This window comes from Sandaracinobacteroides sayramensis (assembly GCF_022014495.1).
Lineage (GTDB): Bacteria > Pseudomonadota > Alphaproteobacteria > Sphingomonadales > Sphingomonadaceae > Sandaracinobacteroides > Sandaracinobacteroides sayramense.
Genome location: NZ_JAKLSQ010000011.1, coordinates 1 through 55,227, shown reverse-complemented (window position 1 = coordinate 55,227; position 55,227 = coordinate 1). Strand labels below are relative to the sequence as shown.

Here is a 55,227-nt window from a genome sequence, read left to right as displayed (position 1 = left end):
GCCCGCAAGGCGCCAGACTGTCCGCCGCGCCGCAACTCGGGCAGCTTTCCGGCACCGGGATCGAGTGGCCGCAATGGTGGCACATCAGCCGCCGCGCCAGCCGATGCTCCACCAGCCAGGCGGTGCAATTGGGGCACTGGATTCGGTCGCCGCATTTGCGGCACAGGGTCAGCGGCGCATAGCCCCGGCGGTTCAGGAACAGCAGCACCTGTTCCTTGCGCCCCAGCCGCGCCTCGATCGCCTTCGCCAGCGGCGGCGCGATCCAGCGCCCGCGCGGCGGCGGGTCGCGGGTCAGGTCGATCAGATGCACCTTGGGCAGCTTCGCGCCGCCATGCCGGTCGGGCAGGTGCAGCACCTTGTAGGTGCCTCGCTGCACCTGCTCCATCGTCTCCAGCGAAGGGGTGGCGGTCGCCAGCACCACCGGGCAGCCCTCGAAGCGCGCCCGCATCACCGCCACGTCGCGCCCATGATAGGGCACGCTCTCCTCCTGCTTGAAGGCCTGGTCGTGCGCCTCGTCCACCACGATCAGCCGCAGCTTCGGCGCCCCCAGGAACAGCGCCGAACGCGCCCCCACGATCACCGCCGCCTCGCCCGAGACGATGGCGCGAAACGCATCCCGCCGCTGCGAAGGCGTCAAGCCGGAATGCCAGACGGTCGGCGAAAAGCCGAACCGCTTGCGGAAGCGCTGCAGCCAGGCTTCCGTCAGCGCGATCTCCGGCAACAGCACCAGCGCCTGCCCGTCGCCAGAAATCGCCTGCGCCACCGCCTCCAGATAGACTTCGGTTTTCCCCGCCCCGGTCACCCCGTCCAGCAGGAAGGGCTGGAAGGCGGTCTCCTTCACCGCTGCCACCATGGCGTCGGCGGCGGCCTTCTGCCCATCGCTCAGCTGCGGCCCGTCCGGCAGGGCAGGGCGTCTAGCCGGCACAACCTCCTCGCTTGCCTCCACCGCCAGCAACACGCCCTGCTTCACCAGCGCCCGCAGCGCTTCCACCCGCGCCTCCGCCGCCGCCGCCCACACCGGCAGCGGCGCCACCCCAAGATCGCGCACCGCCTCCAGCCGCTCCAGCAACGCCCGCCGCCCGGCGTGCCGCGCCTCGGGAATTTCGCCCAGCGCGAACAGCGGCGCCGGCCTGGCGGCCGGCACGAACGCCGCCTGCGGCAAGGCCATCCTGAGAACGGAAGCCGGCGCCGCCAGATAATAATCCGCCACGAAGTCCAGCAGCCTCCGCAACGCCTCGGGCAGGGGCGGCAAGTCCAGCGGCACCGCATCGCGCAGCTTCGCCTCGTCCACCGGCCGGGTTTCGTATTGGCCCTCGTCCCACAGCACGCCCGGCACCCGGCGCGGCCCCAGCGGCGCGTCCACCACCGTGCCCGGCGGCGTGCCGTCCGGCAGCCGGTAATGCAGGGCGCCCAGGCCATGCTGCAACAGAAGGACGGTCCCGCGCATTGACATCCCTGCTAGCCTCGGCTTCTGGCAGCGGCAACTTGTCCCACGGAGTGCATCCCATGAAATTCTTCGTCGACACCGCCGACGTCGCCGACATCGCCGATCTGGCCGCCACCGGCCTGCTGGACGGAGTCACCACCAACCCCAGCCTGATCCACAAGTCGGGCCGGCCGTTTCTGGAAGTGGTGAAGGAAATCTGCGGCCTCGTCGAAGGCCCGGTTTCCGCCGAAGTCGTCGCCACCGATTACGAATCCATGCTGCGCGAGGCGGACGTGGTCCGCGCGCTCGCCGACAATGTCTGCGTGAAACTCCCCCTGACGCTCGACGGGCTGAAAGCCTGCCGCAAGCTCACGTCGGAAGGCACGCAGGTCAACGTCACGCTCTGCTTCTCGGCGACGCAGGCGCTGCTCGCCGCCAAGGCCGGCGCCACCTTCATCTCCCCCTTCGTCGGCCGCCACGACGATGTCGGCTTCGACGGCATGCAGCTGATCGACGACATCCGCCTCATCTACGACAATTATGATTATGAAACGCAGATCCTCGTCGCCAGCGTCCGCCACCCGGTGCATATCCTGGAAGCGGCGAAGATCGGCGCCGATGTCGTCACCGCCCCGCCCGCCGTCCTCCGGGCGCTGGCGAGGCATCCGCTGACGGATCGCGGCCTCGAACTCTTCCTCGCCGACTGGGCCAAAACCGGCCAGACGATCGCCTGATGGCCATGGAGGCGGACGCTCTGGTCCGTGGCTGGCTCGCCAGCCTCCGCAACGAGCGCCGCCTCTCCGTCCACACGCTGCGCGCCTATGGCGCCACGCTGGACCGCTTCCTCGCGCATCTGAACGTGGCGCACGGCCGCCCGGCCGACCTCGCCCTCCTCGAATCGCTGACCGCCGCCGACTATCGCGGCTTCCTCGCCGCCCGCCGCACCGAGGGGCTGGCCAACATCTCCGCCGCCCGCGAACTGTCGGCGCTGCGCAGCTTCGCCGCCCATGTCCGCGAACGCCATGGTGCCACGCTCACCGGCCTAGACGGCATCGCCAGCCCGAAGGTGAAGAAGAGCCTGCCGCGCCCCATCGCCCCGGCCGACGCCCGCGCGCTCGCCGAAACCACCGGCGAATTCCACGACGAGCCCTGGATACAGGCGCGCGATACGGCGGTGCTCCTCCTGCTCTACGGCTCGGGCCTGCGCATCGGCGAGGCGCTCGCCCTCACCGGCGCCATCCTCCCCTTGCGCGAAACCCTCACCATCCTCGGCAAGGGCCGCAAGGAGCGCACCATCGTGCTGCTGCCGCCGGTGCGCGCGGCGATCGAACGATATGCGCGGCTCTGCCCCTATCCGGCTTCGAAGGACGCCCCGCTGTTCCGCGGCGCGAAGGGCGGCGCGCTGGCGGGCGGCGTGCTGCGCGCCACGCTGCGCAAGGCCCGCGTGGCGCTCGGCCTCCCCGAAAGCGCCACGCCGCACGCGCTGCGCCACAGCTTCGCCAGCCACCTGCTGGCGCGCGGGGCGGACTTGAGGACCATCCAGGAACTGCTGGGCCACGCCAGCCTCGGCAGCACCCAGATCTACACCAGCATAGACAGCGCCCGCCTGCTGGATGTCTACAAAAGCGCCCACCCGCGCGGGTGAGTGGCGGGTGAGTCGCAGGTGAGTCCTTGCCCCACCGGAAAAATATGATATCAATTTGATATCAACTCCGGGGAGCAAGCCATGTCCACATCGACTGTTCCGCAACTGGCCGCCAGCCGCGAACTGCCCGCCGCCACCATGAATGGTCTCACCATGCTGGTTTTCCTGGCGCTCGCGGCGGTTGCGCTCGCCTTCGCCATCTTCGCCCGCGCGCCGGCGCTTCTCGTTCCGGCCGTGCCGCTCTTCCTCTTCCTGCTGCGGGGCTTCTACATGGTGCAGCCCAACCAGGCGGTCGCCATCCTGCTGTTCGGCGCCTATCGCGGCACCGACCGGGCGGAGGGCCTGCGCTGGACCTGGCCCTGGATGACGCGCAAGAAGATCAGCGTCCGCGCCAACAACCTGATTTCGCAGCAGATCAAGGTGAACGACCTGCGCGGCAACCCGATCGAGATGGCGGCGCAGGTGGTCTGGCGGGTGAAGGACACGGCGCAGGCGCTGTTCGACGTGGACGATTACCGCGCCTTCGTCGTCGCCCAGATCGAGGCGGCGATCCGCGCCATCGGCGCCCGCTACCCCTATGACGATTTCGAGCATCACGACATCACCCTTCGCGGCCACCATGAGGAGGTGGGCGAGGAACTGAAGCAGGCGCTGCAATCGCGCCTGAGGGTCGCCGGAATCACCGTCGACGAATGCGGCTTCACCCACCTCGCCTATGCCCCGGAAATCGCCGGCGCCATGCTCCGCCGGCAGCAGGCGGAGGCGATCGTCGCCGCCCGCAAGACGCTGGTCGAAGGCGCGGTCGGCATGGTGGAAATGGCGCTGGCGCAGCTGAACGAGAAGGATGTCGTCAACCTCGACGACGAGCGCCGCGCCGCCATGGTCTCCAACCTGATGGTGGTGCTCTGCGGAGACCAGAACGTCCAGCCCGTGGTCAACACCGGCACCCTCTACCAGTAGCGGGCGAGGAAAGCAGAGGCGAGGCAGTCGGACGAGAGACCATGGCGGACCAGCGCAAATCCCTGCTCCTTCGGCTCGACCCGGCGCTCCACGCCGCGGTCGAGCGGCTGGCCGCCGCCGAACTGCGCAGCACCAATGCCGAGATCGAGTTGCTGCTGCGCGAAGGCCTCGCCCGGCGCGGCGTGACGCTCGCGCGCATCGCCCCGGCCAAACGCGGCCGGCCGTCGAAATCGCGCGAACCCGGCTGAAAGCCGCCCGGCAAAAAGCTCAGGAGGATATGTCCACGCAGCACAGGTGCCCGGGCCCCATCGGAAGCGCTACTGGTTGGGCAGTCCAAGTTTGCGGTCGGCGTTAGCCCACAACCGTCACCCATCCCCCACACCCGTCACCCATCCCACATCCTCCATCCCGCCCCACCCCGTCACCCCGGGCTTGACCCGGGGTCCAGCTTTTTCTGCGGGCAAGGCGGTGGAGGTGGAAAGCTGGGCCCCGGGTCAAGCCCGGGGCGACGAATTCGCGGCGACGAACTCAGGGTGCCGAACCAAGGGCGACGGCCGCTGGCGGCAAATGGCGTCATCCAGCCCCAGCCGCGCCGCCCCCCGCCACCCGCATCACCCGCCGGCCTTCACCTTCTCCACCAGTTCCGCGTCGATCGCCTTCGCCCGCCCATAGGCCGGCCGCGCGCGGATCCGCTCCAGATAGCGCGCCATATTCTCCGTCGGCTCATACATGCCGAAGCGCGCCGGCCAGTCGATCGAGGATCCGGCATAGACATCCGCCGCCGAGAAGGCCTCGCTCGCCATCCAGCTGTTTTCCGAAACCGCCAGGTCCATCGCCCGCAGCACATCCTCCCAGCTGCCATAGCCGACCATGGCCTTCTGCTCGTCCTCGGGCACGATCTTGCGGTAATGGTCCAGCATGGCGCTTTCCATCGGCCCCGCCGCGAAGAACAGCCAGCGGTAATAGGCCGCCCGGTCGGGAAGGGCGGGGGCCAGCCCGGCTTCCGGAAAGGCGTCCGCCAGATAGGCGCAGATGGCGGCGGCTTCCGTCACCACCCGTCCCCGGTGGCGGATGGCGGGCACCTTGCCCATCGGGTTGGTGGCCAGATAGTCGGGCGACTTCATCGTCGTCCCATACTCCAGCAGCACCTGCTCATAGGGCTGGCCCAACTCCTCCAGCATCCAGCGGACCGTCTGCCCGCGCGACTGCGGATGGGTGTAGAAAATGATCCCGGACATCGAATTCCTCCCGTTATTGTTCGAACATAACAGGAACAAAACCGAGTCGCCAGCCCCACTTTCCCGGCGCGCGCTTCAACCCGGCGCGCCGGCCTCCCCGCCGGCCAGCCCCACGGGCGGGGCGTCCATCCGCAGCACCTCGCCCGCCTCCAGCGCCGGAAAGCGCAGCCGGGCGATGCCAGCGGCCTCCAGCGCCGCCCGCAACTCCACCCGGGGGGCTTCGCGCCCCTCGTCGGTCAGCTGGAAGGTGCCCCAATGCAGGCCCAGCGCCTGCTCGGCCCCCAGGTCGGCAAAGGCCTGCACCGCCTCGGCCGGGTTCATATGCTGCTCGGCCATGAACCAGCGCGGCTCGTAGGCGCCCACCGGCAGCAGCGCCAGCCGCACCGGCCCATGCCGCTTCGCCGCGCGGAAGAAGGCGCCGTCGCCATAGCCGCTGTCGCCCGCGAAATAGATGTTGCCCCCCGGCGCGATCAGCGTCCACCCGGCCCACAGCGCGCGGTTGCGGTCCAGGAACCACCGCGATGTCCAGTGGTAGACCGGTTCGGCGACGGCCGTCACCGCGCCAAGGCGCGCCCGCTCGCCCCAGTCCAGTTCGCGCGCCTCCACGCCGGCCTCCGCCAGCAGCCGCCCATGCCCGGGCGGCACCAGAATCAGCGGCCGGTCCCGCGCCCAGAGCCGCTTCAGCGTCGGCAGGTCCAGATGGTCCCAATGGCCATGGCTCACCACCACCAGGTCGATCTTCGGCAGGTCGTCGAACCGGATGCCCGGCTCCGTCACCCGCTTCGGGCCGAGGAAGGAAAAGGGGCTGGCCCGCTCGCTCCAGATCGGATCGGTCAGGATGTTCAGCCCCTCGGTCTGGAGCAGAACCGTCGCATGCCCCACCATGGTGGCCGCCAGGCGCCCGCCGGCAACCCGGCTTTCCGGGATCACCGGCGCCACCGGCACCGCGTCCGGCCAGTGCGCCGGCTCGCGCGTCCGCTGCCATTGCCAGACATCGGCCAGAGACTTGTCGCCGATCTGCCGCCCACCCGGCAGGCTGAAATATTCGCCGTCGAAATGCCCGGAGACCGGCCGCGCCACTGGCCCCGGGTCCATGCGCATGGCGGCCAGCAGCAGCCCGCCGCCCAGCAAGCCGGCAAGGATCAAAAGCGAACGCAGCCAGCCCATCGCCGAAAGCTAGCGCAGGCGCCGTTCAAAGGAAATCGTCGGCATGCGCCAGCCCCAGCCAGCCGCGCACCTGATGCAGGTCGTCCGCCACCGCGCGGGCGAGCCGGCGCATCTCGCCCGTCGCCGGCAGCAGGTCGGGCACCATCACCACCGCCATTCCGGCGGCGGCGGCCGATCGTACGCCCGAATGCGAATCCTCCAGCGCCAGCACTTCGGCCGGCTCCACCCCAAGCCGCGCGGCGGCCAGCAGATAGGGCTCGGGCGCGGGCTTGGGGTTCGCCACATCGTCGCGCGTCACCAGCGCGTCCAGCAGCGGGCGCACACCGGCCTGTTCCAGATGCGGCCCGGCCTGCGCCAGCCAGCTCGAGGTGGCGACCGCCAGCGGCATCCCGGCCGCCTTCGCGGCCTCCACCATCGCCCGCGCGCCCGGCCGCATCGGCATCCCCGTCCGCACCTGCTCGCGCACGCGGCCGCGATAGCCGGTGCGGAAATCCTCATAGGAAAAGCCGGAGCCGAACGCCTCGGCCAGCAGCCGCCGGCTCCCCGTCTCGTCGATGCCGACGAGGCTCAGGAACAGGCCGTCCCGCACCACAAGCCCCCGCGCCGCCGCTTCCATCTCCATGGCGTCGACGGTCAGCCGCTCGGTGTCCAGCAGCAGGCCGTCCATGTCGAAGACGATGGCGCGGGGGGAAAAGCCCAGCATGGCCGCTTACGCCGGTTCCATCTGCTTTTCGGCGATCTTCTTCGCCCAGATGGCGGGCGCGGTGTTGTGGACGCTGGTGCCTTGCGCATCCACCGCCACCGTCACCGGCATGTCCTGCACCTCGAACTCGTAGATGGCTTCCATGCCGAGGTCCTCGAAGGCCAGCACCTTCGCCCCCTTGATGGCGCGCGCCACCAGATAGGCGGCGCCTCCCACCGCCATCAGATAGGCGGACTTCGCGTCGCGGATCGCCTCGATCGCCACCGGCCCGCGCTCGGCCTTGCCCACCATGGCCAGCAGGCCCTGGTCCAGCATCATGCCGGTGAACTTGTCCATCCGCGTGGCGGTGGTCGGCCCGGCCGGTCCCACCACCTCGTCGCGCACCGGGTCCACCGGGCCGACATAATAGATGACGCGGCCCTTGAAGCTCAGCGGCAGCTCCTCGCCCTTGGCCAGCATATCCTCGATCCGCTTGTGCGCGGCGTCGCGGCCGGTCAGCATCTTGCCGTTCAACAGAAGGCGATCGCCGGGCTGCCAGCTCGCCACCACCTCGGGCGTCAGCGTGTCGAGGTCCACGCGGATCGCCTCGGCGGACGGCTTCCAGTCCACCTTCGGCCATCGGGAAAGGTCGGGCTGCGGCAGATAGGCCGGGCCGGAGCCGTCCAGATGCACATGCGCGTGGCGGGTGGCGGCGCAGTTCGGGATCATCGCCACCGGCTTGGAGGCGGCGTGCGTCGGACAGTCCAGGATCTTCACGTCGAGGATGGTCGAAAGCCCGCCCAGCCCCTGCGCCCCGATCCCCAGCGCGTTCACCGCGTCGAAGATCCGGATCCGCAGCTCCTCGATGCGGCTCCGGGGGCCGCGCGCCTTCAGTTCGGCCATGTCGATCGGCCCCATCAGCGATTCCTTGGCCATCACCATCGCCTTTTCGGCGGTGCCGCCAATGCCGATCCCCAGCATCCCGGGCGGGCACCAGCCGGCGCCCATCAGCGGCACCGTCTTCACCACCCAGTCGACGATCGAATCGCTGGGATTCAGCATCACGAACTTCGACTTGTTCTCCGAACCGCCGCCCTTGGCCGCCAGCGCGATCTCCAGATGCTCGCCGGCCACCATCTCCACATGGACGACGGCCGGGGTGTTGTCGCGCGTGTTGACGCGGGCGAAGGCGGGGTCGGCGACGATCGAGGCGCGCAGCTTGTTGTCCGGGTCGTTGTAGCCCCGGCGCACGCCCTCGTTGATCATGTCGTTCAGCGTCATCCGGCCGTCCCAGGTCACGCCCATGCCCACCTTCACGAAGGCGGCGACGATGCCGGTGTCCTGGCAGATGGGGCGATGGCCCTCGGCGCACATGCGGCTGTTGGTCAGGATCTGGGCGATGGCGTCCCTGGCGGCCGGCGATTCTTCCAGCTCATAGGCCCGGCCCAATGCCTCAATGTAATCCATCGGGTGGAAATAGCTGATGTGCTGCAACGCTTGTGCCACGGATTCAATCACATCGTCGCTGCGGATCAGGGCCATCGTCTTCGGTCTCCATTCTGTGCCGCGCCGCTCTAGCCAAAAGCCGGACCGCCCCGCCAGCCACAAAAGCTGTGCATAGTTTTTGGGAGAACCCGGTATCTCGCGGTATGCGGCCTTCAGCGGCTGGCGCAGGCCGCGCTTTCACACCATTGTCATGAAAGGGAAACGCGCCTGTCGGCATTTGCCGGCCGGACCCGGCAGACATGCGGGAAAGAGGTGATTGTCACAAAATTCTGCTTGCGCGGATTCAGGGATTTGGCACTATCCCTTGTGTCGGGGGCGGCATAGCCCCCCAGAATTTGTGTCTGTTCCGGAACAGGCGCCGCGGCCCACGGGCCGGCGGGGGTCGCGGAATCGGGCATTGCGCCTATATTTGCGGGCTGTGGGGCGCTTCCCCGGCCCGGCCATGACAGAGATGAAGCAGAGGGGATGAAGATGGACTTTCAGCGCAGCGAAGCGCAGCAGGATTCGGACGCCGGAACGGCCGCCGCTCCCGCCACGCACGCGATCTACGGCCCCCGCTTCCCGGTGAAGACGGACCCGTCGCGCGACAGCCGCCTCACCGCCTTCGGAATCGAAACCCTGAAGGACCGCTACCTGCTGCCCGGCGAAGGCTGCCAGGATCTGTTCGCCCGCGTCGCCGCCGCCTACGCCGACGACGCCGAGCACGCGCAGCGCCTCTACGACTATATCTCCAACCTCTGGTTCATGCCGGCCACCCCCGTGCTCTCGAACGGCGGCACCGGGCGCGGCCTTCCCATTTCCTGCTACCTGAACTCCGTCTCCGACAGCCTGGAGGGCATCGTCGGCACCTGGAACGAGAATGTCTGGCTCGCCTCGCGCGGCGGCGGCATCGGCACCTACTGGGGCCGGGTGCGCGGCATCGGCGAGCCGGTGGGCCTCAACGGCAAGACCTCGGGCATCATCCCCTTCGTGCGGGTGATGGATTCGCTCACGCTCGCCATCTCGCAGGGCTCGCTCCGGCGCGGCTCGGCCGCCTGCTACCTCGACATCTCCCACCCGGAGATCGAGGAGTTCCTGGAAATCCGCAAACCCTCAGGGGACTTCAACCGCAAGGCCTTGAACCTGCACCATGGCGTGCTCGTCACCGACGCCTTCATGGAAGCGGTCCGCGCCGGCGCGCCCTTCGATCTCGTCTCGCCGAAAACCGGCGAGAAGCGCGGCGAGGTGGACGCCCGCGCCCTGTTCCAGAAGCTGGTCGAAACCCGCCTGCAGACCGGCGAGCCCTATATCGTCTTCATCGACCATGTGAACAACAACATGCCGAAGCACCATCGGGAGCTCGGCCTCAAGGTCTCCACCTCCAACCTCTGCTCGGAAATCACCCTGCCCACCGGCACGGACCATCTGGGCAACGACCGCACCGCCGTCTGCTGCCTCTCGTCGCTCAATTTCGAGACCTGGGACGAGTGGAACAAGGACACGCGCTTCATCGAGGACGTGATGCGCTTCCTCGACAATGTGCTGACCGACTATATCGAGCGCGCGCCCGAGGAAATGGCCCGCGCCCGCTACTCCGCCGGCCGCGAGCGTTCGGTGGGCCTCGGCGTCATGGGCCTGCACAGCTTCTACCAGGCGCGCGGCATCCCCTTCGAATCCGCCAGCGCCAAGGCGTGGAACAACAAGATGTTCCGCCACATCCGCTCGAAGGTGGACGAAGCCTCGATGCTGCTCGCGGCCGAGCGCGGCCCCTGCCCGGACGCCGCCGACCGCGGCGTGATGGAGCGTTTCTCCTGCAAGATGGCGATCGCCCCCACCGCCAGCATCAGCATCATCTGCGGCGGCACGTCCGCCTGCATCGAGCCGATCCCGGCCAACATCTACACCCACAAGACGCTGTCGGGCAGCTTCGTGGTGAAGAACCCCTATCTCGAAAAGCTGCTGATCGAGAAGGCGAAGAACGCCGAAGCCGTCTGGAGCTCGATCCTGGAGCAGGGCGGCTCGGTCCAGCATCTCGACTTCCTCGACGCGGACGAGAAGGCCACCTTCAAGACCGCCTTCGAGATCGACCAGCGCTGGCTCCTGGAGCTCGCCGGAGACCGCACCCCCTATATCGACCAGGCGCAGTCGCTGAACCTCTTCATTCCCGCCGACGTGGAGAAATGGGATCTGCTGATGCTCCACTTCCGCGCCTGGGAGCTGGGCATCAAGAGCCTCTATTATCTCCGCTCCAAGTCGATCCAGCGGGCCGGCTTCGCCGGCGCCGTGGAAGCCGACAATACGCCCGAACTGCGGCAGATCGAAGTCTCGGTCACCAACTACGACGAGTGCCTGGCATGCCAGTGAGCGCCGGAAAGCCCTTCTCTCCCTCCCCCCGTGGGGGGGAGGGCCGGGGAGGGGGGACGCCCGCGCCGCAAGCACCCCCGGTCCCGCTGGCGGAATTTCTCAACCCCGGCGCCGCCCCCAGCCGCCCGCGCCGCCACCGCCTGCGCGACCTTTCCATGCTGGCGCTGGCGGTGATCATCACCACGGCGGCGGCCACGCAATGGCTGAGCCGGGCGGAGGCCACCCCCAAGGCGAAGGAAAGGCGGCCGCATCCGGCCGCGGAGGCCGGCTGACATGCATCTGCCCTCGCTTCCCCCGCGCCGCCGTCCGCGCACGCTGTCCACCTCCACCCTGCTGAAGCTGTCGCGCCTGCGGCGCCTGAAGGGCCTGAAGGGCCACCCCGCCCCTTCCCGCCGGAGGCTGATTGTTCTATATTCGTTCCAGAATTCCCAAGGATAAGTTTCGCCATGCCCCTTCTCGAAGCCAGTCGCGTCTACAAGCCCTTCGAATATCCCTGGGCCTATGATTTCTGGAAGCGCCAGCAGCAGCTGCACTGGCTGCCGGAAGAAGTGCCGCTGGGCGAGGACTGCCGCGACTGGGCGCAAAAGCTGCACGAGCATGAGCGCAACCTGCTGACGCAGATCTTCCGCTTCTTCACGCAAGCCGATGTGGAAGTGCAGGATTGCTACCACGAGAAATACGGCCGCGTCTTCAAGCCGACCGAGATCAAGATGATGCTGACGGCGTTCAGCAACATGGAAACGGTGCACATCGCGGCCTATTCGCACCTGCTCGACACCATCGGCATGCCCGAAAGCGAATATTCGGCCTTCCTCAGCTACAAGGAGATGAAGGACAAGCACGACTATCTCAGCACCTTCGGAGTCGACAGCGACCAGGACATCGCCCGCACGCTCGCCATGTTCGGCGGCTTCACCGAGGGGCTGCAACTGTTCGCCAGCTTCGCGATGCTGATGAACTTCCCGCGCTTCAACAAGATGAAGGGCATGGGGCAGATCGTCAGCTGGTCGGTCCGCGACGAGAGCCTGCACTGCGAAGGCATCATCAAGCTGTTCCACGCCTTCTGCGCCGAGCGGCAATGCCTGACGAAGGCGGTGCGCGACGACATTTCCGACATCTGCCAGAAGACGGTGCGCCTGGAGGACGCCTTCATCGACCTCGCCTTCGAAATGGGGCCGGTGCCCGGCATGTCGGCGCTGGAGATCAAGCGCTACATCCGCTTCATCGCCGACTGGCGGCTGAAGCAGCTCGGCCTGCAGCCCATCTACCTGATCGAGGAGCATCCGCTCCCCTGGCTGCAGCCGCTGCTGAACGGCGTGGAGCACGCCAATTTCTTCGAAACCCGTGCCACGGAATATTCGAAGGCGGCGACCAAGGGCAATTGGAACGAAGTGTGGGAGAATTTCGACCGCCGGCAAAGCGCGAAGGTGGAAACGGTGGCGAACGATGTCGCGGAAGGGCCGGACCTGCTGGGCGGAGTCGGGGCGGCGGAATAGGCTAGGCTCCGCCCGGCTTCCTTCGCCATTTAAGCCGTTGTCGAAGCCCTGAGCAGCGTTGTCTTCGTGGTCGCGCTCATCGCCGCAGCCGGATTTCTATCGCTCGGCTAACGCGCAAGGGCCTCCGCTTCGCCCCATGACCGTGCTCGTCAAGGCGCGGCAATTCACCAAGACGGCCAAATACGCCCCCTCTCCCCCTCGGGGAAGAGGGCAGGCGCGAGGAAAAACCGAAAAACGCGCCTCCCCAGGCCCGGTTCCTACAATTTTGCCGCACAACCCCTTGATTCCAGAATGTAGGAAAATGTTCCACGTGGAACAACCAATCCGGTAAATTACTCCTCGCCGGCGATCGCCGCCAGTTGCCGGCGCACGCCCGTCAGCCATTCGCGCATGATCTTGATCCAGCCCTGCAGCTTCTTCAGCAGGTCGCCCGACGTCAGCGTCGCTCCGCGCGCGTCCGCCACCTGCACGAAGCGGTCGAGCTGCTCCAGCATCGAATCCACCAGCTCCACCCGGCGGGAGGCGGACCAGAGCGCCGAATCCTCGAACGCCCCGTCGCGCAGCGCCACCAGCTCGCGCTCGGCCTGCGCCACCACATTGCGCATGCGCCCCATCAGCGCGTCGACATCCTCGAACAGCGCATATTGCCCCGAAAGCCCCTGGAAGCTTTCAAGCTCGGTGGTGAACACCTTCTCCAGCACCCGCTGGAACCCCTGGAAATCCGCCGCCACCACTTCCAGCGGCCTCACAATCTCGTTCATAGCTTCGCCTCCGGTTTCGCGGATGGCTGCCTAAACGATTGCGGATCAGGCGGAAACAACATCCTGCAGCACGCGCAGCACCACGATGCCGTCGCCGTCCGGCTCGTAATAGATGGTGTGCCGGCGGAACGGCCGGCTGCGGGTGCGGTCGTCGATCTCCGGCTCCGGCCGGCCGTTCAGCGGATAGCGCGCCAGCTGCTCCAGCTCGTCCTTCAGCCCCTCGCAATAGCGCCGCGCCGCCTCCTCGCCGAAGAAGCGGAATTCATGCGCCATGGTGGAGAAGATCTCCCCCAGATCCTTCTCGGCGCGGATGGTCAGCTTCAGCACGCTCATGCGGCGACCGCCACACCCGTCGCCCGCGCCAATATGCCTTCGATGGAAGCCAGCGAGGTGCCGCTCAGCCGGCCTTCCTCCACCGCCAGCTTCGCCGCCGCCACCCGTGGGTCCAGCCGCTTCGGTGGCGCCTGCACCAGCGCCAGTTCCGGCGAGCGCATGCTGACGCCGGATTCGCGCGCTTCGCGGATCGCCCGGCGCAACTCGGCGTTTCGCGCCTGCCGGCCGCGATCTTCCATAATCAGTTGAGCAAGATAGGTGCCGACGCTCGCACTCCGCCCAAGGGCGACCTGCTCTTCGCACCATTCCACCATATGCTCAGGAAGTGCAAAATGCCGCATATCCGAACCCCTTGGCACGCACTGTCAGTATGAAGGGCGCAAAGTCAACGCCTTCCCACCGCCTGTTAACCACTTGAGGCAAGCGACGTCCCATTTCCGTATCAATCGCTCACAATTTCCCTGCCAGTGCTTGAACTTGCGCTGAACTGCCGCCACCAGTTGCGATATGCGACAAATTCTTCTCGGCCTGCTTCTCGCCACCGCGCCCGCGCAGGCGGCGCAACCCGCGCAACCGCTCACGCTGGAGCGGCTGTTCGCCAATCCGCCGCTCCTGGGCACGCCGCCCCGGGCGCTCAGCATCGCGCCGGACGGCAGGCACATCGCCTGGCTGCAGCCCCGGGCCACGGATCAACTCCGCTACGACCTCTGGGTGGAGGAAATCGCCAGCGGCAAGCGCCGAATGGCGGTGGACAGCCTCGCGCTTTCCTCCGGCCCGGCCAGCCTTTCCGAAGCGGAGCTGATGCGCCGCGAACGCGCCCGCCTGGCTTCGGTCAAGGGGCTTGTCGAATATCAATGGTCGCCGGACGGCCGCTCGCTGCTAGTGCCGCTGGATGGAGACATCTGGCTGGCGCCGTTGAAGGGCGCGCCCCGCCGCCTGACCGAGACGGAAGCGACCGAACTGGACGCGAAGCTGTCGCCCAAGGGCACCCATGCCAGCTTCGTGCGGGAGCAGAATCTGGTCGTCCTCGATCTTGCCACCGCCCGGGAACGGCAACTGACGACAGGCGGGGGCGGCCCCGTCAGCTATGGCGTCGCCGAATTCGTCGCCCAGGAAGAAATGGACCGCATGACCGGCCAATGGTGGGCGCCGGACGACAAGCGGATCGCCATCGCCCGCGTCGACGAAAGCCCGGTGAAGATCGCCGTGCGCACCGCCATCGGGTCGGATGGAACGCGGGTCACCGAACAGCGCTATCCCTTCGCCGGCACTCCGAATGCGCTGGTCACACTGGAAATCCACGGGCTGGACGGCGCCGCGCCGGTGCAGGTGGATCTGGGCGCGGACAGCGACATCTATCTGGCCCGGGTGCACTGGCTGAACACCGGGCAATTGCTGGTCCAGCGCCAGTCGCGGGACCAGAGGACGCTGGACCTGCTGCTGGTGGAGGCTGCCACCGGCCGATCGCGCGTGCTGCTGACGGAACGCTCCGCCACCTGGATCAACCTGCACGACAGCCTGCGGCCGCTGGCGGACGGCAAGCGCTTCCTCTGGGCCTCCGAGCGGTCGGGGCACCGCCACCTCTATCTGTGGGACGGGGCGGCGCTGCGGCCGGTCACCTCTGGCGACTGGTCGGTGGACGAACTGCTGGCGGTGGACGAGGCGAAGGGCAGCCTCATCTTCACCGGCTTCCGCGAAACGCCGCTGGAAAAGGCGCTCTACCGCACGCCGCTGGCCGGCGGCGCGGTGGAGCGGCTGACGGCGCCGGGCGGCTGGACGGAGGCCGTCGCCGACCGCAAGGGCTCGGCACTGCTCCTCGCCGGCTCCACTCCGGAAAAGCCGGCGACCGTCACGCTGGCGACCACCGATGGCGGGCCGCTGAAGCCGCGTCAGCAGATAAGCCCAACGGACTTTCCCTATGCCGCCAGCCTGCCGGCGCATGTCGCGCCGCGTTTCGGCACGCTGAAGGCCGCCGACGGGCAGACCGAGCTTCATTATGCCTTCACCCTGCCGCCGGGGCTGAAGCCCGGGGAGAAGGCGCCGGTGTTCTTCGAAGTCTATGCCGGGCCGGGCGTGCAGCGGGTGCGCCACGCCTTCGGCACGCTGCTGCACCAGTATCTGCTGCAGCAGGGCTGGGCGCTGTTCCAGGTGGACGGGCGCGGCACCCCCAATCGCGGCACCGCCTTCGAAGCGCCGATCCACCTGAAGCTGGGCTTCCCGGAAGTCGACGACCAGATGGCGGCGCTCGAATGGCTGAAGCGGCAGCCCGGCGTCGATCCGGATCGCGTCGCCGTCTATGGCTGGTCTTATGGCGGCTATATGGCGCAGCGGCTGCTGACGCGGCATCCGGGCGCGTTCGCGGCCGGCGTTTCCGGCGCCCCGGTCACCGACTGGCGGCTTTACGACACCCATTACACCGAACGCTATCTGGGCAACCCGGCCACGGATCCGAAACCCTATGAGGCTTCCGATGTCACAAGGGACGCGGCGGCGCTGAAAGACCCGCTGCTGGTGATCCACGGCCTTGCCGACGACAATGTCGTGTTCGACCATTCGGCCCGCGCCATCGCCGCCTATCAGCAGGCGGGCAAGCCGTTCGAAACCATGGTCTATCCGGGCCAGACGCACGCCATCCGCGCGCCGGACATCCAGCGGCATCTGTGGCGGACGATCCTCAACTTCCTCGATCGGGAAGTGAAGGCGAAGAAAGCGGAATAGGCGGGCGCGGGGGGCGAGCCCCGCGCCCGTTTCCGGCTCAGGCGGCCTGCGTCTTCAGCGCTTCCACCAGCTTTTCTTCCTGCTCGCTGGAAAGCGAAGTGTTGAGCACGCGCGGGTTCCACGCCTGGATTTCGGCGACGACCTTGTCCATCGTCACTTCGCGCACCAGCACGAACAGCGCGGACGAGCCGTTGGGGATGGTTTCGGAAAGCTGCTTCACGAAATCGTCGTTCACGCCGAAGTCGATGAGGCTGCCCGACAGCGCGCCGGCGCCGGCGCCGGCGCCCGCGCCGATCACCATCCCGGCCAGCGGGTTCAGGAACAGCAGGCCGACGAGCGTGCCCCAGAGCGCGCCCGAAAGCCCGCCCGAGGTGGCGCCGAGCTTCGTCAGGTTCACGGCCTGCTTCATGTGCACCTTGCCCTCCGCGTCCCGCTCGACGACGACGGCGTCTTCCAGGTCGATGAGATGCTGCGCCTTCAGCGTGCGGAGCTTGTTCAGCACTTCGTCCGCCGCCGAGAGACCGTCGAAACCGAGAACCACGAGTTGGCCCATTGTCACACTCCTTCTGCTGTCATTGCCTCATCTATCTGCCTGAACATCCTTGCGCTTCCATGACATGCGTCAAGATGGCGGCCGGGCGGAAAAGCCATTGCGCGGCGCGCGGGATCGCCGCACCATAAGCGAATTCGATGCAACAGAGGTGGCGGGCATGAACTGGCAGATTCAAACGGTGTTCGCGGGCGTGCTGGCCGCGATCGGGCTTTACATCATGTTCAACCCGGTGACGATCGCCGGCCTTGTCGCCGGGGTGATCCCATGGCTGCTGCTGGGGGCAGGCGTGATCTATCTGCTGGGCGTGGTGCTGCGCAAGCGCCGGCGGCCGCTGACGATGATCCTGCCGGGGCTGGTGGGCGTGTTCCTGGTCTACGCCGGCCTGTCGCTGAAGCTCGGCGACCCCCGGGCGGTGGGACCGGTGGGGCTGCCCTTCCTCTTCGCGCTGGTGCTGGTGGGGGGCGGAATCGCCAAGCTGCTGAGCGTGCCGGCCGTGCGCCAGTCGCGCTATTTCCTGCTGTTCCTGGGCTCCGGGATCATTTCGGTGGTGATGGGCCTGCTGGTGCTGTTCAACTGGGCCGCCGTTTCCGCCGGCTTCCTCGGCGTGATCCTCGGGCTGGAACTGATCGCCGACGCCATCTTCCTGGGCGCCTTCGCCTTCCGCGACCGAGACAAGGAAGAGCATAAGGAAGCGCTGGGGGGCTAATCTTCCCGTCACCCCGGGCTTGACCTGGGGTGACGGAAGGACGGGGAATTAGGAGTCCTTAACCTAGAGGATTCCCGGCAGGTCCAGCCCTTTTTCCCGGGCGCAGTCGAGCGCGATTGCATAGCCGGCGTCGGCGTGGCGCATCACGCCGGTGGCCGGGTCGTTCCACAGCACCCGTTGCAGCCGGGCGGCGGCTTCCTCGGTGCCGTCGGCGACGATCACCATGCCCGAATGCTGGGAATAGCCCATGCCGACTCCGCCGCCATGGTGGAGCGACACCCAGGTCGCGCCCGAGGCGGTGTTGAGGAGCGCGTTCAGCAGCGGCCAGTCGGAAACGGCGTCGCTGCCGTCGCGCATCGCCTCCGTCTCGCGGTTGGGGGAGGCGACCGAGCCGGAATCCAGATGGTCGCGGCCGATCACCACCGGGGCCTTCAGTTCGCCGCGCGCCACCATTTCGTTGAAGGCGAGGCCGAGGCGGTGCCGGTCTCCCAGCCCCACCCAGCAGATGCGCGCCGGCAGGCCCTGGAAGTGAATCCGCTCGCGCGCCATGTCCAGCCAGTTGTGCAGATGCCGGTCGTCCGGCAACAGTTCCTTCACCTTGGCGTCGGTCCGGTAGATGTCCTCCGGGTCGCCCGAGAGCGCGGCCCAGCGGAAGGGGCCGACGCCCCGGCAGAACAGCGGGCGGATGTAGGCGGGCACGAAGCCGGGGAAGTCGAAGGCGTTCTTCACCCCCTCGTCGAAGGCCATCTGGCGGATGTTGTTGCCATAATCGACGGTGGGGACTCCGGCCCGGTGGAAGGCCAGCATCGCTTCCACATGCGCCGCCATGGATCGGCGCGCGGCTTTCGCGACCGCCTCCGGCTCGCGCTCGCGGCGGTCCTGCCATTCGGCGACCGTCCAGCCGGCGGGGAGATAGCCGTTCACCGGGTCGTGGGCGCTGGTCTGGTCGGTCAGCAGGTCGGGGCGGATTCCGCGCGCGAACATTTCCGGCAGCAGTTCGGCGGCGTTGCCGAGCAGGCCGACCGACACCGGGCTTTTCGCGCCGGTGACGATGTCCAGCGCTTCGTCGAGGCTTTCGGTGGCGCGGTCGAGATAGCCGGTGCGCAGGCGCATCTCGATCCGGCTGGGCTGGCATTCGATGGCGAGGCACGACGCGCCCGCCATCACCGCCGCCAGCGGCTGCGCGCCGCCCATGCCGCCCAGCCCCGCCGTCAGCAGCCAGCGGCCCGACAGGTCGCCGCCATAATGGCGGCGGCCCATTTCCACGAAGGTTTCGTAAGTGCCCTGCACGATGCCCTGCGTGCCGATGTAGATCCAGGAGCCGGCGGTCATCTGGCCGTACATCGCCAGCCCCTTGCGGTCGAGTTCGTTGAAATGCTCCCAGTTCGCCCATTTGGGCACCAGATTGGAATTGGCGATCAGCACCCGCGGGGCGTTTGCATGGGTGCGGAAGACGCCGACCGGCTTCCCGGACTGGATGAGCAGAGTCTCGTCCGCCTCCAGCCGCTTCAGCGTCTCGACGATGCGGTCGTAGCTCTCCCAGTCCCGCGCGGCGCGGCCGATGCCGCCATAGACCACCAGTTCCTCCGGCCGTTCCGCCACATCGGGGTGGAGGTTGTTCATCAGCATCCGCAAGGGGGCTTCGGTGAGCCAGCTTTTCGCCGAAAGCGCGGTGCCGGTGGCGGGCTGGATGCGGCGGCTGTTGTCGAGGCGGGTCATCGGGCGCTTCCATTGTCGGCGAAGGCGAGCGCGGCCTTCAGAACCTTGGCGAGGGTGGCGACGATCTCGGCGGCGCGCGCCGGATCGAAGGGGACGGGCCAGTCGGCTTCGCCCAGCGCCTCCGGCTCGTCGAGATAGGTGCGCATCGCCAGTTCCATCTGGATGGCGTGGACGCCCCGTTCCGGGCGGCCGTAGTGGCGGGTGGTCCAGCCGCCCCGGAAGCGGCCGTCCGTCACATGCGTCCAGACGCTGCTTTGCGCCACCGCCTCCAAGGCGGCGCGCAGTTCGGGGGCGCAGGTGCTGCCGCCGTCGGTGCCGATGTTGAGGTGCGGCAGTTCTCCCTCGAACAGGCGGGGGACGCGGCTGCGGATGCTGTGCGCGTCGTAGAGGACGACGCGGGGATGGAGGGCGCGCAGCCGCTCGATCTCGGCTTCCAGCGCCTGATGATAGGGGGTGAAATAGAGGTCGCGGCGGCGGGCGATTTCGGCCGCGTCAGGGCCGGAGCCATCGTAGAGCGGGTCGCCGTCGAAGGTGGTGGTGGGGCAGAGTTCGGTGGTGGTCTGCCCCGGGTAGAGCGACTGGCCGGAGGGGTCGCGGTTCAAGTCGATCACGCTGCGCGAGATGCGGGTGTGGAGGGTGGTGGCGCCCATGTCGGCGGCGAAGGCGTAGAGCTTGTCCACCCACCAGTCGGCGTCGCGGCGGGCCAGCCAGTCCGAGCGGAAGGGCGGCGAGACGGGCACGAGGTCGCGGCCGACATGCGGGAAGGCGACGATGAGCGGGGCCTGCCCGCGGTGGATTTGCAGCCAGTCGGTCGTCATTGTTGCACCCCCGGTAGCGGATGGATGGATGTGAGCGCGCCCGAGGCGATGAGGGCGTTGGCGGCCTCCATGTCGGGGTGGAAGTGACGGTCGTCCGCCAGCGTCGGCACTTGCGCGCGGAGCCGGGCGCGGGCGGATTCCAGCGGCGCGCTGGAGGTGAGCGGGGCGTGGAAATCCACCCCTTGCGCGGCGGCCAGATATTCGATGCCGATGACGGCGACGGCGTTGCGCGCCATTTCGAGGAGCCGCCGTGCGCCGTGCGCCGCCATCGACACATGGTCCTCCTGATTGGCCGAGGTGGGGATGGAATCGACGCTGGCCGGCGTTGCGCGCTGCTTGTTCTCGGACACCAGCGCGGCGGCCGTCACCTGCGGGATCATGAAGCCGGAGTTGAGGCCGGGGCGGGGCGTGAGGAAAGCCGGCAGGCCGGAAAGCGCCGGGTCCACCAGCATGGCGATGCGGCGTTCGGCGATCGAGCCGATTTCGCAGATGGAAAGCGCGATCATGTCGGCGGCGAAGGCCACGGGTTCGGCGTGGAAATTGCCGCCGGAAAGCGCCTCGTCGGTTTCGGGGAAGATGAGCGGGTTGTCGGAGACTCCGTTCGCCTCGATTTCGAGCGTGGTGGCGGCTTGGCGCAACACGTCAAGCGCGGCGCCCATCACCTGCGGCTGGCAGCGCAGGCAATAAGGGTCCTGCACGCGCGGGTCGTTCTCGGCGTGGCTCTGGCGGATGGCGGAGCCGGCCATCAGCGCGCGCAGCGCCTCGGCCGTCTCGATCTGCCCGCGGTGGCGGCGCAGCGCGTGGATTCGCGGGTCGAAGGGGGTGTCGGAGCCTTTGGCGGCCTCGGTCGACAGCGCGCCGGTGACGAGGGCGGACTGGAACAGGCGTTCCGCCTCGAACAGGCCGGCGAGCGCGTTGGCGGTGGAGAATTGCGTGCCGTTCAACAGCGCGAGGCCCTCTTTCGGGCCGAGGGTGAGCGGGCCGAGGCCGGCACGGGAAAGCGCGGCGGCGGCGGGCAGGCGTTCGCCTTCAAGGTCTATTTCGCCGACGCCGATCAGCGTCGCGGCGAGGTGCGAAAGCGGCGCGAGATCGCCGCTGGCGCCGACCGAGCCTTGCGCGGGGATGACGGGCGTGAGGCCACGCTCCAGCATCGCCTCCATCAGCGCCAGCGTTTCCGGGCGGATGCCCGACGCCCCTTGCGCGAGGCTGGCGAGCTTCAGCGCCAGCATCAGCCGCACGACGGCAGTGGGGGAGGGCGCGCCGGTGCCGGCGGCGTGGCTGAGCACGATGTTGCGCTGGAGGGTGGCGAGGTCTTCGTCGGCGATGCGGACGCTGGCGAGCTTTCCGAAGCCGGTGTTGATTCCATAAACCGGCTCGCCCTTCGCCAGAATGCGCTCGATGGCCTGCGCGCCCTTCCGGACGGCGGCGCCGGATTGCGGGTCCAGCCGGAAGGGGGCGCCGCGGTAGATGGCGGCCCATTGGGAAAGCGGCACATGGCCGGGGGCAAGCGTGATCATAGGCCGTTCCAGACGCGGGCGTGGAGGGGATTGAAGCCCATGCGGTAGACAAGCTCCGCCGGGCGCTCGATGGACCAGATGGCGAAGTCGGCGCGCTTGCCGGCTTCGAGCGTGCCGATTTCGCCCGAGCGGCCGAGGGCGCGGGCGGCGTTCAGCGTGACGCCCAGCAGGCATTCCTCCACCGTCAGGCGGAAGAGGGTGGCACCCATGTTCATTACCAGCAGCGGCGAGGTGAGGGGGGAGGTGCCGGGGTTGCAGTCGGTGGCGAGCGCGATGGGGACATGGGCCGCGCGCAGGGCGGCGATGGGCGGCCGCTTCGTTTCGCGCATGAAGTAGAAGGCGCCGGGCAGCAGCGTGGCGACGGTGCCGGATTGCGCCATGGCGGCGACTCCGGCTTCGTCCAGATGCTCCAGATGGTCGGCCGAAAGGGCCTGGTGGCGGGCGGCGAGGGCGGCACCATGCTGGTTGGAAAGCTGTTCGGCGTGCAGCTTCACCGGCAGGTCATGGGCGTGGGCGGCGTTGAAGATCCGCTCGGTCTGGGCCGGGGTGAAGCCTATGCCTTCGCAGAAGGCGTCCACCGCGTCGGCTAGGCCCTCGGCGGCGATGGCGGGCAGCATATGGCTGACGATGTGGTCGATATAGCCGTCCGCGTCGCCGGCATATTCGGGCGGCAGGGCGTGGGCGCCGAGGAAGGTTGTGGCGATGGAGACCGGCCGCACCTGCCCCAAATGCCGGGCGGCGCGCAGCATGCGGGCTTCCGTCAGGAGGTTCAGGCCATAGCCGGATTTCACTTCGACCGTGGTGGCGCCCTCGGCGATCAGCGCGTCGAGGCGGGGGAAGGCGGTGGCGACGAGATCGGCCTCGGTCGCGGCGCGGGTCGCCCGCATGGTGGAGAGGATTCCGCCGCCGGCGCGGGCGATCTCCTCATAGCTGGCGCCTTGCAGGCGCAGTTCGAATTCATGCGCGCGGTCGCCGCCGTGGATGAGATGGGTGTGGCAGTCGACGAGGCCGGGGGTGATCCAGCGGCCCTCGCAGTCGATGCTTTCGCGTGGCGCGAAGCGGGGGGCGTCGGCCGCCGGGCCGGCGTAGACGATGCGGCCGCCTTCGATCGCCAGCGCCGCCTTTTCGATTATGCCGAGCGCAGGGCCGGCCATCGTCGCGAGGCGCGCGTTGGTCCACAGCCTGTCGCATTGCATGCGTTCGACTCCCCCGCTGGATGCAGGTGGCATGATTGCACCGCTTTTCGATAATGTATATACAAAAAAGGCGGTGGGAGAAGTCGATGGCTGGGGCGGTTCAGGCTTTGCATTTCGGGGCGGCGCTGCTGCCCGCCGGCTGGGCGCGGGATGTGCGCGTGGCGCTGGCGGACGGGCTGGTGGCTTCGGTGCAGGCGGGTGTCGCGGCGGAAAGTGGCGACGAGCGGCATGGCGCTCTGATCCCCGGCCTGCCCAATCTGCACAGCCACGCCTTCCAGCGGGCGATGGCCGGGCTGGCCGAGGTGCGGGGAGCTGGCGACGACAGTTTCTGGACCTGGCGCGAGCTGATGTACCGCTTCCTCGACCGGCTGACCCCCGACGATGTGGGGGCGATCGCCGCCATGGCGCAGGTGGAGATGCTGGAGAGCGGCTTCACCCGCGTGGGCGAATTCCATTATCTGCACCATGCGGCGGACGGGCGGCCCTACCGCCATGCGGCGGAGATGGCGGGCGCCATCCTGCACGCGGCCGCCGAGACGGGGATCGGCCTGACGCTGCTGCCGGTTTTCTACGCCCATTCGGGTTTCGGCGGGCAGGCGCCGACCGCCGGGCAGCGGCGCTTCCTGCACGATCTGGATGGGTTCCAGCGCCTTCTGGTGCGGCTGGACGAGTTGGCGGCGCGGCTTCCCGACGTGGTGGTGGGGGTGGCGCCGCACAGCCTGCGGGCGGTGACGCCCGCCGAACTGGCGGCGCTGGAAAGCCTGGCGCGGGGGCGGCCGATCCACATCCATATCGCCGAGCAGGTGAAGGAGGTGGAGGATTGCCTGCGCTGGTCCGGCCGGCGGCCGGTGGAGTGGTTGCTGGGGGAGACCGATGTCGGCCCGAGTTGGTGTCTGGTGCACGCGACGCACATGACGGAAGCCGAGACTTTGGCGCTGGCCAGGAGCGGCGCGGTGGCGGGGCTTTGCCCCATCACCGAGGCCAATCTGGGCGACGGGCTGTTTCCGGCGGAAGCCTTTCTGGAAGCCGGCGGGCGGTTCGGATTCGGCAGCGATTCCAATGTGCGGATCGACATGACCGAGGAATTGCGGCTGCTGGAATATGGCCAGCGCTTGCTGCATCGCGGGCGGAACCGGCTGGCGCGGGGGGCTGGGCATTCGACCGGGGCCGACCTGTTCGCGGGCGCTCTGGCGGGCGGGGCGCAGGCTCTGGGCGTGGCGGCGGGGCTGGAAGTGGGGTTGCCCTTCGACGCCGTCAGCCTGAACATCGGCCACCCCTCGCTGGCGGAGCGCGCGCCCGAAGCCTTGCTGGACGGCCTGATCTTCGCGGCCGGCCGGGGCGGGATCGATTGCGTCTGGCGGCGAGGGCGGAAGCAGGTTGCCGGCGGCCGGCATGTGCGGCGCGACGAGGTGGTGGCGCGCTATCGGGCGACTCTCTCCGGGCTGCTGGCGTGACGCTGCACGAGCGTATCCGGCAGGATTTCGAAGCCCGCATTCTCTCCGGCGAGCTGGCGCCGGGCGAGCGGCTGCCGACCGAGCAGGCGCTGATGGCGCATTACGGCTGCGCGCGGATGACGGTGAACAAGGCGCTGTCGGCGCTGGCGGTGGCGGGGCTGGTGGAGCGGCGGAAGAAGGCGGGCAGCTTCGTCGCCCGCCCGCGCCTGCATTCGATGGTGCTGGATATCCCCGATCTGGCGCAGCAACTGACAGCCAGCGGCCGGCGCCACGCCTTTCGCCTGACCGGGCGGCGGCTGCGCCCGGCGGCTGTGGCCGACGCCGGGCTGGTGGCGCAGGCGCGCCGGCTGCTGCAACTGGAAGGCGTGCACCAGGCGGACGGCCTGCCCTTTGCGCTGGAACAGCGGCTGATCAGCGCCGAGGCCGTTCCGGCGGCGCTGGAAGCGGATTTCGAAGCGCAGCCGCCGGGAAGCTGGTTGCTGGCGCATGTGCCCTGGACCGAGGCCGAAACCCGCATTCTGGCGGTGGGCGCCAGCGAGGCCGAGGCCGCCGCGCTGGCGGTTCCGGCTGGCACGCCTTGCCTCTGCGTCGAGCGCCGGACCTGGCGGCTGGGCGAAGGGATCACCTTCGTCCGCCAGCTTTTCCCGGGCGATTCCTATGACATGGTCGCCCGTTTCGGCCCGGCGCCGCGCGGTTAAAGCATGTTCCGGTCCTGCTGGAACAGCAGGACCGGAAACCCATGCGGAAATGAATCTAGCCGAGGCTGGATTCCAGCGAGATCTCCGCGCGGAACAGCTTCGAGACCGGGCAGTTGCGCTCGGCGGTGGAAGCCAGTTCCTGGAATTGCGCGGCGTCGAGCCCCGGCACCTCGCCGGTGACCGACAGCGCCACCTTCGGGATGCTGAAGCCGCCGCCTTCGTCCGTCAGCGTGACTACCGCGCTGGTGTCCAGACGATCGGCCTTGAAGCCGGCCTTTTCCAGCGTCAGCGTCAGGGACATGGTGAAGCAGGCGGCGTGCGCGGCCGCCAGAAGCTCCTCGGGGTTGCTGCCCTTCAGGCCTTCGAAGCGGGTCGCGAAGCCATAGGGATAGTGTTCGAGCGCGCCGCTTTCCGTGCTGATCGCGCCCTTGCCGTCGCGAAGCCCGCCGGTCCAGCCGACCGAGCCCTTGCGCCTGATTTCCATCGTCGCTCTCCTGTCCTGTCCATCTTCGGACAAGCGATCCTGCCCGGCGAAAGTTTCACCGATGCGGCAGGGAAGGGCAACCGGCCGCCAAAGCCGCTTGTGATCCGCGCGGCGACCCGGCAATCAGCGGAGAAAGAACAGGAAAGGGAGAGGCCTTGCACCCCATCGGCCCCGCCGCGGGCGCCATTGCCTTTGCCGTGATGCTGTTCGCGGTCGCCGCCTGGGTGGAGCGGCGGCGCGACTCCATGGCGGTGCACCCGATGCGGGGCGCGGCCTACGCGCTTTCGCTGGGCGTCTATTGCACGAGCTGGACGCTTTACGGCGCCGTCGGCAGCGCGGCGACGCAAGGCTGGGCCTATCTGCCCATCTATCTGGGGCCGGCCCTGGTGTTCCTGTTCGCGCCGCGCTTTCTGGAGGCGCTGGTGTCGGAAGTGCGGGCCGAGGGCTCCACCACCATTTCCGATTTCATCGGCTCCCGCTTCGGGAAAAGCCGAGGGCTGGCGGCGCTGGTGACGGTGACGGCGACCTTCGGGATCATCCCCTATATCGCCTTGCAGCTCCGCTCGGTGGGCAATGCCTTCGTGGCGATCACCGGCGCGCCGGGCATCGCTGCCATCATGACGGCGAGCGCGGTGACGCTGGCGGCCTTCGCCATGCTGTTCGGCACGCGGCGCTACGACGCGGCGGGGCGGAACGAGGGCATCGTCTATTCGACGGCGCTGGAATCGGTGGTGAAGCTGGCCGCCTTTCTGGGCATCGCCGGGCTGGCGGCGGCGCTGCTGCTGAACGCCTCGCCGGAGCAGCGGGAGGCGGGGATGGAGGCCTTCTCCGCCGGCTTCCGGCTGGAGGCGCTGGGCCTCGACATGGCGGTGATCCTGCTGATCTCCATGGCGGCGATCCTCTGCCTGCCGCGGCAATTCTACGCCAGCGTGATCGAGGCGCGGGCGCCGGGGGACATCCGCCGCGCGCGGGTTCCCTTCATCCTCTATCTGGCGGCCATGAGCGTGGCGGTGGTGCCGATCACCATCGCCGGGCAGGCGCTGCTGCCGCCCGGCTCCCAGCCGGACCTGTTCGTGCTTTCCCTGCCGATGAGCATTGATTCGCGGCTGTTCACGCTGCTGGCCTTCCTGGGCGGCTTTTCCGCCGCGACGGCGATGGTGGAGACCATCGCGCTCGCCACCATGGTTTCGAACGACCTCATCGCCCCCATATTGCTGCGCAGCCGGAGGTTTGCGGATTCCGCGCATGTCGGGCGCAACCAGTTGCTGATCCGCCGGGCCTCCATCGTGGTGATCATCGCGCTGGCGCTGCTGTGGGCGCTGGGTATCGCCGCCGACCGGCCGCTGGCCTCCATCGGCTTGATTGCTTTTGCCGGCATGGCGCAGTTCGCGCCGCTGCTGCTGCTGGCGGTGCGCGGAGCCAATCGCGACCCGGTTCCGGCGATGGCGGGGCTGGGGGTGGGGTTGTTGCTGTGGGTGTTCACGCTGGCCCTGCCGCCGATCCTGCCGGCGGCGTGGATGGCGGCGATGGCGGACACATGGGCCGATCCGCAGCGGCTGCTGGGCATCGGCACGGCGGGGCCGCTGGTGCATGGCGTGCTGTGGAGCCTGGGCGCCAATCTCGCGGTCCATGCGCTGGTCGCGGCGCGGCGGCAGCCGGGCGAGGGGCGGGTGGCGGCGACCGGCGGTGCGGAGGCCGGCGGCATCGGCGATATCGGCGGCCTGCGCGCCTTCGTCGGCCGCTTCGTCGGTGAGGAGATGGCGGCCGAAGCCTTCGGAGACCTGCCGGCGGAGCGCGGCATCGGGCGGGCGGACGCGCTGCGGGCGGAGCGGCTGATCGCCAGCGTGGTGGGGGCGCCATCGGCCCGCGTGCTGATGGCCTCTGCGCTGGTGGGCACGCGGCTGAGCCATGACGATGTGGCGCGGATGCTGGACGCGACCGGGCAGAGCCTCAATTTTTCCAAGGGGCTGCTGGCGCAGACGCTGGAGAATATCGACCCCGGCGTGAGCGTGGTGGATGGCGATCTGCGGCTGATCGCCTGGAACAGCCGCTATCTGGAGCTGTTCGGCTATCCCGAAGGCATGGTGCGCGTGGGGGCGCCGGTTGCCGACCTGATCCGCTTCAACGCCATGCGCGGCGAATGCGGCCCCGGCGAGGTGGAGGCGCATGTGGCGCGGCGGCTGAACCATCTGAGGCGCGGCGTGCCGCACAGTTTCGAGCGCATGCGCGACGACGGCCGGGTGCTGAAGACGGTGGGCGGGCCGATGCCGGGCGGCGGCTATGTGATGTGCTTCACCGACACCACCGCCGAGGCGACGGCGCTGGCCGAGCTGGAGCAGGCGCGGGCGGAACTGGAAAGCCGGGTGATGGCGCGCACCGCCGAACTCTCCGCCGCAAACCGGGAGCTGGCGCTGGCGACGCGCGACAAGACGCGTTTTCTGGCGGCGGCCAGCCACGATCTGCTGCAGCCGCTGCACGCCGCGAGGCTGTTCAGCGCGGCGCTGGGGCGCGAGCTGGGGGGCAATCCGCATGCCGAGCGGATCGACCAGTCGATCGCGGCGGCGGAAAGCCTGTTGCGGGCGCTGCTGGACATATCGAAGCTGGACGCGGGCGGGGTGGAGCCAGACCCGAAGCCAGTCGCGGTTCGGTCGATGCTGCTGGAAATCGCCGAGAATTTCCGGCCGCTGGCGGCGGAGAAGGGGCTGTCGCTGCGGGTGGGGCCGGGCAATCCTTCGGTTCGCACGGATCCGGGTTTGCTGCGCTCCATCCTGCACAATTTCGTCTCCAACGCCATTCGCTACACCGATCGCGGCGGGGTGCTGATCGGCGTTCGCTCGCGGGACGGGCTGGTGGCCATCGAAGTGGTGGACAGCGGCCATGGAATCCCGGCCGACAAGCATGCGGCGATCTTCCGCGAGTTCGAGCGGCTGGGCACGGGGGGCGAGGCGGGGATGGGGCTTGGGCTCGCCATCGTCGAGCGCACGGCGCAGCTGATCGGCGCGCGGGTGACGCTGCGGTCGGCGGTGGGGAAGGGCAGCGTCTTCGGCGTTCGATTGCCAACGCTGGAGGGGGGGGCGCCTTCGGAAAGCATCGCCCGCCCGGCGGTTGTCGCGCCCGGCGCCCGGCGCATTCTGGTGGTGGACGACGATCCGATGATTCTTGCCGCGACAAAGGCCCTGCTGGAGACCGGCGGCCATCGGGTGGCGGTGGCCGGTAATGCGCGAGAGGCGCGGAACCTGCTGGAAGGCGCGGAACTGGCGCTGGTGGATTTCCATCTGGGCAATGGCGCGGACGGACAGCCGCTGGCGGACGGGCTGGCGCTGATCGCGGCGTTGCGCGCGCGGAACCCGGGGCTGCGGGTGGCGCTGGTGACCGCCGATACCTCGCCCGCCACCGCTGAGCGGGCGGCGGCGGCAGGCGTGGCGGTTTTGCCGAAGCCGCTGGCGGCGGGGAGCCTGGATTTGTGGATCGCGGCGGGGGGGTGACGGGGTGATTGTGGCTGGTTGTTCCGAGGTTGTGTTTGCGGGAGGCCCCCACCCCAACCCCTCCCCTGACAGGGGAGGGGCTTTTTTCTTCTTGCGCCGCAGGCTGTTGGAATTGTTGGCGGGCGTGGGCTGCTGAAAAGCTGGACCCCGGGTCAAGCCCGGGGTGACGGGGTGGTGGGTGTCGAGGATCGGGGGTGCAGGGGCGTCACGCCCCTGCTGGGGTGAAGGGGCAAAGCCCCTTCGGACTTCTCTTTGTCGCCGTCCGGCGACGGGGGGCGAAGCCGGCGCCTAGTGCTTGACGCCCAGCCCCAGGGCTCGCGCTGCCAGCACCGCCTGTGTGCGGTTGCGGACGTCGAGCTTCTTCAGGATTGCCGTTACATGCGCCTTCACCGTGGCTTCGGTGATTCCGAGATCGTGGGCGATCTGCTTGTTGAGGCGGCCCTCCAGCAGGCCGAGCAGCACTTTCAGTTGCGTCGGAGTCAGGCCGGCGACGGTTTCGGCGACGGCTTCCACTTCCGGGTCGCCGCGTTCGGCCAGGCGCTGGCCGGCAAGGGCGCGGGCGATGGCGTCCTCGATCTCGCCGAGGTCGCGGCCCTTGCCGATGAAGCCGACGGCGCCGAAGGCGCGGGCCTCGCGGGCGACTTCGGCGCCTTCGGCGCTGGAGATCACCAGGATCGGCACGCCGGGGCGCTCGGCGTGGAGCAGCGCGACTCCGGAATAGCCGCTGGCGCCGGGCATCTTCAGGTCGAGCAGGATGAGGGCGAGGTCGTCGCCGGCGGCGGCGGCTTCCGCCGCGCGCGCCAGCGTTCCGGCTTCCAGCAGGCGGGCGTCAGGCGCCACTTTCGCAGCGGCCATGGCGATCGCCTGCCGGAACAGCGGATGATCGTCCGCGATCAGAATCGAGCGGCTCATGCCGCAATTGAACGATGCTCCACCAGATTGTCCACCACCGATGGATCGGCCAGCGTGGAAGTGTCGCCCAGATTGGAGACATCGCCCTCTGCAATCTTCCTGAGAATCCGCCGCATGATCTTGCCGGAGCGGGTCTTGGGCAGGTCGGGCGCGAACTGGATCACGTCCGGCGTGGCGATGGGGCCGATCTCGTGGCGGACCCACTGGATCAGCTCGCGGCGCAGGGCGTCGCTGGGCTCCACTTCGGCGTTCAGGGTCACATAGGCGTAGATGCCCTGGCCCTTCAGCGAATGCGGCATGCCGACGACGGCGGCTTCCGCCACCTTGGCATGGGCGACTAGGGCGCTTTCCACTTCGGCGGTGCCCATGCGGTGGCCCGAGACGTTGATCACATCGTCGATGCGGCCGGTGATCCAGTAATAGCCGTCGGAGTCGCGGCGGCAGCCGTCGCCGGTGAAATATTTGCCGGGGAAGGTGCTGAAATAGGTCTGGAAGAAGCGCTCATGGTCGTTCCAGACGGTGCGCATCTGCCCCGGCCAGCTGTCGGCGATGACGAGGCAGCCCTCGGCCTCGCCTTCCAGCAGCCTGCCGTCGTTGTCGAGCAGTTCCGGCTTCACGCCGAACATCGGCCGGGTGGCGGAACCGGGCTTCAGCGGCGTGGCGCCGGGGAGCGGCGTGATCATCGCGCCGCCGGTTTCCGTCTGCCACCAGGTGTCGACGATGGGGCAGCGGCCTTCGCCCACCACATGGTAGAACCACTCCCAGGCTTCCGGGTTGATCGGTTCGCCGACCGAGCCGAGGACGCGCAGCGTGGAGCGGCTGGTTTTCTTCACCCAGTCGTCGCCTTCGCGCATCAGCGCCCGGAGCGCGGTGGGGGCGGCGTAGAAGATCTCCACGCCATATTTGTCCACCACCTGCCAGAAGCGGCTGGCGTCCGGATAGCTGGGGACTCCTTCGAACATCAGCGTCGTCGCGCCGTTCGCCAGCGGGCCATAGACGACATAGCTGTGGCCGGTGACCCAGCCGACGTCGGCGGCGCACCAATAGACCTGTCCCGGGCGGTAATCGAAGACATAGCGGTGCGTCATCGCCGCCCAGAGAAGATAGCCGCCGGACGTGTGCAGCACGCCCTTGGGCTTGCCGGTGGAGCCGGAGGTGTAGAGGATGAACAGCGGATCCTCGGCGTTCATCGCTTCCGCCGGGCAGTCGGCCGGGGCCGCGGCGGTTTCGGCGTGCCACCAGAGGTCGCGGCCTTGCAGCATCGGCACGTCGGCGCCGGTGCGGCGGACCACGACGACCTTCTGCACGGAATTGCAGTGGCTGAGCGCCGCGTCGACATTGGCCTTCAGCGGCACGCGCTTGCCGCCGCGAAGCCCCTCGTCGGCGGTGACGACGATCGTGCTGTCGCAATCCTGGATGCGGCCGGCGAGCGCCTCCGGCGAGAAGCCGGCGAAGACGATGGAGTGGATGGCGCCGATCCGGGCGCAGGCCAGCATGGCGACGGCGGCTTCCGGGATCATCGGCAGATAGAGGGTGACGCGGCTGCCCTTCTGCGCGCCGTTCGCCTTCAGCACATTGGCGAAGCGGCAGACTTCGGCGTGCAGCTCGCGGTAGCTGATGCGGCGGCCTTCCTCGCCCGGCTCGTCCGGCTCCCAGAGGATGGCGGTGGTGTCGCCGCGCTCGGCGAGATGCCGGTCGAGGCAGTTGGCGGCGACGTTCAGCGCCCCGTCCTCGAACCAGCGGATGCGGAAATCCGCCTCGTCGAAGGAGCAGTTCTTCACCTGCGAGAAGGGCTTCAGCCAGTCCAGCCGGCGAGCTTCCTCGCGCCAGAACCCTTCCGGGTCGGCGAGCGAACGGGCGTAGCAGCTTTTATAGGCGTCGGCGTCGATCAGCGCGGTCTGCGCCCAGGCGGCTGGCACCGGATAGATGGTCTGGTTCATATGCCCTCTCCCCAGGGTTGCATTTTTCCGGTGAGGGTATCGGCCGGACGGCGCGGCGCCAATTGGACGAAGGTCGTAGCCCTAAGACCATGGTCTGGCTTCCGGGCCTGCCGCTTCCCGACGAATATTGCACGGACCGAGCCGCGATCCGCGAAAAGCGGGCCGGACAGGGGAGAGGAACCATGGGGAGTATCCGAGCCATGCTGCGCCTCGGCGCAGCCCTTGCCGCCTTCGTGCCAGCGGCCGCCATGGCGCAGACGCCGCGCGAGGCGGAGCTGGAAGCGCGGCTAAAGCAGCTGGAAGCGGCCGTCGGCGATCTGCGGGCGGAACTGGAGGGCTATCGCGCAGCAAATGCCGCAGCATCGGCTCCGGCAGCGCTGCCCGCGGAGCCGGTGGCGGTGGCCGCCCCGGCGGCGGAGGCGAAGGGTTTCCGCTCCGGCGCTTCCAGCATCAATATCGGCGGCTATGTGAAGACCGTCGCCAGCTTCAGCCGCTGGGGCGACGGCGTCGTCGCCAGCAACAGCCTCGGGCGGGACTTCTACCTGCCGTCCGCCATTCCCGTGGGCGGTGAGGCGGAATCGACCGACAGCGATTTCTCCGCCAAGCAGACCCGGCTCTGGCTGAACATCGGCACCGATGTCGCGGGCCATGTGCTGAAAGGCTATGTGGAGACCGACTTCCAGACCTCGCCGGGCGCGCAGGGCAATGAGCGGGTTTCGAACGGCTATACCCTGGCGCTGCGCCGGGCCTTCGTGCAGTTCGACAAGCTGACGATCGGGCAGGACTGGACCACCTTCCAGAATGTGGCGGTGTTGCCGGAATCGACCGATTATGTCGGCCCGACCGAAGGCACGGTGTTCGCCCGCCAGCCGCTGGTGCGGCTGAGCCTGCCGCTGGGCAAGGGGCTGGTGCTGCACGCCTCGGCGGAAAACGCCGAGACGGCGTCCTCGACGCTGGGCTCGCCGGCGCTGGTGGAGAATGACGACGACCGGCTGCCGGATTTCGCGGCGCGGCTGGTGGCGTCTGGCGGCTGGGGCGAGGCGTCGCTTGCCGGCATCGTGCGGCAATTGTCGGTGGAGAATGGCGCCCAGTCCGGCCAGGCGGCCGGCTGGGGTTTCAGCGGCGCGGGCAAGCTGCTGTTCGGCGGCGGCAAGCAGCATGATCTGCGGCTGATGGCGACCTATGGCAGCGGCATCGGCCGCTATGTCGGGCTCAACTTCGCGGCGGACGCGCTGACGGACCCGGCGACCGGCCGGCTTTCCACGCCGGAGATCTTCGCCGGGCTTGCCGCGGTGAAGATTTCGCTGGCGCCGGGGCTGCGGACGACCTTGATGGGCAGCTATCTGAACGTCGCCTACGAGGATGGTCTCGCCGGCATTTCCGGCTTCAACAAGCGGGCCTGGTCGGTCGCGGGGAATCTCTTCTATTCGCCGGTGAAGGCGCTCGACCTGGGGGTCGAGCTTCGCCACGGCGAGCGGCGGCTGGTGGATGGCGCCAGCGGCACGCTCGACCGGCTGGAGTTCGCCGCGAAATACAGCTTCTGACTTCATCCATATCGCGCAACATTTCCGCCTTGGGGAGAGACTGGACAATGGCAACCACCTACGACAGCGCCGCCGAAGACCGGCGCGCCATGAGCCGCAAGGAGCGCAAGGTGATCCTCGCCTCCTCGCTCGGCACCATCTTCGAATGGTATGACTTCTACCTTTACGGGCTGCTGGCGGTGGTGATCACCCAGCAGTTCTTCTCCGGTGTCAACGAGACGACCGGCTTCATTCTGGCGCTGGCCGCCTTTGCCGCCGGCTTCGCCGTCAGGCCGTTCGGGGCGCTGGTGTTCGGGCATCTGGGCGACCTCGTCGGCCGGAAATACACCTTTCTGGTGACGATGGGGCTGATGGGCGTCGCCACCTTCTCCGTCGGGCTGCTGCCGAGCTATGCCGCGATCGGGGTGGCGGCGCCGATCATGCTGGTGTTCCTGCGGCTTCTGCAGGGGCTGGCGCTGGGCGGCGAATATGGCGGGGCCGCCACCTATGTCGCCGAACATGCGCCGGAGGGGAGGCGCGGGCTTTTCACCAGCTTCATCCAGACGACGGCGACGCTCGGCCTGTTCGCCGCCCTGCTGGTGGTGATCGGCGTGCGGCTGGTCGTGGGCGAGGAAGCCTTCGCCGACTGGGGCTGGCGGATTCCGTTCCTGGTCTCGGCGGCGCTGCTGGGCGTCTCGCTGTGGATCCGCATGCAGTTGGCGGAAAGCCCGGTCTATCAGAAGATGAAGGAAGAGGGGAAAACCGCCAAGTCGCCGATCAGGGAAAGCTTCGGCAACTGGGACAATCTGAAGGTCGTGCTGATCGCGCTGTTCGGCGCCGTCGCGGGGCAGGCGGTCGTCTGGTACACGGGGCAGTTCTACGCGCTGTTCTTCCTGGAGAAGGTGATGAAGGTGGATGGCGCCACCACCAACATCCTGATCGCCATCGCGCTTCTGATGGCCACGCCCTTCTTCGTGATCTTCGGCTGGCTGTCGGACAAGATCGGCCGCAAGCCGATCATCCTCGCCGGCTGCCTGCTGGCCGCGCTGACCTATTTCCCGCTGTTCGGCGCCCTTTCGAACGCCGCCAATCCCGCGCTTTACGCGGCCTCTCAGGCGGCGCCGATCACCGTCCATGCCGATCCGGCCGATTGCTCGGTGCAGTTCGACCCGATCGGCAAGAACAGGTTCGACAGCAAGAGCTGCGACATCGCCAAATCCTTCCTGGCGAAGGCCGGCATTTCCTACACCAATGTCGCCGGCGCGCCCGGCAGCGTCGCCACCATCCATGTGGGCGACATGGTGATCCCGGCGGTCGACCCGGCCGGCGTTCCGGCCGAGGCGCGCGCCGACGCCATCAAGGCCTTCCAGTCCGACGTGAAGGCGGCGCTGGCGGCGGCCGGCTATCCGGAAAAGGCCGATCCGGCGGCGATCAACAAGCCGCTGGTGGTGGCGATCCTGTTCATCCTCGTGCTTTACGTGACGGCGGTCTACGGGCCGATCGCGGCGATGCTGGTGGAACTGTTCCCGACGCACATCCGCTACACTTCCATGTCGTTGCCCTATCATATCGGCAACGGCTGGTTCGGCGGCTTCCTGCCGACCACCGCCTTCGCGATCGTCGCGGCGACCGGGAATATCTATTCCGGCCTCTGGTATCCGGTGATCGTCGCGGCGCTGACGGTGCTGGTGGGCGTGGTGCTGCTGCCGGAAACCTTCCGTCGCCGCATCGACGATTGATCCTGATCATGGCCGGCATGGGCTGGAAGGCCCATGCCGGCGAGGCTTTCATGTGAAGGAAAGGTGTTTGCGATGTCTGCCGAAGCTGCCCCTCTCGACCACCCCGTCCGCCTCGTCACCCGCACCGGGCTGGAATTCGAGGTGCGCCCCGCGACCGAAGCCGACGATGCCCTGGTGAAGCAATTGTTCCGCGCCGTTTCGCCCGAGGATCGCCGCTTCCGCTTCCTGACCGCGCGCGAGGAGCTGAGCGACGCGCAGGTGGAGCCGATCACCCATGTCGACCATTGGCGGACGGAATCCTTCCTCGCCTTCGCCGACGGGGAAGCGGTGGCGACCGGGATGCTCGCCTGCGACAAGGCGATGGAGACCGGCGAGGTCGCCATCTCCATCCGCGAGGACAGGAAGGGCCGGGGAATCGGCTGGACGCTGCTGGAGTTCATCGCCGGCGAAGCCAGGCGCCGGGGGGTGAAGAAGCTGATCTCGATCGAAAGCCGCGACAACCACAGCGCCATCGAACTGGAGCGGGAAATGGGCTTCAAGGCCCGGCCGCTGGCCGACGATCCGACTTTGGTGGTGCTGGAAGCGGTTTTCGAAAAGGCGCAGGCCTGATTTTCCGCCGCCGGGCGGCCAGATAAGCGAAGGGGAGGCGACATGTCAGAGGCTTATCAGCAACGCTACGCCCAAAGTATCGCCGACCCCGAAGGCTTCTGGCTGGCCGCCGCCGCCGGGATCGACTGGGCCGTGCGCCCGGCGACCGCCCATGACGCGGCGCGCGGCTGGTTTCCCGATGCCGCGCTCAACACCTGCCACAACGCCGTCGACCGGCATGTGGCGGCGGGGCGCGGCGACAGCGCCGCCCTCATCTACGACAGCCCGGTGACCGGCACGGTTCGCCGCTACAGCTACGCCGAATTGCAGGAGGCCGTCGCGCGGACGGCCGGGATGCTGGCGGCGCTGGGCGTGGAGAAGGGCGACCGGGTCGTCATCTACATGCCGATGATCCCGGAAACCGTCTTCGCCATGCTGGCCTGCGCCCGGCTGGGGGCGGTGCATTCGGTGGTGTTCGGTGGCTTCGCGGCGCCCGAACTGGCGAAGCGGATCGACGACGCCCAGCCGAAGCTGCTGCTGACCGCCTCCTGCGGGATCGAGGGGACGAAGACCGTCGCCTACAAGCCGCTGGTGGATGCGGCGCTGGCGCTTGCGAAGCACCAGGTGGCGCATGTGCTGCTGTTGCAGCGGCCGATGCTGGAAGCAGCGATGCAGGGCGCGCGCGATCTCGACTGGGCGGAGCGGTTCGAGGCGACGGCGCCGGCGCCCTGCACCGATGTGGCGGCGACCGATCCGCTCTATATCCTCTACACCTCGGGCACGACCGGAACCCCCAAGGGCGTGGTGCGGGAAAATGGCGGCCATGCGGTGGCGCTCGCCTGGTCCATGGCGAACATCTACGGCATCGGCGCGGGAGATGTGTTCTGGGCTGCCTCCGACGTGGGCTGGGTCGTGGGGCACAGCTATATCGTCTATGCGCCGCTCTTGGTGGGGGCGACGACCCTGTTGTTCGAGGGCAAGCCGGTCGGCACGCCCGACGCCGGCACCTTCTGGCGCACCATCGCCCGCCATGGCGTGAAGACCTTCTTCACCGCGCCCACCGCCATCCGCGCCATCCGCAAGGAAGACCCGGACGCGAAGCTGCTGGCGGAAATCGGCCTCGGCGACTTGCAGGCGATCTTCCTGGCGGGCGAGCGCGCCGATCCCGACACGCTGGCCTGGGCCGGGGAAAAGAGCGGGCTGCCGGTCATCGACCATTGGTGGCAGACGGAACTGGGCTGGCCTGCGATCGCCAGTTGCCACGCGCTCGGCGACAGCCGCCGCCGGCCGGGAAGCGCCGGATTCCCGGTGCCCGGCTATCGCTTCGATGTGCTGGGCGACGACGGCGCGCCTGTGGGGCCTGAGGAAACGGGTCATGTCGTCATCCGCGCGCCGCTGCCGCCGGGCTGCTACCGCACATTGTGGAACAATCCGGCCGGCTACGAGAAATGCTTCTCCGCCTTCGCCGGCTATTATGAGACCGGCGACGCCGGCCATATCGACACCGACGGCTTCATCCACATCATGGGCCGCACCGACGACATCATCAACGTCGCCGGGCATCGGCTTTCGACCGGGCAGATGGAACAGATCGTCGCCAGCCGGCCGGAAGTGGCGGAATGCGCGGTGATCGGCGCCGACGACGCGCTGAAGGGGATGATCCCGATGGCGTTTGCCGTGGTGAAGAGCGGCGCGGAAGCGGGTGAGCCGCTGGTGCGCGCCATCATCGCCGAGGTGCGCGGCCAGCTAGGCCCGGTGGCGGCGCTGAAGGACGTGCATCTGGTGCGCGCGCTGCCCAAGACCCGTTCCGGCAAGATCCTGCGCGCGACGCTCCGGCGGCTGGCCAATGGCGAGAAGGTGGAAACCCCGCCGACCATCGAGGACCCGGCCGTGCTCGACGAATATCGGGCGCTGTTCGGGGCGGAAGCAGCGCAAAGCGTCGCCTGAGGCCATGGCGGTTCCGCAAAGCAAGGGCGAACTTCTGAGGGCGATAGACGTCGGTTTCGAGAAGCTGCTGCGCGAACTGGCCGACGTGCCGGAACAGGCGGTTGGTAACCGGAATCTGGAAGGCCATGCCAAGGGCACGCGGATGAGCGTTGCCGACCTTCTGGCCTATCTTCTGGGCTGGAACGAACTGGTGCTGAAATGGCTCGACCGGGATGCGGCCGGCCAGCCGGTCGATTTTCCCGAGACCGGCTTCAAATGGAATGAACTCGGTTTACTGGCGCGGAAATTCTACGCCGATCACGCCGATACGCCCTATCCGCTGCTGCTGGAGCGGTTGCGGGAGGCGCAGCAGAGGATCGTCGCCGCGGTTGAAGCGCGCAGCGATGCCGACCTCTATGGCCGCCCCTGGTATGGGAAATGGACGATGGGGCGGATGATCCAGTTCAACACCTCCTCCCCTTATGAAAATGCCCGTGGCCGGCTGCGCACGTGGAAGAAGGGGGGCGGAGGCGACTGATCGCCCTGTCTTCCACTTGCCCCCTTCCACTTGCCCGGCCGGTTCAGATCGCGCCGAACCTTTCCAGCACGTTGCGGGTGATGCGGGTGACATAGGGGTCGTTCGCCTTCAGCGCATGCGCCCATTCGGTGGTGCCGCAGTTGAACACCTCGCCCTTGCCGCGCCGGAACGCGGCCATCACCGCATGGCCGCGGATGAGGCCGGGGTTGCTGGCCAGCGCCGGGTCGCCGAACACGTCGGTGGCGATCGCCTGCAGATTTTCCGGCGGGATGATCGGGCTGTAAGGGTTGGCCGGGTCTTCGCCGAAGGCGCAGGGGGCGATGGCGATGATCTCCAGATTTTCCGGCACGCCCAGCGTCGGGACGGGCTTGGGCAGCCCGTCGTCGCCGAAGGTGAAGCGGCAGCCGTCATTCTCATAACCCAGAAGCGGCAGCTCGTCGCCGATCACGTCGCCGAAGAAGAGATCGGTGCCGGCCAGCGCCCAGTGGCGGTCGTGGTAGATGGTGTAGCCGCCCTGTCCCCGCGCCGCGCACATGCCCAGCCGGTGATAGCCGCCGTGCAGGAAGGTGAGGCCGGTGATCTCCGCCTCCGGCCGGGCGAAGGCCTTGTGCGACCAGAGATGGGTGCCGAGCGAGGGGTCTTCCGCCGCCGCCGGGTCCACCTCGAAGCCCTTCCACTTGTGGCAGATGTAGGTGCGGCCGTCGTTCTCGTAACGCACCTTCCAGAAGGCGGTGTTGCCCGAGAAGATGGCGAGGCCGCCGCCCGAATCCACGAAGCGCTCCAGCCGCGCGCGTTCGTTCGCCGTCCAATATTCGCTGTGGCCGACGAGGACCACCGTCGCATAGCCGTCGAGGGCGTCCGCCTCCACGTCGAGGTCGTAGTCGGTGGCGTAGTCGAGGGCGATGCCCTCGCGCTCGGCCCAGTCGGCGAAGGCATGTTCCCATTTGTGCAGGAAACCGGCCGAGCCGTCGTAGGGCGTCATGCGGTGGGCGATGGCCCAGGCGGTGTCGGATGCCCAGGGCTGTTCCTGAAAGCCGCGCTTGCGCATGTTCACCAGCCGGGGGGCGTCGGCCGGCGCGGCGACGATCGCCTGCGGGTAGGGGCGTTCGGTGGACAGCACGCCGATAGCGCCCTGCATCGCTTCGGGCAGGGGCTTGGAGCCGCTCATCAGCGCGGCAACGTCGCAATAGGCGGAGGCGCCGCCCCAGTAATTGTAGGAATTATAGGTGTTGGTGTTGAGCACCAGCAGCGCCTTTGCGCCGCGCGCGCCGGTGGCCGGGCGGACGCAGAGGAAATGCTGCCAGCGGGCGCCGGCGCTGTCGGTCAGCAGCAGGTCGTAATAGCCGCTCGGCCAGTCGCCGACTTCGAATTCCGCCGCCGCCGGCCAGCCGCAGCCGTTGCGGTCGGCCTGGAGCGGGGTGGGGTGGTCGGCAACGGCGATTCCGGCGATGGTGTGGACGATTTCGCGGCTGCGGCCGACGCGGGCGATTTCCAGCGTGCAGGGGCCGGCCGGCGAAGAGGCGTGGAGCGCCACCCGCTCTCCGGGCCGGGCGCTGGTGCGGTTGGTGTAGAATGCGGTCATCGGCGCCGTTCCTTTCAGCGTTGCCCGTAGCGTGCGAAGGCCTGGAGCACGTCCGCCATCTGCGCGTCGTTCAGAAGGACGGGGCCGCCGATCGCCAGCGTCCCCCAATAGACGGCGGCCTGTTCCTCCACCTCCTCGGCGATGGCCAGCGCGTGGCGGAGGCTGGGGCCGAGCGCGATCAGCCCGTGGTTCGCCATCAGGCAGGCGCGGCGGCCGTCCAGCGTGGACACCACTTCGCGCGCCAGTTCGTCGCTGCCGAAGGTGGCGTAAGGGGCGACCGGCACGCTCGCGCCGCCCGACACCGCCACCATATAGTGCAGCGGGGGGATCGGCTTCCCGGCGCAGGCGAGGGTGGTGGCGTGGCGCGCGTGGCAATGCACCACGGCCCCGGCGTCGGCGCGGCGCTGGTAGATGCCCATGTGCATCCGCCATTCGCTCGACGGGCGGTGGCTGCCCTCGGGCGTGCTGCCGTCGGGCAGGACATGGACCATCTGCCCGGGCGTCAGTTCGTCGGGGACTATGCCGCTTGGCGTCACCAGCATGCCGTCGCCCCAGCGGGCGGAGACATTGCCGGACGTGCCCCGGTTCAGCCCTTTGGCGTCAAGCGCGCGCATGGTGGCGACGAGCGCCTCGCGCAAGGCGGCTTCGTCGCCCGTCACAGCACCACCGGCGTGCTGTCGGCGAAGGCGAGGGTCTGGTCGAAACTCTCCAGCCCGCCCAGCGTGCCGAGGCCCAGCGCCACGCGGGCGGAAACGGCGACGGCGAAGCGCAGGCAGGCGGCCTCGTCGAAGCCGCGCAGGCGGGCGGCGATGAAGCCGGCGCAGAAGGAGTCGCCGCAACTGGTGGTGTCGACCGGGTCGATGCGGAACGCCGGGGCCTGCCATTGCCCGCCCGGCGTGAACAGGGTCGCGCCGCTGCGGCCCAGCTTGAAGGCGCAGCCGCCGGCGCCCAGCGCCATGAAGCGGCGGGCGGCGGCTTCGAGATCGTCGCTTCCCGTCAGCACCTGCACTTCGGCGAGGCTGGGCATGAACAGGTCGACATGCGGCAGAAGCGTCGCCAGTTCCTCGATCGCCGAGGGGGAGGGCGAGATGAGGTCGCAGGTGACGAAGGCGCCATTCGCTTTCGCCTGTTGCAGGAATTCCACCGCCCGCGCCTGCGGGCCGGGATAGCCGATGCCGCCCCAGTGCACGGCGCGCGTGTGCGGCAGGCGGGCGAAGGCCTCCTCCGGCACGGGGCTGAGAACGCTGGCGCCCACCATGTGCAGCGTGCTGCGCTGCCCGTCCGCGCGGACGGGCAGCAGGGTGGTGGAGGTGGGGAAGGTGGGGTCGGTCGCCAGCAGGCTGGTGTCCACGCCCAGTTTCTCGAGGCCGGAGCGGACCGCTTCGCCCTGCAGGTCGTTGCCGACCGCCGAGGCGAGCGCCGCCTTCAGGCCCAGCCGCGCGCCGACGGCGGCGGCAGCGGCGGCCGTGCCGGCCGGCGTGAGCGTGATATTCTCGACGAGCGTGCCTTCGTCCACGGCCGGCAGAGCCTCCACCGGGCGAACCGAAATGTCGAGCGTGGTCAACCCGACCGCCAGAAGATCGGTCTTTTCCATCGAGGCGCCTCTCAGTGCTGGCCGGCCTGGGCCGCGGCCATGGCAAGCAGGGCGGGGGAAGGCTGGATCTCTGCCCGCCGGGCGGCGATGGCGGCGAAGGCTTCGCTTGCGGCGGCCAGCGCGAAGTCGATATCGGCGACCGTCATCGCCGCGCAGAGGAACATGTTGTGCCAGGGGTGCACATAGACGCCGCGCGCCAGCATCTCCTGCCCCCAGGCGTAGCCGAAGCGCACATCGGGGTCGTCGGCGAACATGATGAGCGGCATCTGCACAGGGCCGCTCTGCCGCAGCCGGAAGCCATGTTCCCCGGCCGCCGCGTCGAGGCCGGCGCGCAGGCGGTCGCCGAGCGCCACCATATGTTCCAGATAGTCGGTTTCGCGGATGATCCGCATCGTTTCCAGCGCCGCCGCCATCGGCACGGCCGCGAACCAGAAGGAGCCGGTGACGTAGATGGAGCCGGCGCCCTGCCGGCAACTGTCGGCCCCCAGCAGCGCCGAGAGCGGCTGGCCGTTCCCCAGCGACTTGCCCCAGCAGCTGAGGTCCGGCTTCACGCCGACCAGCGACCAGGAGCAGTCGCGGGTGGTGCGGAAGCCGGCGCGCACCTCGTCGATCACCAGCATCGCGCCCTTTTCGTCGCACAGCTCGCGGGCGCGGCGGGCGTAGGCGGGGTCGGGCAGTTCCTGGTCGACGAACACGTCATGCTTGAAGGGGCTGGCGAAGATGGCGGCGAGATCGTCTCCGGCGGCGGCGACCGCTGCCTCCAGGCTTTCGATGTCGTTGTAGCGGTAGCGTTGCTGCCAGGCGCGGTCCTCGGCGACGGTGCCGGAGGGGAGGGGGGTGCACCAGGCGGCGGCGCCATGATAGGCCCCCTCGGCCACCAGGATGGTGCGGCGGCCGGTCTGGGCGCGGGCGGCCATCAGCGCCATGCTCGTCGCGTCGGTGCCGTTCTTGCAGAACATCGCCCAGTCGGCGTGATCGACCATGGAGACGAGGGTTTCCGCCAGCTCCACCATCACCGGGGCGGGGCCGGTCAGCGTGTCGCCCAGCGCCGCCTGGCGCGCGGCTGCGGCATCGACCCGGCCGTCGCGGTAGCCCAGCAGGTTCGGGCCATAGGCGCACATGAAGTCCAGATAGCGGTTGCCGTCGGCGTCCCAGATGTAGGCGCCTTCGCCCTTCTCGAAGAATTGCGGATAGCCGTCGGGGAGGATGCGCGTCGACTCATGGCCATACATGCCGTTGGGAATGACCTTGGCGGCCCGTTCCTTCAGGCCGGCGTCGATGGGCTTGTCCATGCAGCAATCTCCATTTGATAGCGATTGCTATTGGATCGTCGCCCCCGGCAAATGTCAATCGGTAGTGGGGGCTATTCTTTATCGGAGCCTTCGTTCGGGATCGACAGCAGGTCGCGGTAGTAAAGCGTTGTGAGACGGGCCATTTCGTCGGTTATCCGGCTTTCGAGATGCGGTTCGTCGATCACCATCTCGTTCGCCGCCGAGCCCAGCGCGGTGGAGAGGAGCGTGGCGACGTGCAGCCGCTCGGCGTCTGCCCCGGGGTAGCTGACCCGCAACTGCTCGAAGAGGGCGCCGGCCACTTCGCGCACGGATTCGGCCCGCACTTCGCGCAGCACCGGCAAAGCCCCCATGGCACGCAGGATCCACAGGCCGCCGGGTTGCGAACGCGCCACCTGCCGCACCCGCGCCAGCAGTTCGGCGCGCTGGCGCACCGCTTCTTCCAGCGGCCCGTCGACGGCGCCCTTGCCCTCCTTCAGCCAGTCGAAGACGATGGCGTCTTCCGCTTCCATCAGCCGGCGGCCGATTTCCCGCAGGATCGCATATTTGTTCGGGAAATAGCGGTAGAGCGCCGGAGGGGTGATTCCGGCGCGCTCGCAGATCATGTTGGTGGACAGGCGCTCGACGCCCACTTCCGAAAGCAGCTCGCCCGTCACTTCCAGGATCAGCTCGAAGGTGACCCTGGCCCGATCCTGGGAGGGGGCGAGCTTGGTTTCCAGTTCCACCGCTGGTTCCACCTTGGCCGCGTTGCGGGCGATCCGGCGTGCCATCTTTGCTGCATTCCCCCCATCTGCGCGCGGCCTGCGCCAGCCCTGCCCGTGCCCGCAATATAGGGACAAGGGCGCTGCAAAGGCCAGCCGCCGCGCCAAGTCGACAGCCTGTGTCCTGCCCGAACCGGGGCGGCGAGGGAATCAAAAAAGCTAGTCTTGCATATAAGATTGCGATGGCTATCGTATGACGAAAATCTGAATACGCCGACGGGGAGGGTTCGAGAGGGGACAGGGATGGACCCTTGGTTGAGCAACGTGGGCGCAAAGGAAAAGGGAGTATGATGAAGAGCATTTTCCATGGCGGCGTCGCATTGGGCGCGCTGCTGGCCGCTTCCGCCCCGGCGTGGGCGCAGACCGCCGATGCCGCACCCGATCCCGCGCTGGCCGCGACCAGCGCCGACGATGCCGGAGTCGACATCATCGTGACGGCGAACCGCCGCGAAGAGCGGTTGCAGGACGTGCCGGTTTCGGTTTCCGCCTTCGGTGGCGAGCAGTTGCAGGACATGCGGATCAGCGACGTGCGCGACCTGAACAATGTCGCCCCGGGCTTGCGCATTTCCGCCGCCGACGCCGCCGCCAACCCGAAGATCTTCATCCGGGGCGCCGGCCTTTCCGATTTCAACCCGAGCTCGTCGAGCGGTGTCGGCATCTATGTCGACGGCGTTTACGTCGGTTCGCCGCTGGCGCAGCTCGCCGGCTTCTACGACATCGAGCGAATCGAGGTGTTGCGCGGCCCGCAGGGCACGCTGTTCGGCCGCAACACCACCGGCGGCGCCATCAACGTCATCACCAAGCGCCCGCAGCAGGCGTTCGGCGGCGAGGCGTCGGCCGAATATGGCGAGCGCAACAGCCTCACTCTCAACGCCGCCGTCACCGGGCCGATCGCCACCGACCGGCTGGCCTTCCGCGTGTCGGGGCAATATGTCCGCGACGATGGCACCACGAAGAACCGCGTGACCGGAAACCGCATCGGCTATCAGGATCGCTACGCCGCGCGCGGCCAGCTTCTGTTCACCCCGGACGACGATGTGGAGTTCCTGGCGCAGGGCAGCTTCTTCCGCAACCGCGGCAGCGCGGTTCCGGTGAAGCACCGTGGGCTGTTCGCGCAGCCGGGCACGCCGACCGGCCCGGACGGGCTGTGCGCCGGCGATTTCCGCGACGGCGGCTGCCGCGACGCGCTGGGCTATTACGACAGCTCGGACGACCCCTTCTCGGTGGAATCCAATCTGGAAGGCAAGGACGAGGTGGATGTAAAGACGCTGTCGCTCAGCGCCACCATCGGCTTGCCCGGTTTCGACGTGATTTCGGTGACCGCCTATCAGGACGCCTGGCGCGACGCGCGCGAGAACACCGACGGCAGCCCGTTGCAGATGCTGGAATCGCGCTACAACAGCAGCCAGAGCCAGTTCAGCCAGGAAATCCGCTTCCAGTCGCAGGGCCATGGCCGGGCGCGCTGGGTGGCGGGCGCCTATTACATGCGCGACCATCTGCGGGACAACAGTTCCTACGACGTGCTGCGCGACCTGCGGCCGCTGTTCACCACGCCGGAGAATCCGACAGGCGTCAGCGTCGAGGACAGCGTCGCCCTGTTCAGCTGGCCTTACACGCAGAAGACGGACAGCTACGCCTTCTTCGGCCAGCTCGACTATGACGTGACGGAGCGGATCACGGTGACGGGCGGGCTGCGCTGGTCCGCCGACGACAAGGCCATCAACTACACCAGCCAGGCCGAAGGCGGTGCCATCGTCCTGCTGCGGAAGCAGGACCGGAAGACCTTCAGCGACTGGTCGGGCCGGGCGATCCTCGCCTACAAATTCTCGCCCGATGTGAACGGCTATCTGAGCTATAACCGGGGCTACAAGTCGGGCGGTTTCTTCGGCGGGCAGGCGACGCTGCCCGAACAGCTCGAGCCTTACGACAATGAAACGCTGAACGCCTATGAGGCGGGCCTAAAGACCCAGTTCATGGACGGGCGGATGCGGGCCAACGCCTCGGCCTTCTATTACGACTACGCCAACCAGCAGGTCTATTCGCTGGAGGTGCGCAACGGCATTTCGATGCAGGTGCTGACGAACGCCGCCTCCTCCCGCGCCTGGGGCGGCGAGCTGGAAGTGGCGGGCAGCCCGCTGCGCGGCCTGTCGGTGAATTTCTCCGCCAGCTATCTCAACACCCGAATCCTCGACTTCGTGTCGGCGGGTGAGGATTATTCCGGCAACAAGCTGCAGCATTCGCCGGAATGGACGCTGAGCGGCTTCGTTTCCTACGACGCGGAGCTGGCGAACGGCTCGGCGATCACCTTCAGCGGCAGTGCCAACTGGCGCAGCCGGGTGTTCTTCGACAACACTGAGCGCCAGCGCGTTTCCACCGGGCCGCTGACGCTGGTGGATGCGCAGGTCGGCTGGCGCTCGCCGGGCGGCGGCTTCGAGGCCGGCGTGTTTGCCAAGAACCTGTTCGACAAGCGCTATCTGGGCGGCATCTCGGCGCTGGAAAGCCTGGGCTATGACGCGCTGAGCTTTGGCGCGCCAAGGCGCGCCGGGGTCTATGCGAATGTGAAGTTCTGAGCCTGTCCGGGGCGGGGGAAACCCCGCCCCGGATGCCTTTCAGGCCCGCTGGATCGAAGGAAACGCAATGAATCAGGCGGACAGCCTTCCCACGACAGATGCCGCCGCGACCGGCTGGGGCGGTTCGCCCTTCACCCTTTCGCAGGTGGCGGCTGCGATGCTGATTGGCACCGTCGGCGTGACGATCGCCGGCATTCAGCCGATCCTCTACGGCGCGCTGCTGGAAGCGGGCCGGATCAACATGGCGCAGATCGGCCAGGCCGCCACGCTGGAGCTGCTGGCGCTGGGCATCGGCGTGGTGCTGGGCGGGGCGCTGATGAAGGGTGCGCGCATGCGCCCGATGGTGGTGCTGGCGGCGCTGCTGCTGGCGGCCGCCAACCTCGCGACCCTGCGCGTCAGCGGCGACATGGTGCCGCTGGTGCGCGGGCTCGCAGGGCTGCCGGGCGGCGCCATGGTCTGGGTGATGACGGCGACCATCGTCCGCTCCGCCCGCCCGGCGACGCTGGCGGCCGCCTCGCTTCTGACGCAGGCGCTGGTGCAAAGCTCGGTCGCGGCGACGGTCGCGTTTCTGGCGCATGGCGCCGTGGGCGGCGTTCCCATCGCCATTTCCCTGCTGTCGCTGGTGGCGATCGCGGTAACGCCGCTTCTGCCGCGCGCCTTCGCGCCGCTGCCCAGGGAGCCGACCGTTTCCGGCCTGCCGCCGCTGCGCGGCTGGGCGGTGCTGGCGGCGACGCTGTTGCTGCAGGCCGCCATCGTCGGCGCCTGGGTCTATATGGAGCCGGTCGGCCGGCAGGCCGGGCTGACGGACGCGCAGATCGCCTTCGCCACTCCGGCCTCGCTCGCCTCGCAGATCGTCGGCGGGACGATCGCCATCCTGCTGTCCTCGCGCGTGCGCTGGTTCCCGGCGCTGATTCTGGCGGCGAGCGGGCTGGTGCTGCTGATGCTGGGCATGTCGCGGATGCCGGCGCCGACGATGTTCATCGCCATGGAAATGGGCTTCGGCGCCTTGTGGACCTTCAGCTCGCCGTTCCTCACCCCCTTCTCGATCGAGAACGACCCGACGCGGCGCACGGCGATGCTCGGGCCGTCGGCGATGCTGATCGGCTCGGGGCTTGGGCCGATCGTGGCGTCGGCGCTGGCGGCCGGTGGAGACGGGGTGCTGGTGCTGCGGATGAGCGCGCTGTTCGCCGTCGGCACGATGCTGCTGATCACCGGGCTGTTCCTGACGCGCCGCAAGATGGGCGGCGCGCGTATCTCCCACGCATGAAAAAAGGGCCGGCGCAGGCGCCGGCCCTTTCGATGCCGGTTGGAAAAGCTCAGGCCTTCGCGGCGATGACGATGATTTCCACCTTGTAGTCGGGCGTCGCCAGCTTCGCTTCGCCCGTGGCCCGCGCGGGGGCCGGGGCGTCGGCGATCCAGCCGTCCCAGACGGCGTTCATTTCCGCGAAGTCGGCCATGTCGGCAAGCCAGATGGTGGCGCTCAGGAGATGCTGCTTGCTGCTGCCGGTGCGGGCGAGCAGCGCTTCGATCTGGGCGAGGATGCCTTTGGTCTGCACGGTCACGCTTTCGCCCGGGGAGGCGACCTGCCCGGCGAGGTAGACGGTGTCTCCATGCACCACGGCCTGGCTCATGCGGGGGCCCTGGTCGAAGCGGGTAATGCTCATGCTTGTCCTCTTTCAGCGATAGCGGTTGATCGAAAGGTCGTCGGCGGCGATCGCGGGGGCGCGGCCGCCGATGATGTCGGCGATCACATGTCCCGAACCGCAGGCCATCGTCCAGCCCAATGTGCCATGGCCGTTGTTCAGGAACAGGTTCGGGTAGCGGGTGGGGCCGATGACGGGCGTGCTGTCCGGGGTCATCGGCCGCAGCCCGCACCAGAAATTGGGCTCGGCATAATCGCCGGCGCCGGGGAAGAGCGACCGCACCGATTGCTCCAGCGTTTCCCGCCGCACCGGGTTCAGGTCGCGGCGGTAGCCGGAAAGCTCGGCCATGCCGCCGACGCGGATTCGGCCGCCGAGCCGGGTGATCGCCACCTTGTAGCTTTCGTCGAGCAGGGTGGAGACGGGCGCGCGGGCCTCGTCGACGATGGGAAGGGTAATGGAATAGCCCTTCACCGGATAGACGGGCAGGCGGATGCCAAGCGGCGCCACCAGCGCGGGGGCAAAGCTGCCCATCGCCACCAGGAAGGCGTCGCCCGCGATCGGGCCTTCGGCCGTCTCCACCCGCTCTATCCGGCCGCCGGCGTGGGATAGGCCGGTGACGGTGCGGCCATATTCGAAGCGCACGCCCCTGGCCGCCGCCATTTCCGCCAGCCGGCTGGTGAAGAGGAAGCAGTCGCCGGTCTCGTCGTCCGGCAGCCGCAGGCCGCCGACGAAGGGCGCCTCGCTGGCGGCCAGCCCCGGTTCGGCGGCGATGCAGCCGGCGCGGTCGAGCAGTTCGAAGGGAACGCCGTCGGCGCGCAGCACCTCCATGTCGGCGCCGAGCTTGTCCATGTCCTTCTGCTTGCGGAAGAGCTGCAGCGTGCCCTGCGTCCGCTCGTCGTAGCGGATTCCGGTTGCCGCCCGCAGCGCCCGCAGCTCGTCGCGGCTGTATTCCGCCAGCCGCACCATCCGCTCCTTGTTGATGCGGTAGGCGGCGGGCGTGCAGTTCATCAGCATGGCGAGCGTCCAGCGCAGCATGCCGAGGTCCGGCCGGGGGCGGATGATGAGCGGCGCGTGCTGCATGAACATCCAGCGCAGCGCCTTCAGCGGCACATTGGGGGCGGCCCAGGGGGAAGCGTAGCCGGGCGAGATCTCGCCGGCGTTGGCGAAGCTGGTTTCCAGCGCCGGGCCGGGCTGGCGGTCCACCACCACCACTTCATGGCCGGCGTCCGCCAGATACCAGGCGGAGGTGACCCCGATCACGCCGCTGCCGAGAATGATGACGCGCATGGCCTTCAGGCTCCGAGATGGCGGCGGGCGTAGCGGCGCCCAAGCCGGGTGAGGATTTCGTAGGAAATGGTGCCCGCGTCCTTCGCCACGTCCTCCAGCGTCTGATGGGGGCCGATCATCTCGACCGGGGCACCGGGGAACAGATGCGCTTCGGGCACGTCGGTCACATCCAGCGTCAGGCTGTCCATCGAGACGCGCCCGGCAATGGGCACGCGGACACCGCCTATATAGGCCGCGCCCCGGTTACCGAGATGGCAGGGCCAGCCGTCGGCATAGCCGATGGAGACGGTGGCGATGCGCGTTTCGCGCCCGGCGGTGAAAGTGAGGCCATAGCCCACGCCGGCGCCGGCCGGAATGCGGCGCAGCTGGACGATGCGGGCCTCCAGCTGCACAACGGGGCGCATCGGATTCGGGCCGTTCGTCAGCGGGTTGGCGCCGTAAAGGGCGATCCCGGGGCGGACGAGGTCGAAATGGCCGGACCTGCCGCCGAGCGCGCCGCCCGAATTGTCGAAGGTCCATGGCACTTCGGGAAAAGCGGCGGACATTTGCTCGAAGCGGGCGATCTGCGCGGCGTTGGCCGGGTTCGAAGGCTCGTCGGCGCAGGCGAAATGGCTGGCGATATAGCGAAGCTCGATTCCCTCCAGCCGCTGGCGGGACGCCGACAGTTCCGCCAGCTCCTCCGGGGAAAGCCCCATCCGCGACATGCCGCTATCCAGTTGCAGGATGGCGGGCAGCTTGCGGCCGAGGTTCGCGGCATGGGCGGCCCAGCGGTCGATCTGGTCGAGCGAGTTCAGGACGGGCACCGCCGCTGCCTGCGCGCATTGCGCTTCCGCCCCCGGCATCAGCCCGTTGAGCACATAGAGCGAACAGGCCGCGGGCAGGGGTTCGCGCAGGTCCACCGCCTCGCACAGATGCGCCACGAAGAAATGCCGGCATCCGGCTTGCGCCAGCGCCCGGGCGACCGCTTTCGCCCCCAGCCCATAGGCGTCGGCCTTCACCACCGCGCCGGTCGCGGCCGGCGCGACGGTGCGGCCGACCAGGCGCCAGTTTTCGATAAGGGCCGCGAGATCGATCGTGAGAATCCCGCCAGCCCCGACAGCGTCGACCATCAAAGAGACGCCTCCTTTCCCGCATTGGACCATATTCGAAACAGGTTCGAAAATCCGGCCATTGTTTGCAATGATCTTGCATATTGCACATAAGATCGGGCGATATGTTCAGAATATGGAACATCGTTCGATGGATATCGATTCCCGCGATCGCGCGATTCTAAGGCTGCTGCAGATCAACGCCCGCCGGACGCATGCGGAGATCGGCGAGCAGGTGGGGCTGTCGGCCTCTGCCTGCCACCGGCGCATCCGCATGCTGGAACAGGCCGGCCATATCCGCGGCTATACGGTGGTGCTGGGCCGGGGCGGGGCGGGCGAGCGCCGCGTGAACATGCTGGTGCAGGTGACGCTGGAGCGGCAGACGGAGGATTATCTCGGCCGCTTCGAGCGGGCGGTGCGGGCGTGCCCCGAAGTGAAGGAATGCTTCCTGATCGCCGGCTCGTTCGATTACTGGCTGCGGGTGGAGGCGGAGGACGCCGCCAGCTACGAGTTGATCCACAGCGAAATCCTCTCCCGCCTGCCGGGGGTGACTCGGATCAACTCCAGTCTCGCCATGCGCGACGCGCTGGGCCAGCGACGCGACGGCATGTGACGCCCGGCCGGCCTGCCCCGCCGGGCGTTCCGCCGCCTTCCCGAATGGCGCTCATCCGAGCAGCACGACTCCTCCGGGAAGCCGGGTGGCGCCGACTCCGGTAAGCTGCTGGATCTGCACCACGGCCAGCTCGATCTGGTTGACGTGGAATACTCCGGTCACCGTTCGCGACTCCAGGCCGCTGCCGCGCAGGACGAGGCGCCCGGGAAAATGCCGGTTGATCTCGGAAACGGCGGAAGCGAGAGGGGTGCCGTTGAAGACGAGGAGGCCGCGCCGCCAGGCGGTGGCGGTTTCGGGATCGGCGTCGGTCCGGCGCATGCCGCCGTCGCGGCGCCAGGCGATCGCCTGACCGCTGCCGAGCCTGACGTCCTGCTGGTCCCGGGCGGTGGTCAGACTGCCTTCGAGGCAGGTGACGCAAAGCTCGGTGTCGAGGGCGTTCACATTGAACCGCGCGCTTCGGGCGACGACCGATGCGTCCCTCGCCCGTACGCGCAAGGGCGTGTCCGGCTTGTCGACGGCAACGAAGATCTCGCCGGAGACGAGGCGCATCCCGGCGCCGGACAGCGAGAGGCTGGAGCGGGCGTTCATCTCGATATCGACGCCCGCCATCGGCGACAGCTTGCGTCGCTCGCCGGGGCCGGTGCGCTCGTCGGCGAGCATCTCGCCGAGCGTCGGCCAGAGGCCGAGCGGCGATTGCGTCGCGACCACGCCGGCCGCAACTCCGGCTGCGACCGCGCCGCCGCGCAGAAAGGCGCGGCGGCCGATGGCCGGGCCATCGCCGGCGCGCGCCGCGCCATTGTCGTTGGACCCGGCGCGCGCCGGCAGAGCGGACGGCAGATCGAGCGCGTGCAGTTCCTCGAGAAAGCCGGCGGCGACGCGATAGGCTTCGCCATGCGCGGGGCTGCATCGGCGCCAGCGCTCGAACGCGGCCCGGTCGTCGTCGGTCACCGGGCCGATCGCGAAGCGCGCGGCCCAGTCCATCGCCTCCAGCTTCAGGGGCGCCACATCCTGTTCGAGGCCGGTCCGCGGTGTCACGAACGGGCGCATCCGCTGGGGGCGCTGAAGGGCGAACGGTACATTGGCAAGCTTCTCCTATTCCCTAGACACTTTGAAGCCGCGATCAGCGAAGACCTCTTTTCGGCCGAGCCGCCGGGCGCAGTGGAAGACGGCGGCGCGCAGGTCGGTCTGGACGGTGCGCGGGCTTACGCCATATCTGGCGGCCATGTCCTCGGTGGAGGCGCCGTGCATGAAGCAGGCCAGGAAGATGTCGGCCTGGCGCGGCGGCAGTTCCTGCAGCGCCTCCAGGATCTTCTCCACCTTCAGCTTCGCGTCGGCGGCGCGGTGCGCGTCGGGCGCCTCGTCGGCATGCCCGGCGATCTCCTCCAGTTCGACCGTGTGCGCGTGCCGTTCCTCGCCGATGCGCAGGTCGCTTGCGAGGTTCATGGCGACCCGGATCAGATAGGCTTCCTCGTTGGCGACCGGCGCCAGCTCGCCGCCCTTGCCGAGCCGCAGCCAGGTTTCGTGCAGCGCCTCGTCGGCGAGGCTGTCAGAGCCGAGCCGCCGCGAGAGGCGGGCGCGGATCTGCCGATACCGCTCGGCCAGCGTCCGCCGCAGATTCTGGCGCGTCGAGGCTATCATCGCTTCATCGGCCGGCCACGTCGAACCTGAGCGGCTGCGGCATGCCCTCGGGCGGGGCGAGATCGAGGCGCGCGCCTTCGAGCAGGGCGACGATCCGGGCATCGCGCGCGGGGTCGGCGCTGGCGATCGCCACCCGAACGTCGTGGAGCGTGCCGTCGGGGCGGATCCGCGTCTGGATGCGCATTCGGGAATCGGCGCCTTTGCCGACGACCCGGGCGGTCACCATGATGTCGCGGATCTGGCTCGCCATGTCGGCGATGAACCGCCCGCTCATCAGCTGGCGGGGCGCGCCGATCAGCCGGGTCGCGCGCACCTCCATGCGGTCGAGGACGATGACGTTGCCCGCGCGATAGGCCGGCGGCGCCGCCTCATCGGCCGCGGCGACGCGATCGGCGCGCGAGATGACGGCCGACCGGCGGCTGGTGAAGCGCGCCACCAGTCCTGTGCCGTCGAGCATCGAGCGCAGCGCCTGCGGCGGGCCGAAGACGCCGACGACGGGAGCGGAGCGCCGTCCGGCGGCATCGCTCTCGTCGACCAGCACGTCGACGCCGCTCGTCTCGGCGAAGCGCGACAGGGCGGTGTTCAGCGGCTGGACTGGGATGTGATAGCTGTGGACGGCCGAGGGCGCGGGATCGTCATTCGCCGCCGCGGGGGAGGCCAGCAGCGCGGCCGCGAAGGGCAGGGCAAGCGCCGCGCGCCAGCGCGGGCGGCTGCCCCGCTCGAAGGCGGGCCGGAGGGCGCTCGCCGTCATTTGAGCTCATATCCGATCGGCAGCGTGACGCCGATGGGGGAGGGCCAGTTCGAGGGCGGCGGGGGCAGCGGCCGGGCGCGCAGCACCGCGGCGATCGCTTCCTCGTCGAGCAGCCGCGACCCCGAGCTCATCTCGATCCAGATATCGAGAATCTGGCCCTGATGGTTCATCAGGAAATGGATCCGGGCGGTGCCTTCGAGGCCGGCTTCGCGGGCTTCGTCCGGATAGCGCCGGAAGCGTTCGATGTGGCGCAGCAGCAGGGCGCGGAAGGGCTGGGCGTCGGCGCCCGAGCGGATCTGCAAGGCGCCGCCGACCGGCTCGGCGGCGCCGGACGCGCTGGCTTCGCGGCTGTCGCGCGCCCCCCTGGGCGCCTGCGCTGCGGGCGGGTGATCCCGGCCGGCGGCCTGCGGCGGACGGCCTTCGGCCGAAGGCGCGCGGCCCGGCGGCTCGGCCGCCATCGGCCCCGTGCTGCTCTTGTCCTCGAGCCGGTCGGTTCCGCTCTCCGGCAGCGGCAGCAGCTCCACGATCAGCACCGCCTCTCCGCCCTTTGTGCCAGCGCGTTTTCCGTTCGGCCCGGCGGCCGGCCAGACGAACAGCGCAAGGCCCAGCGCTGCGTGGATCGCAAGCGAGCAGAGCAGGCCCAGGCCCCGGTCGGGATAAGAGGAACGGTCGGCGAATGTCATGGCGAGCAGCGACTTGATGCGTCGGTTTCGTGAAAGCTTCGCGTCATCGCCCGAAGCGCGGCTTGCCGCCGCCTCACGGCCGGCGGAACGGCCAAAAGACGCGGGCGTGAAAAAAGTCCTGCGCCGCCCGCCGGGAATTCCGGTCCTTCAGAATATGGAGGCGGAAGATGGACGGCGTCGCGTTGGTGAGAGTGAATGCAGGTGCGGGCGTGCTGACGGGCGTGCAATTGCCGGCGCCCCGCCAGACCCACGCCGCGGACGGGCAGCCGATGCCGCTCGCCCGTGGCCGGGCTCTCGACTGCGTCGCCGGCCACGGCCTGCCGCGCTACCGGATTCACGTCGGCGACCTGGTCGTCGATCTGCATCATGCGCCCGGGCAGATGGCGCGCGAACTGCATGTGCCGCGCGGGCGTGCCCTGCTGCTGATGCCGTTCGACGGCACGGTCGAGATCGCACATGCGGACAGCACATTGCCCTGCGCGGCGGGGACGCCCTGGCTTTGCGCCGCGCCCGGCCGCTTCAGGCTGACCTGGCGCGACTGCACGGACGTGCTGGCCATCCATTTCCACCGCGAGCCTCTGAACGCCGCGGCCAGCGCCCTGTCGGGTGACGGCAGGCGTCTCTCCGCGCTGGCGACCGCGCTGCCGCCGCTGGCCGAAAACCGTCGCCTGCTGCGCGCGGCCGATGTGATGATCGGGCTTTTCGGCAGCGGGCTGCCGCCGCAGGGCGTGACGATGACGGCGGTCGCCACATCCTTCTACCGGGGGCTTGCCGAGCATGTCGCCGCGAGCGGGATGACGGAGATCCTGCAGCCGGTGCGCGCGGTGAGCGAAGCCATGCGGCTGGTGCGCGAGAATCATCGGATCGCGCGCGACGCCGAACAGCTCGCGGCCGCTGTCGGGGTGACGGGCGGGACCCTGCGCAAGGGCTTCCGGGCCTGCCTCGGCATGACGGTGAAGGAATATATCCGCTCGGTGCGCCTCGACTGGGCACGGGAGCGGCTGGAAAGCGGCATGGAGAGCCGCACGATCGCGGAGATGGCGGCCGCGGCGGGCTTCGCCGACACGCCGAGCTTCTCGCGCGCCTATCTGCGTCGCTACGCGGAGTCCGCCAGCCAGACGCGCGCGCGGGCCGTGCGGCAGAGGGAGTGAGGCGAAACGACAGGCACCTTCATGTGCAGCGCCCCGATTCCAATGAATTGCAACAATATAGATTGCAATTTGATTTCCTGTTTTCAAGTAAAATTGCCTTATTGCATAATACATGATTCATATTTCGCAGATTGCATCGCGCAATTGATTCAATTTTGCAACAAAAAATGACGGAAAATTTGTAACAAAATTGCCATTATGTTTGTAAAAACCCGGCAAAAAGGCAAATATGATTTGAAATCGTTCTGAATTGACTTGAACGACTCTGATCTTCCGCCGCAAGAGCATCGCCGACATCGGGGCGCAGGTTCGCAGCAACGTTCTGCTTCCAGCGTCTGTCCTGTGATGTGTGCGACCGAATGCCGTCCGGCCCCGCGCCGTGACGGCCTTGCCGGCAGGGGGTACGGGCTTTGAGGTTCGAGAGAGATCTATGGCGCTTGGCGGCAAGCGGCGGGGCGTTGGCGGTGTTGAGCCTGTCCGCGGTTCCGGCCTGCGCCCAGGGCGCA

At 68.5% G+C, this 55,227-nt stretch carries 50 protein-coding genes (1 of these 50 only partly in view); 21 read left to right on the top strand and 29 right to left on the bottom strand.

From position 1 onward, the window contains the following. Window positions 1–1,453, bottom strand: partial view of a primosomal protein N' gene (locus tag L6Q21_RS10535; protein WP_237830718.1) — the 5' portion only. Its footprint begins 716 nt before the window's first position; 1,453 of the gene's 2,169 nt are visible here — the first part of the coding sequence; its start codon is at window positions 1,451–1,453; its stop codon lies off the left edge, out of view. A gap of 53 nt (window positions 1,454–1,506) precedes the next feature. Between L6Q21_RS10535 and fsa the strand changes: the two genes are divergently transcribed. From fsa to L6Q21_RS10515, 4 genes are all read left to right on the top strand, one after another. Next, the gene (fsa, locus tag L6Q21_RS10530; RefSeq protein ID WP_237830717.1) at window positions 1,507–2,160 is read left to right on the top strand and encodes a fructose-6-phosphate aldolase; all 654 of its coding nucleotides are present in this window, start codon (window positions 1,507–1,509) and stop codon (window positions 2,158–2,160) included. Between the two features lie 5 nt (window positions 2,161–2,165). Then, window positions 2,166–3,071 (top strand): tyrosine recombinase XerC, encoded by a 906-nt coding sequence (locus L6Q21_RS10525; RefSeq protein ID WP_418895821.1) that lies wholly within the window; start codon window positions 2,166–2,168, stop codon window positions 3,069–3,071. Between the two features lie 81 nt (window positions 3,072–3,152). Beyond that, on the top strand, window positions 3,153–4,031 hold the full coding sequence (locus L6Q21_RS10520; RefSeq protein ID WP_237830715.1) for an SPFH domain-containing protein: 879 nt from the start codon (window positions 3,153–3,155) through the stop codon (window positions 4,029–4,031). A 41-nt stretch (window positions 4,032–4,072) separates the two neighbouring features. Then, entirely contained in the window at window positions 4,073–4,279 is a 207-nt protein-coding gene (locus L6Q21_RS10515) for a type II toxin-antitoxin system antitoxin (RefSeq protein WP_237830714.1), read from the top strand. A 363-nt stretch (window positions 4,280–4,642) separates the two neighbouring features. On the opposite strand, the gene L6Q21_RS10510 is transcribed toward L6Q21_RS10515, so the two are convergent. The 4 genes from L6Q21_RS10510 to L6Q21_RS10495 all read right to left on the bottom strand — a co-directional run bounded on the left by L6Q21_RS10510 (window position 4,643) and on the right by L6Q21_RS10495 (window position 8,660). Beyond that, on the bottom strand, window positions 4,643–5,269 hold the full coding sequence (locus tag L6Q21_RS10510; RefSeq protein WP_237830713.1) for a glutathione S-transferase family protein: 627 nt from the start codon (window positions 5,267–5,269) through the stop codon (window positions 4,643–4,645). A gap of 75 nt (window positions 5,270–5,344) precedes the next feature. Next, window positions 5,345–6,436, bottom strand: a complete 1,092-nt coding sequence (locus L6Q21_RS10505) for an MBL fold metallo-hydrolase (protein WP_237830712.1) — start codon at window positions 6,434–6,436, stop codon at window positions 5,345–5,347. A gap of 25 nt (window positions 6,437–6,461) precedes the next feature. Then, on the bottom strand, window positions 6,462–7,139 hold the full coding sequence (locus L6Q21_RS10500) for an HAD family hydrolase (protein WP_237830711.1): 678 nt from the start codon (window positions 7,137–7,139) through the stop codon (window positions 6,462–6,464). 6 nt (window positions 7,140–7,145) lie between these two features. Then, window positions 7,146–8,660 carry a fumarate hydratase gene (locus L6Q21_RS10495; protein ID WP_237830710.1) on the bottom strand — a complete coding sequence of 505 codons (1,515 nt, stop codon included), beginning with the start codon at window positions 8,658–8,660 and terminating at the stop codon, window positions 7,146–7,148. 429 nt (window positions 8,661–9,089) lie between these two features. Here L6Q21_RS10495 and L6Q21_RS10490 point away from each other — a divergent pair, with 429 nt between their 5' ends. From L6Q21_RS10490 to L6Q21_RS10480, 3 genes are all read left to right on the top strand, one after another. Further along, complete coding sequence (locus tag L6Q21_RS10490; RefSeq protein WP_237830709.1) at window positions 9,090–10,967, top strand: ribonucleoside-diphosphate reductase subunit alpha; 1,878 nt, start codon at window positions 9,090–9,092, stop codon at window positions 10,965–10,967. Next, window positions 10,958–11,239, top strand: coding sequence for a hypothetical protein (locus L6Q21_RS10485; RefSeq protein WP_237830708.1), 282 nt, complete (start codon window positions 10,958–10,960; stop codon window positions 11,237–11,239). The genes L6Q21_RS10490 and L6Q21_RS10485 overlap by 10 nt, the downstream gene beginning before the upstream one ends. Before the next feature lie 174 nt (window positions 11,240–11,413). Continuing rightward, window positions 11,414–12,463, top strand: coding sequence for a ribonucleotide-diphosphate reductase subunit beta (locus L6Q21_RS10480; protein WP_237830707.1), 1,050 nt, complete (start codon window positions 11,414–11,416; stop codon window positions 12,461–12,463). A 332-nt stretch (window positions 12,464–12,795) separates the two neighbouring features. On the opposite strand, the gene L6Q21_RS10475 is transcribed toward L6Q21_RS10480, so the two are convergent. Genes L6Q21_RS10475 through L6Q21_RS10465 form a run of 3 tightly spaced genes read right to left on the bottom strand, consistent with a single transcriptional unit; the run spans window position 12,796 to window position 13,898 of the window. After that, entirely contained in the window at window positions 12,796–13,224 is a 429-nt protein-coding gene (locus L6Q21_RS10475) for a hypothetical protein (protein ID WP_237830706.1), read from the bottom strand. 45 nt (window positions 13,225–13,269) lie between these two features. Beyond that, the gene (locus L6Q21_RS10470) at window positions 13,270–13,557 is read right to left on the bottom strand and encodes a type II toxin-antitoxin system RelE/ParE family toxin (RefSeq protein ID WP_237830705.1); all 288 of its coding nucleotides are present in this window, start codon (window positions 13,555–13,557) and stop codon (window positions 13,270–13,272) included. After that, window positions 13,554–13,898, bottom strand: coding sequence for a ribbon-helix-helix domain-containing protein (locus tag L6Q21_RS10465; protein ID WP_237830704.1), 345 nt, complete (start codon window positions 13,896–13,898; stop codon window positions 13,554–13,556). The genes L6Q21_RS10470 and L6Q21_RS10465 overlap by 4 nt, the downstream gene beginning before the upstream one ends. A 166-nt stretch (window positions 13,899–14,064) precedes the next feature. Between L6Q21_RS10465 and L6Q21_RS10460 the strand changes: the two genes are divergently transcribed. Continuing rightward, entirely contained in the window at window positions 14,065–16,275 is a 2,211-nt protein-coding gene (locus L6Q21_RS10460) for a S9 family peptidase (protein ID WP_237830703.1), read from the top strand. Between the two features lie 37 nt (window positions 16,276–16,312). Here L6Q21_RS10460 and L6Q21_RS10455 read toward each other — a convergent pair whose 3' ends face one another. Continuing rightward, a complete protein-coding gene (locus L6Q21_RS10455) occupies window positions 16,313–16,828 on the bottom strand; it encodes a DUF1269 domain-containing protein (RefSeq protein ID WP_237830702.1) in 516 nt (171 codons plus the stop codon). A gap of 64 nt (window positions 16,829–16,892) precedes the next feature. On the opposite strand from L6Q21_RS10455, the gene L6Q21_RS10450 reads away from it, so the two are divergent. Then, on the top strand, window positions 16,893–17,534 hold the full coding sequence (locus tag L6Q21_RS10450; protein WP_237830701.1) for an HdeD family acid-resistance protein: 642 nt from the start codon (window positions 16,893–16,895) through the stop codon (window positions 17,532–17,534). A gap of 63 nt (window positions 17,535–17,597) precedes the next feature. On the opposite strand, the gene hutU is transcribed toward L6Q21_RS10450, so the two are convergent. Genes hutU through hutI form a run of 4 tightly spaced genes read right to left on the bottom strand, consistent with a single transcriptional unit; the run spans window position 17,598 to window position 22,784 of the window. After that, complete coding sequence (gene hutU / locus L6Q21_RS10445) at window positions 17,598–19,253, bottom strand: urocanate hydratase (RefSeq protein ID WP_237830700.1); 1,656 nt, start codon at window positions 19,251–19,253, stop codon at window positions 17,598–17,600. Further along, on the bottom strand, window positions 19,250–20,071 hold the full coding sequence (gene hutG / locus L6Q21_RS10440; protein ID WP_237830699.1) for an N-formylglutamate deformylase: 822 nt from the start codon (window positions 20,069–20,071) through the stop codon (window positions 19,250–19,252). Before hutG ends, hutU begins: the two co-directional genes overlap by 4 nt. After that, window positions 20,068–21,588 (bottom strand): histidine ammonia-lyase, encoded by a 1,521-nt coding sequence (gene hutH / locus L6Q21_RS10435; protein ID WP_237830698.1) that lies wholly within the window; start codon window positions 21,586–21,588, stop codon window positions 20,068–20,070. The genes hutG and hutH overlap by 4 nt, the downstream gene beginning before the upstream one ends. After that, on the bottom strand, window positions 21,585–22,784 hold the full coding sequence (hutI, locus tag L6Q21_RS10430; protein ID WP_237830697.1) for an imidazolonepropionase: 1,200 nt from the start codon (window positions 22,782–22,784) through the stop codon (window positions 21,585–21,587). The genes hutH and hutI overlap by 4 nt, the downstream gene beginning before the upstream one ends. A gap of 86 nt (window positions 22,785–22,870) precedes the next feature. Between hutI and L6Q21_RS10425 the strand changes: the two genes are divergently transcribed. Then, the gene (locus L6Q21_RS10425) at window positions 22,871–24,238 is read left to right on the top strand and encodes a formimidoylglutamate deiminase (protein ID WP_237830696.1); all 1,368 of its coding nucleotides are present in this window, start codon (window positions 22,871–22,873) and stop codon (window positions 24,236–24,238) included. Continuing rightward, window positions 24,235–24,936: a histidine utilization repressor gene (hutC, locus tag L6Q21_RS10420; RefSeq protein ID WP_237830695.1), complete on the top strand. Its 702-nt coding sequence runs from the start codon at window positions 24,235–24,237 to the stop codon at window positions 24,934–24,936. The genes L6Q21_RS10425 and hutC overlap by 4 nt, the downstream gene beginning before the upstream one ends. Window positions 24,937–24,991: 55 nt before the next feature. On the opposite strand, the gene L6Q21_RS10415 is transcribed toward hutC, so the two are convergent. After that, the gene (locus L6Q21_RS10415; protein WP_237830694.1) at window positions 24,992–25,420 is read right to left on the bottom strand and encodes an OsmC family protein; all 429 of its coding nucleotides are present in this window, start codon (window positions 25,418–25,420) and stop codon (window positions 24,992–24,994) included. A 155-nt stretch (window positions 25,421–25,575) separates the two neighbouring features. Between L6Q21_RS10415 and L6Q21_RS10410 the strand changes: the two genes are divergently transcribed. Beyond that, window positions 25,576–28,905, top strand: coding sequence for a PAS-domain containing protein (locus L6Q21_RS10410; RefSeq protein WP_237830693.1), 3,330 nt, complete (start codon window positions 25,576–25,578; stop codon window positions 28,903–28,905). Between the two features lie 288 nt (window positions 28,906–29,193). Here L6Q21_RS10410 and L6Q21_RS10405 read toward each other — a convergent pair whose 3' ends face one another. Continuing rightward, window positions 29,194–29,817: a response regulator transcription factor gene (locus tag L6Q21_RS10405; protein WP_237830692.1), complete on the bottom strand. Its 624-nt coding sequence runs from the start codon at window positions 29,815–29,817 to the stop codon at window positions 29,194–29,196. Further along, window positions 29,814–31,757: an acetate--CoA ligase gene (gene acs / locus L6Q21_RS10400; protein ID WP_237830691.1), complete on the bottom strand. Its 1,944-nt coding sequence runs from the start codon at window positions 31,755–31,757 to the stop codon at window positions 29,814–29,816. The genes L6Q21_RS10405 and acs overlap by 4 nt, the downstream gene beginning before the upstream one ends. Window positions 31,758–31,939: 182 nt before the next feature. On the opposite strand from acs, the gene L6Q21_RS10395 reads away from it, so the two are divergent. The 5 genes from L6Q21_RS10395 (at window position 31,940) to L6Q21_RS10375 (ending at window position 38,071) form a co-directional block, all read left to right on the top strand. Beyond that, the gene (locus L6Q21_RS10395; RefSeq protein ID WP_237830690.1) at window positions 31,940–33,301 is read left to right on the top strand and encodes a porin; all 1,362 of its coding nucleotides are present in this window, start codon (window positions 31,940–31,942) and stop codon (window positions 33,299–33,301) included. 47 nt (window positions 33,302–33,348) lie between these two features. After that, window positions 33,349–35,019 (top strand): MFS transporter, encoded by a 1,671-nt coding sequence (locus L6Q21_RS10390; RefSeq protein WP_237830689.1) that lies wholly within the window; start codon window positions 33,349–33,351, stop codon window positions 35,017–35,019. Between the two features lie 72 nt (window positions 35,020–35,091). Further along, window positions 35,092–35,628 (top strand): GNAT family N-acetyltransferase, encoded by a 537-nt coding sequence (locus tag L6Q21_RS10385; protein ID WP_237830688.1) that lies wholly within the window; start codon window positions 35,092–35,094, stop codon window positions 35,626–35,628. 42 nt (window positions 35,629–35,670) lie between these two features. Continuing rightward, window positions 35,671–37,554, top strand: a complete 1,884-nt coding sequence (locus tag L6Q21_RS10380) for an AMP-binding protein (RefSeq protein WP_237830687.1) — start codon at window positions 35,671–35,673, stop codon at window positions 37,552–37,554. Between the two features lie 4 nt (window positions 37,555–37,558). Beyond that, entirely contained in the window at window positions 37,559–38,071 is a 513-nt protein-coding gene (locus L6Q21_RS10375; protein ID WP_237830686.1) for a ClbS/DfsB family four-helix bundle protein, read from the top strand. Between the two features lie 43 nt (window positions 38,072–38,114). Here the strand turns inward: L6Q21_RS10375 and L6Q21_RS10370 are convergent, their stop codons facing one another. The 5 genes from L6Q21_RS10370 to L6Q21_RS10350 all read right to left on the bottom strand — a co-directional run bounded on the left by L6Q21_RS10370 (window position 38,115) and on the right by L6Q21_RS10350 (window position 43,306). Beyond that, window positions 38,115–39,653 (bottom strand): N,N-dimethylformamidase beta subunit family domain-containing protein, encoded by a 1,539-nt coding sequence (locus L6Q21_RS10370; protein ID WP_237830685.1) that lies wholly within the window; start codon window positions 39,651–39,653, stop codon window positions 38,115–38,117. A 14-nt stretch (window positions 39,654–39,667) separates the two neighbouring features. After that, a complete protein-coding gene (locus L6Q21_RS10365) occupies window positions 39,668–40,312 on the bottom strand; it encodes a class II aldolase/adducin family protein (RefSeq protein WP_237830684.1) in 645 nt (214 codons plus the stop codon). Further along, complete coding sequence (locus L6Q21_RS10360) at window positions 40,309–41,247, bottom strand: carbohydrate kinase family protein (RefSeq protein ID WP_237830683.1); 939 nt, start codon at window positions 41,245–41,247, stop codon at window positions 40,309–40,311. Before L6Q21_RS10360 ends, L6Q21_RS10365 begins: the two co-directional genes overlap by 4 nt. Window positions 41,248–41,258: 11 nt before the next feature. Further along, the gene (locus tag L6Q21_RS10355; RefSeq protein WP_237830682.1) at window positions 41,259–42,539 is read right to left on the bottom strand and encodes an aminotransferase class III-fold pyridoxal phosphate-dependent enzyme; all 1,281 of its coding nucleotides are present in this window, start codon (window positions 42,537–42,539) and stop codon (window positions 41,259–41,261) included. A 71-nt stretch (window positions 42,540–42,610) separates the two neighbouring features. Then, window positions 42,611–43,306, bottom strand: a complete 696-nt coding sequence (locus L6Q21_RS10350) for a TetR/AcrR family transcriptional regulator (protein ID WP_237830681.1) — start codon at window positions 43,304–43,306, stop codon at window positions 42,611–42,613. Between the two features lie 278 nt (window positions 43,307–43,584). On the opposite strand from L6Q21_RS10350, the gene L6Q21_RS10345 reads away from it, so the two are divergent. Together L6Q21_RS10345 and L6Q21_RS10340 are read left to right on the top strand one after the other, a co-directional pair. Beyond that, entirely contained in the window at window positions 43,585–45,867 is a 2,283-nt protein-coding gene (locus tag L6Q21_RS10345) for a TonB-dependent receptor (RefSeq protein ID WP_237830680.1), read from the top strand. 67 nt (window positions 45,868–45,934) lie between these two features. After that, window positions 45,935–47,134: a hypothetical protein gene (locus L6Q21_RS10340; RefSeq protein WP_237830679.1), complete on the top strand. Its 1,200-nt coding sequence runs from the start codon at window positions 45,935–45,937 to the stop codon at window positions 47,132–47,134. Window positions 47,135–47,183: 49 nt separating this feature from the next. Here L6Q21_RS10340 and L6Q21_RS10335 read toward each other — a convergent pair whose 3' ends face one another. From L6Q21_RS10335 to alr, 3 genes are read right to left on the bottom strand one after another with little or no spacing between them, the layout of a single operon-like run. Further along, window positions 47,184–47,531: a RidA family protein gene (locus L6Q21_RS10335; protein WP_237830678.1), complete on the bottom strand. Its 348-nt coding sequence runs from the start codon at window positions 47,529–47,531 to the stop codon at window positions 47,184–47,186. Window positions 47,532–47,543: 12 nt separating this feature from the next. Further along, a complete protein-coding gene (locus L6Q21_RS10330; RefSeq protein WP_237830677.1) occupies window positions 47,544–48,797 on the bottom strand; it encodes a D-amino acid dehydrogenase in 1,254 nt (417 codons plus the stop codon). Window positions 48,798–48,802: 5 nt separating this feature from the next. Continuing rightward, window positions 48,803–49,906, bottom strand: coding sequence for an alanine racemase (gene alr, locus L6Q21_RS10325; protein ID WP_237830676.1), 1,104 nt, complete (start codon window positions 49,904–49,906; stop codon window positions 48,803–48,805). 130 nt (window positions 49,907–50,036) lie between these two features. On the opposite strand from alr, the gene L6Q21_RS10320 reads away from it, so the two are divergent. Beyond that, window positions 50,037–50,498 carry an Lrp/AsnC family transcriptional regulator gene (locus L6Q21_RS10320; protein WP_237830675.1) on the top strand — a complete coding sequence of 154 codons (462 nt, stop codon included), beginning with the start codon at window positions 50,037–50,039 and terminating at the stop codon, window positions 50,496–50,498. Window positions 50,499–50,549: 51 nt separating this feature from the next. On the opposite strand, the gene L6Q21_RS10315 is transcribed toward L6Q21_RS10320, so the two are convergent. The 4 genes from L6Q21_RS10315 to L6Q21_RS10300 are packed head-to-tail and all read right to left on the bottom strand — an operon-like array spanning window position 50,550 to window position 53,570. Continuing rightward, on the bottom strand, window positions 50,550–51,545 hold the full coding sequence (locus L6Q21_RS10315; RefSeq protein ID WP_237830674.1) for a FecR family protein: 996 nt from the start codon (window positions 51,543–51,545) through the stop codon (window positions 50,550–50,552). A gap of 45 nt (window positions 51,546–51,590) precedes the next feature. After that, window positions 51,591–52,136, bottom strand: a complete 546-nt coding sequence (locus L6Q21_RS10310) for an RNA polymerase sigma factor (RefSeq protein ID WP_237830673.1) — start codon at window positions 52,134–52,136, stop codon at window positions 51,591–51,593. 4 nt (window positions 52,137–52,140) lie between these two features. Beyond that, window positions 52,141–52,887, bottom strand: a complete 747-nt coding sequence (locus L6Q21_RS10305; RefSeq protein WP_237830672.1) for an STN domain-containing protein — start codon at window positions 52,885–52,887, stop codon at window positions 52,141–52,143. After that, window positions 52,884–53,570 (bottom strand): TonB family protein, encoded by a 687-nt coding sequence (locus L6Q21_RS10300; protein ID WP_237830671.1) that lies wholly within the window; start codon window positions 53,568–53,570, stop codon window positions 52,884–52,886. Before L6Q21_RS10300 ends, L6Q21_RS10305 begins: the two co-directional genes overlap by 4 nt. 167 nt (window positions 53,571–53,737) lie before the next feature. Between L6Q21_RS10300 and L6Q21_RS10295 the strand changes: the two genes are divergently transcribed. Continuing rightward, window positions 53,738–54,721: a helix-turn-helix domain-containing protein gene (locus tag L6Q21_RS10295; protein ID WP_237830670.1), complete on the top strand. Its 984-nt coding sequence runs from the start codon at window positions 53,738–53,740 to the stop codon at window positions 54,719–54,721. A gap of 196 nt (window positions 54,722–54,917) precedes the next feature. Here L6Q21_RS10295 and L6Q21_RS10290 read toward each other — a convergent pair. Next, a partial coding sequence (locus L6Q21_RS10290; RefSeq protein ID WP_237830669.1) for a hypothetical protein occupies window positions 54,918–55,227 on the bottom strand: 310 nt, incomplete at its 5' end.

Coding starts and splice junctions, on each gene's coding strand:
- L6Q21_RS10340 (WP_237830679.1), top strand. CDS start 45,935: ATGAATCAGGCGGACAGCCTTCCCACGACAGATGCCGCCGCGACCGGC.
- L6Q21_RS10480 (WP_237830707.1), top strand. CDS start 11,414: ATGCCCCTTCTCGAAGCCAGTCGCGTCTACAAGCCCTTCGAATATCCC.
- hutG (WP_237830699.1), bottom strand. CDS start 20,071: ATGACGACCGACTGGCTGCAAATCCACCGCGGGCAGGCCCCGCTCATC.
- L6Q21_RS10375 (WP_237830686.1), top strand. CDS start 37,559: ATGGCGGTTCCGCAAAGCAAGGGCGAACTTCTGAGGGCGATAGACGTC.
- L6Q21_RS10450 (WP_237830701.1), top strand. CDS start 16,893: ATGCGTCAAGATGGCGGCCGGGCGGAAAAGCCATTGCGCGGCGCGCGG.
- L6Q21_RS10380 (WP_237830687.1), top strand. CDS start 35,671: ATGTCAGAGGCTTATCAGCAACGCTACGCCCAAAGTATCGCCGACCCC.
- hutH (WP_237830698.1), bottom strand. CDS start 21,588: ATGATCACGCTTGCCCCCGGCCATGTGCCGCTTTCCCAATGGGCCGCC.
- L6Q21_RS10495 (WP_237830710.1), bottom strand. CDS start 8,660: ATGGCCCTGATCCGCAGCGACGATGTGATTGAATCCGTGGCACAAGCG.
- L6Q21_RS10505 (WP_237830712.1), bottom strand. CDS start 6,436: ATGGGCTGGCTGCGTTCGCTTTTGATCCTTGCCGGCTTGCTGGGCGGC.
- L6Q21_RS10370 (WP_237830685.1), bottom strand. CDS start 39,653: ATGACCGCATTCTACACCAACCGCACCAGCGCCCGGCCCGGAGAGCGG.
- L6Q21_RS10335 (WP_237830678.1), bottom strand. CDS start 47,531: ATGAGCATTACCCGCTTCGACCAGGGCCCCCGCATGAGCCAGGCCGTG.
- L6Q21_RS10515 (WP_237830714.1), top strand. CDS start 4,073: ATGGCGGACCAGCGCAAATCCCTGCTCCTTCGGCTCGACCCGGCGCTC.
- L6Q21_RS10395 (WP_237830690.1), top strand. CDS start 31,940: ATGGGGAGTATCCGAGCCATGCTGCGCCTCGGCGCAGCCCTTGCCGCC.
- L6Q21_RS10295 (WP_237830670.1), top strand. CDS start 53,738: ATGGACGGCGTCGCGTTGGTGAGAGTGAATGCAGGTGCGGGCGTGCTG.
- L6Q21_RS10490 (WP_237830709.1), top strand. CDS start 9,090: ATGAAGATGGACTTTCAGCGCAGCGAAGCGCAGCAGGATTCGGACGCC.
- L6Q21_RS10405 (WP_237830692.1), bottom strand. CDS start 29,817: ATGAGCCGCTCGATTCTGATCGCGGACGATCATCCGCTGTTCCGGCAG.
- hutI (WP_237830697.1), bottom strand. CDS start 22,784: ATGCAATGCGACAGGCTGTGGACCAACGCGCGCCTCGCGACGATGGCC.
- L6Q21_RS10460 (WP_237830703.1), top strand. CDS start 14,065: ATGCGACAAATTCTTCTCGGCCTGCTTCTCGCCACCGCGCCCGCGCAG.
- fsa (WP_237830717.1), top strand. CDS start 1,507: ATGAAATTCTTCGTCGACACCGCCGACGTCGCCGACATCGCCGATCTG.
- L6Q21_RS10465 (WP_237830704.1), bottom strand. CDS start 13,898: ATGCGGCATTTTGCACTTCCTGAGCATATGGTGGAATGGTGCGAAGAG.
- L6Q21_RS10345 (WP_237830680.1), top strand. CDS start 43,585: ATGATGAAGAGCATTTTCCATGGCGGCGTCGCATTGGGCGCGCTGCTG.
- L6Q21_RS10485 (WP_237830708.1), top strand. CDS start 10,958: ATGCCAGTGAGCGCCGGAAAGCCCTTCTCTCCCTCCCCCCGTGGGGGG.
- L6Q21_RS10320 (WP_237830675.1), top strand. CDS start 50,037: ATGGATATCGATTCCCGCGATCGCGCGATTCTAAGGCTGCTGCAGATC.
- L6Q21_RS10300 (WP_237830671.1), bottom strand. CDS start 53,570: ATGACATTCGCCGACCGTTCCTCTTATCCCGACCGGGGCCTGGGCCTG.
- L6Q21_RS10425 (WP_237830696.1), top strand. CDS start 22,871: ATGGCTGGGGCGGTTCAGGCTTTGCATTTCGGGGCGGCGCTGCTGCCC.
- L6Q21_RS10475 (WP_237830706.1), bottom strand. CDS start 13,224: ATGAACGAGATTGTGAGGCCGCTGGAAGTGGTGGCGGCGGATTTCCAG.
- L6Q21_RS10385 (WP_237830688.1), top strand. CDS start 35,092: ATGTCTGCCGAAGCTGCCCCTCTCGACCACCCCGTCCGCCTCGTCACC.
- L6Q21_RS10310 (WP_237830673.1), bottom strand. CDS start 52,136: ATGATAGCCTCGACGCGCCAGAATCTGCGGCGGACGCTGGCCGAGCGG.
- L6Q21_RS10360 (WP_237830683.1), bottom strand. CDS start 41,247: ATGGAAAAGACCGATCTTCTGGCGGTCGGGTTGACCACGCTCGACATT.
- L6Q21_RS10525 (WP_418895821.1), top strand. CDS start 2,166: ATGGAGGCGGACGCTCTGGTCCGTGGCTGGCTCGCCAGCCTCCGCAAC.
- L6Q21_RS10520 (WP_237830715.1), top strand. CDS start 3,153: ATGTCCACATCGACTGTTCCGCAACTGGCCGCCAGCCGCGAACTGCCC.
- L6Q21_RS10350 (WP_237830681.1), bottom strand. CDS start 43,306: ATGGCACGCCGGATCGCCCGCAACGCGGCCAAGGTGGAACCAGCGGTG.
- L6Q21_RS10510 (WP_237830713.1), bottom strand. CDS start 5,269: ATGTCCGGGATCATTTTCTACACCCATCCGCAGTCGCGCGGGCAGACG.
- alr (WP_237830676.1), bottom strand. CDS start 49,906: ATGGTCGACGCTGTCGGGGCTGGCGGGATTCTCACGATCGATCTCGCG.
- L6Q21_RS10355 (WP_237830682.1), bottom strand. CDS start 42,539: ATGGACAAGCCCATCGACGCCGGCCTGAAGGAACGGGCCGCCAAGGTC.
- L6Q21_RS10390 (WP_237830689.1), top strand. CDS start 33,349: ATGGCAACCACCTACGACAGCGCCGCCGAAGACCGGCGCGCCATGAGC.
- acs (WP_237830691.1), bottom strand. CDS start 31,757: ATGAACCAGACCATCTATCCGGTGCCAGCCGCCTGGGCGCAGACCGCG.
- L6Q21_RS10315 (WP_237830674.1), bottom strand. CDS start 51,545: ATGCGCCCGTTCGTGACACCGCGGACCGGCCTCGAACAGGATGTGGCG.
- hutU (WP_237830700.1), bottom strand. CDS start 19,253: ATGACCCGCCTCGACAACAGCCGCCGCATCCAGCCCGCCACCGGCACC.
- L6Q21_RS10455 (WP_237830702.1), bottom strand. CDS start 16,828: ATGGGCCAACTCGTGGTTCTCGGTTTCGACGGTCTCTCGGCGGCGGAC.
- L6Q21_RS10305 (WP_237830672.1), bottom strand. CDS start 52,887: ATGACGGCGAGCGCCCTCCGGCCCGCCTTCGAGCGGGGCAGCCGCCCG.
- L6Q21_RS10415 (WP_237830694.1), bottom strand. CDS start 25,420: ATGGAAATCAGGCGCAAGGGCTCGGTCGGCTGGACCGGCGGGCTTCGC.
- L6Q21_RS10500 (WP_237830711.1), bottom strand. CDS start 7,139: ATGCTGGGCTTTTCCCCCCGCGCCATCGTCTTCGACATGGACGGCCTG.
- L6Q21_RS10330 (WP_237830677.1), bottom strand. CDS start 48,797: ATGCGCGTCATCATTCTCGGCAGCGGCGTGATCGGGGTCACCTCCGCC.
- L6Q21_RS10470 (WP_237830705.1), bottom strand. CDS start 13,557: ATGAGCGTGCTGAAGCTGACCATCCGCGCCGAGAAGGATCTGGGGGAG.